At 67.8% G+C, this 47,574-nt stretch carries 41 protein-coding genes and 1 pseudogene; 26 read left to right on the top strand and 16 right to left on the bottom strand.

From position 1 onward, the window contains the following. The first annotated feature begins 70 nt into the window (after positions 1-70). The 5 genes from HMPREF2716_RS28215 to HMPREF2716_RS28195 all read left to right on the top strand — a co-directional run bounded on the left by HMPREF2716_RS28215 (position 71) and on the right by HMPREF2716_RS28195 (position 7,993). Positions 71-2,314: a YgiQ family radical SAM protein gene (locus HMPREF2716_RS28215; RefSeq protein ID WP_003100007.1), complete on the top strand. Its 2,244-nt coding sequence runs from the start codon at positions 71-73 to the stop codon at positions 2,312-2,314. Between the two features lie 261 nt (positions 2,315-2,575). After that, positions 2,576-5,074: a circularly permuted type 2 ATP-grasp protein gene (locus HMPREF2716_RS28210; RefSeq protein ID WP_023518151.1), complete on the top strand. Its 2,499-nt coding sequence runs from the start codon at positions 2,576-2,578 to the stop codon at positions 5,072-5,074. Then, the gene (locus HMPREF2716_RS28205; RefSeq protein WP_003100003.1) at positions 5,074-6,009 is read left to right on the top strand and encodes a transglutaminase family protein; all 936 of its coding nucleotides are present in this window, start codon (positions 5,074-5,076) and stop codon (positions 6,007-6,009) included. Before HMPREF2716_RS28210 ends, HMPREF2716_RS28205 begins: the two co-directional genes overlap by 1 nt. A gap of 250 nt (positions 6,010-6,259) precedes the next feature. Beyond that, positions 6,260-7,111: a mechanosensitive ion channel family protein gene (locus HMPREF2716_RS28200; RefSeq protein ID WP_003095599.1), complete on the top strand. Its 852-nt coding sequence runs from the start codon at positions 6,260-6,262 to the stop codon at positions 7,109-7,111. 186 nt (positions 7,112-7,297) lie between these two features. Then, positions 7,298-7,993: a peptidoglycan DD-metalloendopeptidase family protein gene (locus HMPREF2716_RS28195; RefSeq protein ID WP_023518150.1), complete on the top strand. Its 696-nt coding sequence runs from the start codon at positions 7,298-7,300 to the stop codon at positions 7,991-7,993. Positions 7,994-8,005: 12 nt separating this feature from the next. Here HMPREF2716_RS28195 and HMPREF2716_RS28190 read toward each other — a convergent pair whose 3' ends face one another. Next, on the bottom strand, positions 8,006-8,593 hold the full coding sequence (locus tag HMPREF2716_RS28190) for an LOG family protein (protein ID WP_003109460.1): 588 nt from the start codon (positions 8,591-8,593) through the stop codon (positions 8,006-8,008). 275 nt (positions 8,594-8,868) lie between these two features. Between HMPREF2716_RS28190 and azu the strand changes: the two genes are divergently transcribed. Continuing rightward, positions 8,869-9,315 carry an azurin gene (gene azu / locus HMPREF2716_RS28185; RefSeq protein WP_003095591.1) on the top strand — a complete coding sequence of 149 codons (447 nt, stop codon included), beginning with the start codon at positions 8,869-8,871 and terminating at the stop codon, positions 9,313-9,315. 68 nt (positions 9,316-9,383) lie between these two features. Here the strand turns inward: azu and choE are convergent, their stop codons facing one another. The 4 genes from choE to HMPREF2716_RS28165 form a co-directional block, all read right to left on the bottom strand. Beyond that, positions 9,384-10,307, bottom strand: coding sequence for a cholinesterase ChoE (gene choE / locus HMPREF2716_RS28180; protein ID WP_004347688.1), 924 nt, complete (start codon positions 10,305-10,307; stop codon positions 9,384-9,386). Positions 10,308-10,440: 133 nt separating this feature from the next. Next, positions 10,441-11,268 (bottom strand): ammonia-dependent NAD(+) synthetase, encoded by an 828-nt coding sequence (nadE, locus tag HMPREF2716_RS28175; protein WP_003099998.1) that lies wholly within the window; start codon positions 11,266-11,268, stop codon positions 10,441-10,443. Between the two features lie 28 nt (positions 11,269-11,296). Then, on the bottom strand, positions 11,297-12,496 hold the full coding sequence (pncB, locus tag HMPREF2716_RS28170; protein WP_003099996.1) for a nicotinate phosphoribosyltransferase: 1,200 nt from the start codon (positions 12,494-12,496) through the stop codon (positions 11,297-11,299). Positions 12,497-12,498: 2 nt separating this feature from the next. Beyond that, the gene (locus HMPREF2716_RS28165) at positions 12,499-13,158 is read right to left on the bottom strand and encodes a nicotinamidase (RefSeq protein ID WP_004347694.1); all 660 of its coding nucleotides are present in this window, start codon (positions 13,156-13,158) and stop codon (positions 12,499-12,501) included. A gap of 109 nt (positions 13,159-13,267) precedes the next feature. Here HMPREF2716_RS28165 and HMPREF2716_RS28160 point away from each other — a divergent pair, with 109 nt between their 5' ends. Continuing rightward, positions 13,268-13,870, top strand: a complete 603-nt coding sequence (locus HMPREF2716_RS28160) for an adenylyltransferase/cytidyltransferase family protein (RefSeq protein ID WP_016253960.1) — start codon at positions 13,268-13,270, stop codon at positions 13,868-13,870. A gap of 14 nt (positions 13,871-13,884) precedes the next feature. After that, entirely contained in the window at positions 13,885-14,580 is a 696-nt protein-coding gene (locus HMPREF2716_RS28155; protein WP_003095579.1) for an NUDIX domain-containing protein, read from the top strand. A 46-nt stretch (positions 14,581-14,626) separates the two neighbouring features. Here HMPREF2716_RS28155 and HMPREF2716_RS28150 read toward each other — a convergent pair whose 3' ends face one another. Next, the gene (locus HMPREF2716_RS28150; protein WP_003116177.1) at positions 14,627-16,252 is read right to left on the bottom strand and encodes a methyl-accepting chemotaxis protein; all 1,626 of its coding nucleotides are present in this window, start codon (positions 16,250-16,252) and stop codon (positions 14,627-14,629) included. A gap of 56 nt (positions 16,253-16,308) precedes the next feature. Further along, on the bottom strand, positions 16,309-17,247 hold the full coding sequence (locus HMPREF2716_RS28145) for a LysR substrate-binding domain-containing protein (RefSeq protein ID WP_012614609.1): 939 nt from the start codon (positions 17,245-17,247) through the stop codon (positions 16,309-16,311). Between the two features lie 619 nt (positions 17,248-17,866). On the opposite strand from HMPREF2716_RS28145, the gene HMPREF2716_RS28140 reads away from it, so the two are divergent. From HMPREF2716_RS28140 to HMPREF2716_RS28105, 8 genes are all read left to right on the top strand, one after another. Continuing rightward, the gene (locus HMPREF2716_RS28140) at positions 17,867-18,991 is read left to right on the top strand and encodes a branched-chain amino acid ABC transporter substrate-binding protein (RefSeq protein ID WP_003116179.1); all 1,125 of its coding nucleotides are present in this window, start codon (positions 17,867-17,869) and stop codon (positions 18,989-18,991) included. A 234-nt stretch (positions 18,992-19,225) separates the two neighbouring features. Continuing rightward, positions 19,226-20,140: an ABC transporter permease subunit gene (locus tag HMPREF2716_RS28135; protein WP_003095571.1), complete on the top strand. Its 915-nt coding sequence runs from the start codon at positions 19,226-19,228 to the stop codon at positions 20,138-20,140. A 10-nt stretch (positions 20,141-20,150) separates the two neighbouring features. Further along, positions 20,151-21,428 (top strand): high-affinity branched-chain amino acid ABC transporter permease LivM, encoded by a 1,278-nt coding sequence (gene livM, locus HMPREF2716_RS28130; RefSeq protein WP_003161297.1) that lies wholly within the window; start codon positions 20,151-20,153, stop codon positions 21,426-21,428. Then, the gene (locus HMPREF2716_RS28125) at positions 21,425-22,297 is read left to right on the top strand and encodes an ATP-binding cassette domain-containing protein (protein WP_003095566.1); all 873 of its coding nucleotides are present in this window, start codon (positions 21,425-21,427) and stop codon (positions 22,295-22,297) included. Before livM ends, HMPREF2716_RS28125 begins: the two co-directional genes overlap by 4 nt. After that, positions 22,294-23,010: an ABC transporter ATP-binding protein gene (locus HMPREF2716_RS28120; protein WP_003095563.1), complete on the top strand. Its 717-nt coding sequence runs from the start codon at positions 22,294-22,296 to the stop codon at positions 23,008-23,010. Before HMPREF2716_RS28125 ends, HMPREF2716_RS28120 begins: the two co-directional genes overlap by 4 nt. A 70-nt stretch (positions 23,011-23,080) precedes the next feature. Beyond that, positions 23,081-24,013 (top strand): bifunctional Delta(1)-pyrroline-2-carboxylate/Delta(1)-piperideine-2-carboxylate reductase, encoded by a 933-nt coding sequence (locus tag HMPREF2716_RS28115; protein ID WP_003099980.1) that lies wholly within the window; start codon positions 23,081-23,083, stop codon positions 24,011-24,013. A gap of 357 nt (positions 24,014-24,370) precedes the next feature. Next, positions 24,371-25,132, top strand: a complete 762-nt coding sequence (locus HMPREF2716_RS28110; protein ID WP_003095557.1) for an SDR family oxidoreductase — start codon at positions 24,371-24,373, stop codon at positions 25,130-25,132. A 63-nt stretch (positions 25,133-25,195) separates the two neighbouring features. Beyond that, entirely contained in the window at positions 25,196-25,909 is a 714-nt protein-coding gene (locus HMPREF2716_RS28105; RefSeq protein WP_003099978.1) for a GntR family transcriptional regulator, read from the top strand. Here HMPREF2716_RS28105 and HMPREF2716_RS28100 read toward each other — a convergent pair. Together HMPREF2716_RS28100 and HMPREF2716_RS28095 are read right to left on the bottom strand one after the other, a co-directional pair. Further along, positions 25,906-26,859 (bottom strand): PDR/VanB family oxidoreductase, encoded by a 954-nt coding sequence (locus HMPREF2716_RS28100; RefSeq protein ID WP_003162745.1) that lies wholly within the window; start codon positions 26,857-26,859, stop codon positions 25,906-25,908. The two genes, HMPREF2716_RS28105 and HMPREF2716_RS28100, sit on opposite strands and share 4 nt — an antisense overlap. Before the next feature lie 14 nt (positions 26,860-26,873). Beyond that, positions 26,874-27,929, bottom strand: coding sequence for an aromatic ring-hydroxylating dioxygenase subunit alpha (locus tag HMPREF2716_RS28095; protein ID WP_003099966.1), 1,056 nt, complete (start codon positions 27,927-27,929; stop codon positions 26,874-26,876). A 378-nt stretch (positions 27,930-28,307) separates the two neighbouring features. On the opposite strand from HMPREF2716_RS28095, the gene HMPREF2716_RS28090 reads away from it, so the two are divergent. Next, positions 28,308-29,642 carry an MFS transporter gene (locus HMPREF2716_RS28090; protein ID WP_003095547.1) on the top strand — a complete coding sequence of 445 codons (1,335 nt, stop codon included), beginning with the start codon at positions 28,308-28,310 and terminating at the stop codon, positions 29,640-29,642. Positions 29,643-29,656: 14 nt separating this feature from the next. Here the strand turns inward: HMPREF2716_RS28090 and HMPREF2716_RS28085 are convergent, their stop codons facing one another. Beyond that, entirely contained in the window at positions 29,657-30,553 is an 897-nt protein-coding gene (locus HMPREF2716_RS28085; protein ID WP_003095545.1) for a LysR family transcriptional regulator, read from the bottom strand. A 100-nt stretch (positions 30,554-30,653) separates the two neighbouring features. Here HMPREF2716_RS28085 and mdlC point away from each other — a divergent pair, with 100 nt between their 5' ends. The 4 genes from mdlC (at position 30,654) to HMPREF2716_RS28065 (ending at position 36,520) form a co-directional block, all read left to right on the top strand. Next, positions 30,654-32,240 (top strand): benzoylformate decarboxylase, encoded by a 1,587-nt coding sequence (mdlC, locus tag HMPREF2716_RS28080; RefSeq protein ID WP_029610516.1) that lies wholly within the window; start codon positions 30,654-30,656, stop codon positions 32,238-32,240. An 86-nt stretch (positions 32,241-32,326) separates the two neighbouring features. Continuing rightward, complete coding sequence (locus HMPREF2716_RS28075; protein ID WP_003112299.1) at positions 32,327-33,667, top strand: MFS transporter; 1,341 nt, start codon at positions 32,327-32,329, stop codon at positions 33,665-33,667. Positions 33,668-33,689: 22 nt separating this feature from the next. Continuing rightward, the gene (locus HMPREF2716_RS28070) at positions 33,690-35,159 is read left to right on the top strand and encodes an aldehyde dehydrogenase family protein (RefSeq protein WP_043492295.1); all 1,470 of its coding nucleotides are present in this window, start codon (positions 33,690-33,692) and stop codon (positions 35,157-35,159) included. A 107-nt stretch (positions 35,160-35,266) separates the two neighbouring features. After that, positions 35,267-36,520 carry an OprD family porin gene (locus tag HMPREF2716_RS28065; protein ID WP_003121137.1) on the top strand — a complete coding sequence of 418 codons (1,254 nt, stop codon included), beginning with the start codon at positions 35,267-35,269 and terminating at the stop codon, positions 36,518-36,520. A gap of 144 nt (positions 36,521-36,664) precedes the next feature. Here HMPREF2716_RS28065 and HMPREF2716_RS28060 read toward each other — a convergent pair whose 3' ends face one another. Next, the gene (locus HMPREF2716_RS28060) at positions 36,665-39,601 is read right to left on the bottom strand and encodes a TonB-dependent receptor (protein WP_280170673.1); all 2,937 of its coding nucleotides are present in this window, start codon (positions 39,599-39,601) and stop codon (positions 36,665-36,667) included. Positions 39,602-39,798: 197 nt separating this feature from the next. Here HMPREF2716_RS28060 and HMPREF2716_RS28055 point away from each other — a divergent pair, with 197 nt between their 5' ends. Together HMPREF2716_RS28055 and HMPREF2716_RS28050 are read left to right on the top strand one after the other, a co-directional pair. After that, on the top strand, positions 39,799-40,335 hold the full coding sequence (locus tag HMPREF2716_RS28055; RefSeq protein WP_003112302.1) for a sigma-70 family RNA polymerase sigma factor: 537 nt from the start codon (positions 39,799-39,801) through the stop codon (positions 40,333-40,335). Next, positions 40,328-41,350 (top strand): FecR family protein, encoded by a 1,023-nt coding sequence (locus HMPREF2716_RS28050; protein WP_003112303.1) that lies wholly within the window; start codon positions 40,328-40,330, stop codon positions 41,348-41,350. Before HMPREF2716_RS28055 ends, HMPREF2716_RS28050 begins: the two co-directional genes overlap by 8 nt. Before the next feature lie 16 nt (positions 41,351-41,366). On the opposite strand, the gene HMPREF2716_RS28045 is transcribed toward HMPREF2716_RS28050, so the two are convergent. The 5 genes from HMPREF2716_RS28045 to desT form a co-directional block, all read right to left on the bottom strand. Then, entirely contained in the window at positions 41,367-41,939 is a 573-nt protein-coding gene (locus HMPREF2716_RS28045; protein ID WP_003116120.1) for a HupE/UreJ family protein, read from the bottom strand. Between the two features lie 29 nt (positions 41,940-41,968). Beyond that, positions 41,969-42,583, bottom strand: coding sequence for an urease accessory protein UreG (gene ureG, locus HMPREF2716_RS28040; RefSeq protein ID WP_003095530.1), 615 nt, complete (start codon positions 42,581-42,583; stop codon positions 41,969-41,971). Positions 42,584-42,593: 10 nt separating this feature from the next. Continuing rightward, positions 42,594-43,265 (bottom strand): urease accessory protein UreF, encoded by a 672-nt coding sequence (locus tag HMPREF2716_RS28035; RefSeq protein WP_003095528.1) that lies wholly within the window; start codon positions 43,263-43,265, stop codon positions 42,594-42,596. Beyond that, positions 43,262-43,765 carry an urease accessory protein UreE gene (gene ureE / locus HMPREF2716_RS28030; protein ID WP_003095526.1) on the bottom strand — a complete coding sequence of 168 codons (504 nt, stop codon included), beginning with the start codon at positions 43,763-43,765 and terminating at the stop codon, positions 43,262-43,264. The genes HMPREF2716_RS28035 and ureE overlap by 4 nt, the downstream gene beginning before the upstream one ends. Before the next feature lie 229 nt (positions 43,766-43,994). Next, complete coding sequence (gene desT, locus HMPREF2716_RS28025) at positions 43,995-44,624, bottom strand: TetR family transcriptional regulator DesT (protein WP_003107570.1); 630 nt, start codon at positions 44,622-44,624, stop codon at positions 43,995-43,997. A gap of 158 nt (positions 44,625-44,782) precedes the next feature. Between desT and HMPREF2716_RS28020 the strand changes: the two genes are divergently transcribed. The 3 genes and pseudogenes from HMPREF2716_RS28020 to HMPREF2716_RS28010 all read left to right on the top strand — a co-directional run. After that, on the top strand, positions 44,783-45,883 hold the full coding sequence (locus HMPREF2716_RS28020; protein ID WP_003123551.1) for a ferredoxin reductase: 1,101 nt from the start codon (positions 44,783-44,785) through the stop codon (positions 45,881-45,883). Beyond that, a complete protein-coding gene (gene desB, locus HMPREF2716_RS28015) occupies positions 45,880-46,992 on the top strand; it encodes a fatty acid desaturase DesB (protein ID WP_019396772.1) in 1,113 nt (370 codons plus the stop codon). The genes HMPREF2716_RS28020 and desB overlap by 4 nt, the downstream gene beginning before the upstream one ends. 219 nt (positions 46,993-47,211) lie before the next feature. Further along, a pseudogene (locus tag HMPREF2716_RS28010) lies at positions 47,212-47,574 on the top strand (MFS transporter); the annotation flags it as partial.

The raw sequence follows: 47,574 nt of genomic DNA, 5'->3' as shown, positions 1-47,574 counted from the left end.
TTTTGTGCTATATTCCGCGCCCCGCGTTTTCGCGCCCCCCCATTCCTAGAGATCCCCCCTGGTGCCCGTGATGCAAGCCGCCAAGCCGCTGTTCGACTATCCCAAGTACTGGGCCGAGTGTTTCGGTCCGGCGCCCTTCCTGCCTATGAGTAGGGAAGAGATGGATCAGCTCGGCTGGGACTCCTGCGACATCATCATCGTCACCGGCGATGCCTACGTCGACCACCCGTCCTTCGGCATGGCCATCATCGGCCGCCTGCTGGAGGCCCAGGGCTTCCGCGTCGGCATCATCGCCCAGCCGGACTGGCAGTCGAAGGACGACTTCATGAAGCTCGGCGAGCCGAACCTGTTCTTCGGCGTGGCGGCCGGCAACATGGACTCGATGATCAACCGCTACACCGCGGACAAGAAGGTCCGTTCCGACGACGCCTACACCCCCGGCGGCCTGGCCGGCAAGCGCCCGGACCGCGCCAGCCTGGTCTATAGTCAGCGCTGCAAGGAGGCCTACAGCCATGTGCCGGTGATCCTCGGCGGGATCGAGGCCTCGTTGCGGCGCATCGCCCATTACGACTACTGGCAGGACAAGGTCCGCCGCTCGATCCTGATGGACGCCACGGCCGACATCCTGCTCTACGGCAACGCCGAGCGTGCGGTGGTGGAAATCGCCCAGCGCCTGGCCCAGGGCGAACTGGTGAGCGCGATCACCGACGTGCGCGGCACCGCCTTCGTCCGTCGCGACACCCCGGAGGGCTGGTTCGAGATCGATTCCACGCGGATCGACCGGCCGGGCAAGATCGACAAGATCATCAATCCCTACGTGAACACCCAGGACACCGCCGCCTGCGCCATCGAGCAGGAAAAGGGCGCGCAGGAGGACCCGCAGGAAGCCAAGGTCGTGCAGTTGCTGGCGAACCCCAGGCTGACCCGGGAGAAGACCGTGATCCGCCTGCCGTCTTTCGAGAAGGTGCGCAACGACCCGGTGCTCTATGCCCACGCCAACCGCGTGCTGCATCTGGAGACCAACCCGGGCAACGCCCGTGCCCTGGTGCAGAAGCACGGCGAAGTGGATGTCTGGTTCAACCCGCCGCCCATTCCGATGAGCACCGAGGAAATGGACTACGTGTTCGGCATGCCCTATGCCCGCGTGCCGCACCCGGCCTACGGCAAGGCGAAGATTCCCGCCTACGAGATGATCCGCTTCTCGGTGAACATCATGCGTGGCTGCTTCGGCGGCTGCACCTTCTGCTCGATCACCGAGCATGAGGGACGGATCATCCAGAACCGCTCGCACGACTCGATCATCCGCGAGATCGAGGAGATGCGCGACAAGGTGCCCGGCTTCACCGGCGTGGTCTCCGACCTTGGCGGACCGACGGCGAACATGTACCGCATCGCCTGCAAGAGCCCGGACATCGAGCGGCACTGCCGCAAGCCATCCTGCGTGTTCCCCGGCATCTGCGAGAACCTCGATACCGACCACAGCTCGCTGATCGAGCTGTACCGCAAGGCCCGGGCGCTGCCGGGGGTGAAGAAGATCCTGATCGCCTCCGGCCTGCGCTACGACCTCGCCGTCGAGTCGCCCGAGTACGTCAAGGAACTGGTGACCCACCACGTCGGCGGCTACCTGAAGATCGCCCCGGAGCACACCGAGCGCGGTCCGCTGGACAAGATGATGAAGCCGGGGATCGGCACCTACGACCGCTTCAAGCAGATGTTCGAGAAGTTCTCGAAGGAAGCCGGCAAGGAGCAGTATCTGATCCCGTACTTCATCGCCGCCCATCCCGGGACCACCGACGAAGACATGATGAACCTGGCCCTGTGGCTCAAGCGCAACGGCTTCCGCGCCGACCAGGTCCAGGCGTTCTATCCTTCGCCGATGGCCACTGCCACCGCTATGTATCACTCGGGCAAGAACCCGCTGCGCAAGGTCACCTACAAGAGCGATGGCGTGACCATCGTCAAGAGCGACCAGCAGCGGCGCCTGCACAAGGCCTTCCTGCGCTACCACGACCCGAAAGGCTGGCCGCTGCTGCGCGAGGCGCTGGAGCGGATGGGGCGCGCCGACCTGATCGGCAATGGCAAGCACCACCTGGTCCCGACCTACCAGCCGGATACCGGCGAATACCAGAGCGCCCGGCGGAAGAACTCGACGCCGGCCGGCAGCAAGAAGGCCGGCAAGCTGCTGACCCAGCATACCGGCCTGCCGCCACGCGCCAGCGACGGCGGCAAGCCGTGGAGCAAGGGCCAGCAGAACAAGGCGACGGCCTTCGCCAAGGGCAAGAAGAAGTCGCGCCAGCCGAACATCCCGCGCTGATCGCCGGGGCGGCCCTGCCGCCCGCAAAGCGTGCGCGGCTGCAACCTTGCCGGCGGTCGCGCACCGTCGCAGTGCATTGCCGCGGCACGACCTCCTGGCCGCCCGGGCCTGACGGCGCTGGCACAAGTCTTGCGCTTCCGGGGCATCCCGGTCTTCACGAAGAACCGTCGTGGCGGACCCGGCAACGCCTCGTCGCTTCGCTCCGGCGTCGCGCCGCCGACTCCGCTACAGTGACCGCAACCCCAGCCCCGCGAGCCTTCGATGCCCGAGCTGCTTGCCCACTATCCGTTCACCGATACGGCCTACCACGAGTTGCTCGATCGCCAGGGCGGCGTGCGTCCCCATTGGCAGCGGCTGTTCCGCCAACTGGAGCGCAGCAGCCCTGAGCAACTGCGCCAGCGCCAGGCCCTGGTGGAACGGCAGATCCAGGAGAACGGCGTCACCTACAACGTTTACGCCGATCCCAAGGGCACCGACCGCCCCTGGGCGCTGGACCTTCTGCCGAACCTGCTGTCCGCCGCCGAGTGGCAGCCGATCGCCGCTGGTGTGGCGCAGCGTGCTCGGCTGCTCAATGCGCTGCTGGCCGACCTGTACGGCGACCAGCGTCTGCTCGCCGAAGGGCTGCTGCCCAGCGAACTGGTCTTCGGCCATCCGAACTTCCTCTGGCCGGCGCTCGGCATCCGGCCGCCCGGCGGGATTTTCCTGCACAGCTATGCCGTGGACCTGGCGCGCGATGCCGACGGACGCTGGCAGGTCCTTGCCGACCGCACCCAGGCTCCGTCCGGCGCGGGCTATGCGCTGGAGAACCGGCAGATCGTCTCGCGGGCCTTGCCGGAACTCTATCGCGACCTGCGCGTGCAGCATCTCGCCGGGTATTTCCGCACCCTGCAGGAGACCCTCGCCAGCCAGGCCGCCGGCGACGGCGAGACGCCGCTGGTGGTGCTGCTGACTCCCGGACGTTTCAACGAAACCTACTTCGAGCATCTCTACCTGGCGCGCCAGCTCGGTTTTCCGCTGGTCGAGGGGCACGACCTGACGGTGCGCGACGCCACCCTCTATCTCAAGACCCTCGGCGGCCTGAAACGGGTGCACGCGGTATTGCGGCGCCTCGATGACGATTTCTGCGACCCACTGGAATTACGTACCGACTCGGCGCTGGGCATTCCCGGCCTGCTCGAGGCGGTACGCCAGGGACGCGTGCTGGTGGCCAACGCACTGGGCAGCGGAGTGCTGGAGTCGCCCGGCCTGCTCGGCTTCCTGCCGCAGGCCTGTCGCCGCCTGCTTGGCGAGGAACTGGCGCTGCCCTCGCTTGACACCCGCTGGTGCGGCGAGCCGCAAGCCCTCGAGGCGATACTCGCGGCACTGCCCGACCTGGTGATCAAGCCGGCCTTTCCCGGCCAGCGCTGCGAACCTCTGTTCGGCCACGCCCTCGACAGTGCCGGCCTGGCATCCCTCGGCGAGCGCTTGCGCGAGCGCCCGCAGGCCTACGTGGCGCAACGCCTGGCGCAGTTGTCCCAGGCGCCGGTCTGGCGCGACGGCGAGGCCGGCGTCGGCCTGCAGTCGCGGGCCATCGGCATGCGCGTATTCGCCGTCGCCGCCAGCGACGGCCGCTACTGGGTGATGCCCGGCGGCCTGACCCGCGTAGCCTCGGCGGCGGACGCCGAAGTGGTGTCGATGCAGCGCGGCGGGGCGAGCAAGGACACCTGGGTGCTGGCCGAGCGAGCAGTCGGCGGCGAGCCGTTGCGACCGCGCCGGCTCGGCGTGCGCGACCTGGTCCGCGAAGACCCCTACCTGCCGTCGCGGGTGGTGGAGAACCTGTTCTGGTACGGCCGCTATGCCGAGCGTTGCGACGACCATGCGCGCCTGTTGCGGGTGGTGCTGTCGCGCTACGTGGATGCCGATGGCGACGAAGAGGCGTTGCGCAGCGCCCTGGCCCTGGCCGGCGGCATCGGCCTGCTGCCCGGGGATGGCGAGCCGTTGGAAAGGTGCCTGTTGCGGGCGTTGCTCGACGAGCACTGGCCGGCGAGCCTGTGCGCCAACCTGCGGCGCCTGCACTGGGCGGCGGCGCAGGTGCGCGGGCGCTTGTCCGGGGAGAACTGGCTGGCTTTGCTGGAGCTGCAACGCGACATGCAGGCGCTCGATCCGGCACGCACCGACCTCGGCGAAGCGCTGGACTTCCTCAACCGGCTAGTGATGTCCCTGGCCGCGTTGTCCGGTTTCGCCCTCGACGACATGACCCGCGACGACGGCTGGCGTTTCCTGATGATCGGCCGGCGCATCGAGCGCGTGCGCTTCTTCGCCGAGAGCATCGCCGCCTTCCTCGACGGTGGTAGCGCCTGGGACGCCGGCGCGCTGGAGTGGCTGCTGGAGCTGGGTAACAGCGGCATCACCTACCGCTCGCGCTACCTGGCGTCGCCGCAGCTGGTCCCGGTGCTCGACCTGCTCCTGTTGCACGAGCAGAACCCGCACTCGCTGCGCTTCCAGTTGCAGGCCCTGGAGCGTTCGCTGGAGCGCCTGCACGAGGAGTTCGGCGCGCCACGCGAGCGGGAACTCAGGACCCTGGGCGAACGCCTGCGCAGCTTCGATCTGGCGGCCCTGGAAAGCCCGCTGTTCGGCGCGGCAGGACTCGACGAGGTGCTCGTCGGGCTGGCGCGACTGCTGCGCGACATCGCCGCCTGCGCCGGACAGGTCTCCGATCGGCTAGGCTTGCGCTATTTCGCCCATGTCGACGATGTCAGCCAGAGAACGGTATCCACCTGATGTCCGCACCCGCGCTTCGCTCCGTTCCGCTCCAGGGCGCCCGCTACCAGGTGCTGCACGACACCCATTACCGCTATGCGACGCCGGTCTCGCTGTCGCGGCAACTGGCGCATCTCTGGCCACGCGAATGCGCCTGGCAGGCCTGTCATGAGCGGGCACTGCTGATCGAGCCGGGGCCGAGCCGGCGCGAGGATGGCCACGACGCATTCGGCAATCCGCTGAGCCGGCTGGCCTTCGAGCGTCCTCACGAGGCGCTGCGGGTCAGTGCGCGACTGCAGGTCGAAGTGTTCGCCCATGCGCCGGCGCAACTGACCGCGTCGCCGGCATGGGAAACCGTCGCCGCCGGGCTGGCATTTTCCGGGCGGGCGCTGTCCGCCGCCGAGCTGGAAGCCTGCCGCTATCGCGTCGAGTCGCCCTATGTGCGCATCCAGCGGCGATTCGCCGAGTTCGCCGCCGACTGCTTCCCGCCCGGACGGCCGTTGCTGGTGGCGGCGGCGGCACTGATGGAGAAGATCTTCCGCGAGTTCGCCTTCGATGCGCAGGCCACCCAGGTGGCGACGCCGCTGGACGAAGTGCTGGAGCGCCGTCGCGGGGTCTGCCAGGACTTCGCCCACCTGATGCTCGCCTGCCTGCGCGCGCGCGGACTGGCGGCGCGCTACGTCAGCGGCTACCTGCTGACCCGCCCGCCGCCCGGACAGGCGCGACTGATCGGTGCCGACGCCTCGCATGCCTGGGTCTCGCTGTATTGCCCGGAGAACGGCTGGGTGGATTTCGACCCGACCAACGACCTGTTGCCCGACCTGGAGCACATCACCCTGGCCTGGGGGCGGGATTTTTCCGATGTGTCGCCGTTGCGCGGGGTGATCCTCGGTGGCGGTAGCCATGACCCGGAGGTGCGGGTGACGGTGCTGCCGCTACAGGAAACAGCCGGCTGATCAAAAAGTGATCGGTCCCGCGGAGGCCCTGCCGCCCGGGACTCCCGGACCTTTTCACCCAGGTTGTCCACAGCCTCGCCCACGCCGTTTGGGGACAACGAAGCGGTGCTCCGGCAAATTCGCGGCGCCGTGCTAGCTTTTCCAGAATCCGCTACGGACGTTGTCGGGCCAAGGGCCGGAGCCTGCCTTTCCGGTGCCAGGGGCGGTTCTCGTACGGAGCCAGACTCCTTCCTTGCGCACGGTGAGCGATATGGATGACACGACGATCGTCAACGTAGGTACCGAGAAGATCAACGCGCTCTGGGCGACGGTGTCCCAGTACGCCTTCGCCTTCGGCATCAAGATTCTCGCGGCCATCGCCTTCTGGGTGATCGGCCGCTGGCTGATCGGCTTCGCCGTCGGCATGGTGCAGAAATCCCTCGAGCGGCAAAAGGTCGATCCCACCGTGCTGCGCTACGTGGGTTCGTTCATCACGGTGACCCTGAACGTGCTGCTGGTGGTGGGCATCCTCGGTTTCTTCGGCATCCAGACCACCAGCCTGGCGGCGCTGATCGCGGCGGTCGGCCTGGCCATTGGCATGGCCTGGTCGGGATTGCTGGCGAACCTGGCGGCCGGCGGCTTCATCATCGTCCTGCGGCCGTTCAAGGTCGGCGACTTCATCTGCGCCGGCGGAGTGACCGGCACGGTCAAGGAGATCGGCCTGTTCACCACGGCGATCAACACTCCGGACAACGTGCTGACCATGGTCGGCAACAACAAGATATTCGGCGACAACATCCAGAACTTCACCCACAACCCGTTCCGCCGGGTCGAGTTGAAGGCGCAGCTTTCCGGTGCCGCCGACTACCAGGCGGCCATCGCCCTGCTCAAGCAGCGCGTCGCGGCGATTCCCAACGTGCTCGGCGAGCCGCCGGTGGACGTGGAGATCCTCGAGTTCAACCTGGTCGGGCCGGTGCTGGCGGTGCGCCCGTATTGCCACAACGACCATTACTGGCAGGTCTATTTCGATACCAACAAGGTGATCAAGGACGCCCTCGGCGCCGACTTCCCGGCACCGATGCCGGCGCAGACGGTGATCGTGCAGCAGTCCGCCGGCGCCTGACGTTTCCCGCTCGGCACCGACGCCCCGTCCTGCGGGGCGTTGGCGTTTGTGCGCGGACCGGGTGGCGGGCCGCGCGGAGAAAACGGGCCATCGGCGAGTCCAACGGGCACCCCGGCGAACAAGGTATAGTGCGGGCCTGCAACCGTCGCCGCAGCCGGCCGGGTTTCATCGGGAAAAGGATTCCGTGTGTTCTTCAGATTGCTCTTGATCGCCGTCCTGCTGGCGGTATCCGCGTGCAGCTCCAAGGCTCCCGGCCCGGGGGCGTCGGTGCCGAAGGTCGTGCGCGGCGAGTATCGCGTCAAGCGCGGCGACACCCTCTATTCGATCGCCACCCGGCACGGCTGGAACTACAAGGACCTGGCGCGCGCCAACGGCATCCGCCCGCCCTACGCGGTCAAGGTCGGCCAGGTGGTGCGCTTCGACGGGCGCAAGTCGACCTACGTCGCCAGTAGCCGCTCTTCGTCTAACACCCGTGCGCGCAAGCCGCCGCCTCCGCCGCCGTCGGTGACCCTGCGCGGCTGGCAGTGGCCGATGAAGGGGCCGGTGATCCGCCGCTTCTCCAGTTCCGACAAGCTCAACAAGGGCATCCGCATCGCCGGCACCCTGGGCCAGCCGGTACAGGCCTCGCTGGCCGGCAAGGTGGTGTTCGCGGTGAACAACATGCGTGGCTACGGCAACCTTGTGATCATCCAGCACGGTACCTCGTACACCAGCACCTACGCGCACAACAGCCGCTTGCTGGTGAAGGAGGGGCAGATGGTCAGCAAGGGCCAGAAGATCGCCGAGGCCGGTTCCTCGGATGCCGACCGGGTGCAACTGTACTTCGAGATCCGCCAGAACGGCCGGCCGCTCGACCCGCTGAGCCTGCTGCCGCCGTCCTGAGAAAGGAGCGGATCACTGCGGGGTGCGGTCGACCCACTTTGGCGCCACGCTTGGCGTCCAGGCGGCGAGGGCATCGAGCAGCGCCTCCGGACTGGCACCGCGCTGCAGCATGCCGCGGTGTTCGGCGCGGACGAAACGTTCGTCGACCAGGTGGTCGAGGAAAGTCAGCAGCGGGTCGTAGAAACCGTTCACTTCGAGCAGGCCCAGCGGCTTGGCGTGGTAGCCCAGTTGGCCCCAGGTCCAGACCTCGAACAGCTCTTCCAGGGTGCCGAGCCCGCCAGGCAGGGCGATGAAGGCGTCGGCCAGTTCGGCCATGCGTGCCTTGCGCGCGTGCATGCCGTCTACCACTTCCAGGCGGGTCAGGCCCTTGTGGCCGATCTCGGCCTCCTGCAGGCTCTGCGGGATGATCCCGATCACTTCGCCGCCGGCGGCCAATGCGGCGTCCGCCACGGTGCCCATCAGACCGACCGCGCCGCCACCGTAGACCAGGGTCAGGCCGCGCTCGGCCAGGTGCCGGCCGAGGGCCACGGCGGCTTCCTGGTAGACCGGGGAAGCGCCGGGGCTGGCGCCACAGAATACGCAGACGGAACGCAAGGTCATGATCGACTCCTGTCGGGGGTGGAAAAAGGCGCACAGGGTAGCGGCTGGGAGCGCTTCGACCAAGCCGTGCGAAGCGTTGCCGGACGTTGCGTCGCAGGCGCGAAGCGGCACATCTGTGCTAAAACAGGAGTTCCCCGTAGTAAACGCCGGGCAGATCCCGCTCGATGCCCCGCCACGTCCGGTTCGGGTTTGACCTGAATCAGTGGAACTCGGTGCCCGATCGGGCAGTCTGCTCTTTCAGGATTCATCGCCCAACCTGCCTAGGAGGCTGCTCCATGCTACGTAAACTCGCTGCGGTATCCCTGCTGTCCCTGCTCAGTGCGCCACTGCTGGCTGCCGAGTGCTCGGTGGACATCCAGGGTAACGACCAGATGCAGTTCAACACCAATGCCATCACCGTCGACAAGAGCTGCAAGCAGTTCACCGTCAACCTGTCCCACCCCGGCAACCTGCCGAAGAACGTCATGGGCCACAACTGGGTACTGAGCACCGCCGCCGACATGCAGGGCGTGGTCACCGACGGCATGGCTTCCGGCCTGGACAAGGATTACCTGAAGCCCGACGACAGCCGTGTCATCGCCCACACCAAGCTGATCGGCTCGGGCGAGAAGGACTCGGTGACCTTCGACGTCTCCAAGCTGAAGGAAGGCGAGCAGTACATGTTCTTCTGCACCTTCCCGGGCCACTCCGCGCTGATGAAGGGCACCCTGACCCTGAAGTGATGCGCGAGCGATCCGCTGCATGAAAAAGCCCGGCCGCTGCCGGGCTTTTTCATGGGCGCGCGCCGGGCTCAGCGCGCGTAGCGCGCCGCCATCGCTTCGCCGGCCAGTTGGTGCACGCGCCGGGTCGGATGCCACTCGTCCCAGAAGTAGTACTGGTCCGGGTTGGCGCAGGCCGGGCGGACGCTGGGCTGGGTCGGCTGGCAGGGCGCGTCCAGTTCCACCAGGCCGTAGCGTGCCGGGTTGCGCCGCAAGTGGCGGCTGAAGGTGAGATGGTCGAACCAGCTCAGCTCCAGGCCGCGGGTCTTGCGCAGGGCGGCGAGCTGGATCGGCAGGCTGGCGTTGACCGCTTGCAGGTAGCGCTGCGCACGCTCGACCCGGTTACCGACGACCACCGCCGGGACCACGCTCAGGTCGGTCGAACTGACCACCAGGAAGCGTCGTGCGCCGGCCTCTCCGAGACGCTGCACCGCGGCGCGGATGTTCGCCACGCTGCTGCCGGCCAGTTGTTCCAGGGTCTGCTCGCCGGCGAAATCCTCATGCTCGAAGAAATCGTTGGCGGAGACGAAGATGAAGTGCAGCGCCTGGCCGTCGGCCGGCTTGCCGTCCAGCGTGGCGAGGTAGGCGTCGACCTGGCCGGCGAGGCCGGTATGGCGGTAGGCGCTCATCCAGCCGTAGTAGTTGTCCGCTCCGCTCTTGGCGCCGCCCACCGCATGGTCGGCCAGTTGTGCGCCGAGCTGGCGGGCGAGCACCTCGACGGCGGTCGGGCCGTTGCTCCAGCGGCCCTGCCAGTAGACTTCGCCGGGCAATGCCTGGGCGCCGGCGATGCCCTTGGCGAGCATCTCGCGGGTCAGTCGCTGGCTTTCGCCGTTGTCCGAATAGCTGTCGCCGAAGGCGTGGATCTGCCGTACCGGCGCGAGCAGCGGGGATGTGTGTCCGCAGGCCTGGCCGGCCAGCAGGACACCGAGGAGCAGGGCGGGGAGACGGGTGCGCATGGCTGGCCTTCGCAGGGATTCAGCTTCCTTCTAGCGCGCCGCCGCGCGGACTTGAAGACCTGGTTGCGACAGGCACATTCCCGCCCGCGACAAAGGCCCGTCGACGACGGGCCTGCCGCACGGACCGGGAGGCTCAGGGTGCCTTCGGCAGTTCGCGCTTGTGCTGGGTCTTGTGGTAGGTGTCGACGATCACCCGCGCAGCTTCCTCGCGCAGCGGCTGGCCGTGCAGGAAGGCGTCGATCTCGGCATAGGTGACGCCGTGGGAAGCCTCGTCCGGATGGCCGGGGCGCAGGTCCTCGAGGTCGGCGGTGGGGATCTTCTCCACCAGGTTCTCCGGAGCGCCGAGGGCGCGGGCGAGGGCGCGCACCTGATGCTTGGCCAGGCCGCTGAGCGGAGCCAGGTCGCAGGCGCCGTCGCCGAACTTGGTGAAGAACCCCATGACCGCCTCGGCGGCATGGTCGGTGCCGATCACCAGGCCGCCGCGGGCGCCGGCGATGGCGTACTGGGCGACCATGCGGATGCGCGCCTTGATATTGCCGATGACGAAGTCGCTCTTCGCCGGCTCGAGTCCTTCCAGGGCTTCCAGCTGTTCCGCCAGGGCTTTCACCGACGGACCGATGTTGACGGTCTGCTCTTCGTCGGCGCGGATGGTCGCCAGCGAGGCCTGGGCATCGGCCTCGTCCTGCTGCACCTGGTAGGGCAGGCGCACGGCGATGAAGCGGTAGGCCTGGTCGCCGGTCTGCTCGCGCAGTTGCTCGACGGCGCGCTGGGCCAGCAGGCCGGCGGTGAGCGAGTCGACGCCGCCGCTGATCCCCAGCACCAGGGTCTTCAGCCCGGAATCCTTCAGGCACTGCTGGATGAAGGCGATGCGCCGGGCGATCTGCGCCTGCACGTCGGCCTCCGACTGGAACGGCGGCTGGACCTGCAGGGCTTGGGCGATGTCGCGTTGGATCTGTTGCATGTTCGGGCTCCCGTTAGGTGCGAAAGGATTAGGCCGGCACGTTGAAGACGTGGCGGAGGTAGGCGACGAAGTTCTCGTCGCGGCATTGGGTCTTGCCCGGGGCGTCGGATATCTTCGCCACCGGATGGCCGTTGCAGGCCGTCATCTTCAGGACGATGTTCATCGGCTCGACCCCCGGGATGTCGCAGGTCAGGTTGGTGCCGATGCCGAAGCTGACGTTGATCTTGCCACGTAGCGCGCGGAACAGCTGCAACGCCTTGGGCATGTCCAGCCCGTCGGAGAACACCAGGGTCTTGCTCAGCGGGTCGATACCCAGGCGGCGGTAGTGGGCGATGGCTTTCTCCGCCCAGGCCAGCGGGTCGCCCGAATCGTGGCGCAGGCCGTCGAAGAGCTTGGCGAAGTACAGGTCGAAGTCGTCGAGGAAGGCATCCATGGTAATGCAGTCGGTCAGGGCTATGCCGAGCTGTCCGCGGTACTCGCGGACCCAGCAGTCCAGCGCCGCTTGCTGGCTGTCGACCAGCCGCGGGCCGAGTTGCTGGTGGGCCATCAGCCATTCGTGGGCCATGGTGCCGATCGGCTTGAGGTCGTACTCGCGGGCCAGGTGCACGTTGCTGGTGCCGACGAAGCGCCCGGGGAAGTCGCGCTTGAGGATATGCACCACTTCCTCCTGGGTGCGGTAGGAGAAGCGCCGGCGGGTGCCGAAGTCGGCGACCTGGAATTCCGCGAGTTCCTCGCTGCTGGCCTGGGCGGAGAGCCAGTCGAGCTTGCGATAGAGCTGCTCGCCGACCTGTTCCAGGACCACCTCGCGGTAGCGATAACGGTTGCGCACCTCGCTGACGATGGCCAGCAGCGGCACCTCGAAGAGGATCACGTGCAGCCATGGGCCGCGCAGGCGGATTGCCAGTTGGCCATCCTCGATGCCGGTGTGCACGTAGCGCAGGTTGAAGCGGAACAGGCTGAGGAAGCGGATGAAGTCCGGCTTCATGAACGGGATGCGTTCGAGGAAGGCGAGCTGGTCGGCGGTTACCTCGACTTCGGCGAGGCGCTCGATCTGGTAGCGGATCTCCGCCAGGTACGGACGCAGGTCCTCGGCGTTGCGGCAGCGGAATTCCCACTCCACTTCGGCGTTGGGGTAGTTGTGCAGCACCGCCTGCATCATGGTCAGCTTGTAGAAATCGGTATCGAGCAGGTTCTGCACGATGCGCTCGGCAAAGACGCTTTCGGCCATGTTCACTTCTCCTTGTCGGCGCCGGCGAGGGCGCTATCCAGTCGTTCCAGGTCGGCGCAGAGGATCACCCCGGCGTCGCGCATCTCGTCGCAGGCCCGCTGCGCGGTGTCCTCGGCGATGGCCCGGCAGGCGGGCAGGTAGAGCAGCACCTCGAAACCGGCGCGGCGCAGTTGCAGGGCGGTGTTCTTCACGCAGTAGTCCAGCGCCAGGCCACCCACCAGCACATGGCTCACGCCATTCTGCCTCAGGTATTCGACGACCCCGGTGCTGCGGCGTTCCGCCAGATCGTGGTAGCAGGCGCCGTAGGGATGCAGGTCCGGCTCCACGCCCTTCCAGACGAAGAAGTCGTAGTCGATCGGCCGCGGCAGTTCGTCGAGCAGCTCGAAACCCGGCGTACCCGGTACGCAGTGGCTCACCCAGGTCAGGTCGGCATCCGGATAGGCCAGCGGCCGCAGCATCTGCTCGGCGCTTTCCACTACCCAGGCAGCCTTCGGGCTGTGCGCGTCCTTGCTGCCCAGGCGAAGCGCGGCGCGGCTGGCCAGTTGGTTGAGGGCGGCGCCGATGGCGTCGCCGCCGGGCACCGGCAGTTCGTCCGGGCACAGCGGGGTGAAGCCTTTCTGGGCGTCGACATCGAAGCTGGCGATCTTGCTGGGACGATTCATGGAAGCCTCCGCTTGACGGGTTGGGGCTGAATGTGGGTACATAATTCATCACGTGAAATAAGTCGTCAAGCACTTGTACTACAAAATTTCGCAGTGGAAGGTATTTTCTATGCGTGATGAAATAAGTTACCGGATTCGCCGACTGCCTGCCGGGATGAGCGGCGGACGCGCCCCCGACTTCGCCCTCGCGGTCTACGGTGGGGCGTTCGACCCGCCGCACCCCGGCCATGAGTCGGTGATCCGCCGGGCGCTGCTTTGCGCCGAACGGGTCGCCCTGGTGCCGAGCCACCGCCACGCCTTCGGCAAGCGCATGGGCGATTTCGAGCTGCGCTGCCGCTGGCTGGCGCGGCTGGCCCGGCGGATCGATCCGCGGCGGGTGTATTGCGAACCGATCGAAGCAGGATTGATGCCTGATCGTCCGGCGGTCTACAGCATCGACCTGCTGGAAGCGCTGGCCGCGCGTAGCGGCCTGGCGTCACCGCGGATCGCCCTGCTGATCGGCGCCGACAACGAGGCGGAGCTGCCGCGCTTCGAACGCGCCGCCGAATTGTGCTGGCGCTTCGGCCGGCTGGTGGCGGAGGAGCGGCTGCCGCTGCACAGCTCGATGATCCGCCAGCGCCTGCGTGAAGGGCTGGCGGTACCGGAGGCCTGGTGCCTGCCGGAAGTGAAGGACGAACTGCACTGCTATGGCGGCGAACGCCAGGCGGGCTGAAGAGAGGAGTGACGATGAGTTCAGCGGAAGTATTGGCCAGCGTGGATATCGTGGCGTTGCGCCTGAACCCCGGGCACGGACTGGAGCTGTTGCTGATCCGCCGCGCCCAGGCGCCTTTCGCCGGCCAGTGGGCCTTGCCCGGCGTGCTGGTCAACGGCCGCAGCGCCGACCACAGTCTCGACGACGCGGCGGTGCGCGCCCTGCGCGACAAGGCGCGGCTGGAGCCGGCCTACATCGAGCAGGTGGCCACGGTCGGCAACGCGGTACGCGACCCGCGCGGCTGGTCGCTGAGCGTGTTCTACCTGGTGCTGGTCGGTCCGGACACCCGGGTGGAGGACGACGACCTCGACTTCGTGCCGCTGCGCGACGTTCGCAGCGAGCGCTTCGCCCTGCCGTTCGACCACGCCCAACTGGTACAGCAGGCCTGCGAGCGCCTGGCGAGCAAGTCGGTGTACAGCGCCCTGCCGCTGTTCCTGCTGGCGCCGCGCTTCACCGTGGCCGAGGCGCTGAAGGCCTTCGAGTGCGCCATCGGCCAGGAAGTCCAGCATTCCAGCCTGCGCGGGCGCCTGGAGCGGATGAAGGAGGCTGGCTGGGTCGAGGACACCGGCGAACGCCAGCGTCCGCCCATGGGGCGCCCGCAACACGTCCTGCATTTCACCCCGAAGCCGGGCGGCGCCTTCGTTTTCGACCGCAGCCTGCTGGCGTCCTGACAAACGGGTGCGGCAGGGCCGGTGAGGCCGCTCCCTGCCGCGCTTGCTAGACGGTGAAGCGCTGGATCTGCTGCTCCAGTCCGTTTGCCAGCTTCGCCAGCTCGACACTGGAGGTGGAGGTCTTCACCGCGCCCTCGGCGACTTCGCCGATGCTGGCATTGAGCGAGTCGATGTTCTGGCTGACCTCGCTCGCGGTGGCGGTCTGTTCTTCCGTCGCCGTGGATATCTGCGCGTTGCTCTGGGCGATACCTTCGACCGCCTGGGCGATGAGACCGAGCGCCTTTCCCGCCTCGTGGGCGCGCTGGAGGCTGACCTGGGCCTGCTCGCGTGACTGCTGCATCACGCTGACCGCGCTGCTGGCGCCTGCCTGCAGGGCTTCGATCATCTCGCGGATGGTTTCGGTGGCCTTGTGCGTATTGGTGGCCAGGCTGCGCACTTCATCGGCGACCACCGCGAACCCGCGTCCGGCCTCGCCCGCCCGTGCGGCTTCTATCGCGGCATTGAGGGCGAGCAGGTTGGTTTGCTGGGCGATGTTCTGGATGACTTCCAGAACGGTGCTGATTTCCTCGGTCTTGTTGCGTAGCGTGTCGATGACGGCTCCCGCCTCTCCGACCATGACCGACAGGCCCTGGATGGCGTCGAGGTTCGCATGCACGAGTCCGGTTCCGGTGTGCGCCTCGCTGTTCGCCGATTCCGCGCTGGCTGCGGCGGCCTGGGCGTTCCGCGCCACGTCCTGGACCGCCATGCTCATCTGGTGTACCGCCGTGGCGACCATGTCGGTCTGGTCGCCCTGGGACGTGGCGACATGGCTGACCTGGTTGCTGATGGCACTCATCTCGTCCGAGGTGATGGTGAGCTTCCTGGCTGTCTCGGCGAGATGCCGAAGCAGCGCCTGCTGGCTTTCCAGCATCATATTGAAGGCGCGCGCCGTATCGGACACTTCGTCGCGCCCGCGCGCATCGGCGCGGAGCGTGAGATTCGAGGAGTCCTGCACGCGGCGGATCACCCCGCGCAGATCGGAAAGCGGGCGCATGATCGACAGGCTGATGAACCAGGCCGCGGCGACGATGAGGACCAGGGCTGCGGCGCCGATGAGCAGGAAGGTGGTGCGCATGGAGTCGTAGCGTTTCTCCATCTGCTCGTTGAGCTTGGCGCCTTCACTGAGCTGCAGGTCGATCAGCGTCGACAGCGCGGTTCCCAGCGGATCGAACGCACCATACATCTCGCGATTGAACGTGCCGGCCTCGACGTTTCGCAGGCTTCCGGCCCTGGCCTGCTCGCCGTATGCCAGGGTCATCCGCTTGACCCGTTCCAGGGTGGGGACCAGCGACTCGATGATTTCCTTCTCGGCGGCAGTCCGGTGGTCTGCGGAATAGTCGGCCCACGACTTCTCGATGCGCGACAGCGCCCCACTCAACTCCTGCTGCAGGCGCTCTTCATCGAAGACCCCCGCACGGTACTTGTGCAGGGCGTCGACCACGCTGACCGCAACGGCGTCGGCGACGATCTTGAGCTGGCTGATGGGCTTCATCCGGTTGTTGAAAAGGTCCTGGAAGCTGGCATCGAGTCGACTGGCGTTGGCCAGCGCCATCGCGATGACCGTGACGAGCATCGTCAGCGGTAGCAGCGCCAGGACCAGCAGGCGGATTCGAACCGTGACGCCAGTGAGCATGGGACGTTCCGAGGTGAACCGAGTGAGAGTAAAGATGGTTCCGCGCAGCGGAAACGTCAAACCGGGCCGTGGCGCGTCTGGCGGGGGCCCGCTGAGGGTTGCTCCTGCTCCAGGCGCTCTACCATCCACTCGATGAAATGGCGCACCTTGGGGACTTCCGCGGCATGCTCGGGATAGGCCAGGTAGTAGGCCTCCTGGCTGGGCAGGGCGTGCGGCCAGGCGATCGCCAGCTTGCCTTCGGCGAGTTCCTCCTCGACCAGGAAGCGCGGTAGCAGGGCTACCCCGCAACCGGCCTGGGCGGCGCGGATGCACATGTAGAAGGTGTCGAAGCGTGGACCGTGGTAGCAACCCTGGCAATTTCGCTCCAGGCTGGCGAACCAGTCGTGCCAGGCCTCCGCGCGGCTGGCGTTCTGCAGCAGCACCAGCTCCGCCAGTTGGGTCGGTTCGTCCAGTCCGCCGGCCGGCAACAGGGATGGCGCGCAGACCGCCACCAGTTGTTCGCCGAACAGGCGGATGCACTCGGCGCCCGGCAGGGTGCCGGGGCCGAAGAAGAACGCCAGGTCGCAATGGCCCTGGCGCAGGTCGTCCGGTTCCAGTTCCTGGCGCAGGTCGAGGTGGATGTTCGGGTGGCGGTGGCGCCAGCCGTTCAGTTGCGGGATCAGCCAGCGCGCGCCGAAGGTCGGCGGGGTCGCCACTCGCAGCACTTCGGTCTCGCCGCCGTAGGAAAGCAGGAAGCGGGTGGACAGCTCTACCTGTTGCAGGATGCGTCGTACCTCGGCCAGGTACAGCTCGCCGGCCGGGGTCAGTTGCAAGCGCTTGCGCACCCGGCGGAACAGGGCGTGCTGCAGTTGCTCCTCGAGTTGCGCGACCTGCTTGCTCATGGCGCTCTGGGTCAGGCTCAACTCTTCGGCGGCGCGGGTGAAGCTCAGGTGCCGGGCTACCGCTTCGAAGCATTGCAGGGCGGTCATCGACGGCAGGCGGCGTTTGTTCAGCATGGCGGGTTTCCTGGCGCGGGTGGAGCGGGCGGAACGCGTTATATGAATAAACGGAATGACGTGGGGAGGAAAGCTCGCTTGCCGGAGTGCCGCGCGACGCTTATTACTGCCGGCAAGTCTCGCGATAGAGCATTCGCTGGCTTATGACGAATCCGTCACAGGGTTTTGCGCCGAACGTGGCGTCGCTAACGGATATGTTCATGTCGTATTCGAATCGACTTTTTCCGCCAAGTACCGAATTACGGGAAGTTCATGTTCATATTAATTTTAAAAACCGCTCTGTCCTGCACTTTCATTGAAAAAGAGGACCTCAATTAGTGCGTGGAACGCACCAGTGACGTGCAGTTTCTAACCGCTTCAATATCGTTGTAGAGTTATTCCTAGGAACGGTTCAGGCCTTGTGAAGCCTGGGCTGTAGCTCTCCGAAGGGGATTCGGAGAAATGCCTAAATGACTGATTTCCAATAACAAAGATAAAAACGGAAAGGAGGGCTAAAGTTCTTGTGGCCGGCCACTCAGGAAAAAAACGAATGGCACGCCGCTTGCTCTGCCTGTTGAGCGAAACACAACAACAACATCGTAGTTACGAGCGCCAACATCATCCTCAGGAGCAACACCCCATGTCCAAGAAGCTGTTCAGAAAAGGCATCCTGGCTCTCGCGGTTTCATCCGTGATGGGTCTTTCCACGCATGCGCTGGCCGACGTCGTGATCGGCGTGGCCGGACCGCATACCGGCGCCAACGCCTCCTTCGGCGAGCAATACTGGCGCGGCGCGTCCCAGGCGGCGGAAGACATCAACGCGGCGGGTGGGATCAACGGCGAGAAGATCAAGCTGGTCAAGGCCGACGACGCCTGCGAACCGAAGCAGGCCGTGGCCGTGGCCAACCGCCTGGTGGACCAGGACAAGGCCATCGCCGTGGTCGGCCATTTCTGCTCTTCTTCGACCATCCCCGCATCCGAGGTCTACGACGAGGCCGGGATCATCGCCATCACCCCCGGTTCCACCAACCCGCAGGTCACCGAGCGCGGACTCTCCGGGATGTTCCGCATGTGCGGCCGCGACGACCAGCAGGGCGTGGTCGCCGGCGACTATATCGTCAACGTGCTCAAGGCCAAGAAGGTCGCGGTGATCCATGACAAGGACACCTACGGCCAGGGCCTGGCGGACGCCACCAGGGCGCAACTGAACAAGCTCGGCGTGAAAGAGGTTCTCTACGAGGGCCTGACTCGCGGCGAGAAGGACTTCAACGCGCTGGTCACCAAGATCCGCGCCTCCGGTGCCGAGGTCGTCTACTTCGGCGGCCTGCATCCGGAAGCCGGTCCGCTGGTACGGCAGATGCGCGAACAGGGACTGACCGCCAAGTTCATGTCCGACGACGGCGTGGTCACCGACGAACTGGCGACCACCGCCGGCGGTCCGCAGTACGTCAAGGGAGTGCTGATGACCTTCGGCGCCGACCCGCGGCTGATCCCCGACGGCAAGGCGGTGGTGGAGAAATTCCGTGCCGGCGGTTTCGAGCCGGAAGGCTACACCCTCTACTCCTACGCCTCGATCCAGTCCCTGGCGGCGGCCTTCAACGGCGCCGGCGCCAACGATCCGGCCAAGGCCGCCGAGTGGCTGAAGTCGCATCCGGTGCAGACCGTGATGGGCAAGAAGGAATGGGACAAGAAGGGCGACCTGAAAGTCTCCGACTACGTGGTCTACGAGTGGGACGACAAGGGCAAGTACCACCAGTTGCCCTGATCGCGCTCGACCGCCATGCGCCGGGCACAGGCCCGGCGCATGGGTAAGTCCGGGAGCTGCTGAAGTGCTCGCCCGTGCTTGCCGCCGTAGTGCGGATTCACCGAAGACGTCTGCGTGTGGTCGGTCTGGAGTCCCGCGATCCGGGGCCGTTTCAGTAGCACCCGTCCGCTTTCACCGGCGAGCGCCGGCGCGCCTTACAAAGGCCGTCGCGATTCGCCCTGAAGAGACTGAAAAATGGACGGCATCTTCCTCCAGCAAATGATCAACGGGCTGACCCTTGGCTCGGTCTACGGCCTCATCGCCATCGGCTACACCATGGTCTACGGCATCATCGGCATGATCAACTTCGCCCACGGCGAGGTGTACATGATCTCCGCCTACCTGTCGGCCATCGCCCTTGCCCTGCTGGCCTTCTTCGGCCTGCAGAACTTCCCGCTGCTGATCCTCGGCACCTTGCTGTTCACCGTGCTGGTGACCTGCACCTACGGCTGGGTGATCGAGCGCATCGCCTACAAGCCGCTGCGCAACTCCACGCGCCTGGCGCCGCTGATCTCGGCGATCGGCATGTCGCTGATCCTGCAGAACTACGTGCAGGTGGCGCAGGGACCGCGCCAGCAGGGGATCCCGACCCTGCTCGACGGCGCCCTGAAATTCCACGTCGGCGACGGTTTCGTCCAGCTCACCTACACCAAGCTGTTCATCCTGATCGCTTCGCTGATCGGCATGGCGGTGCTGACCTACGTGATCCGCTACACCAAGCTCGGGCGCATGTGCCGGGCGACCCAGCAGGACCGCAAGATGGCTTCGATCCTGGGGATCAACACCGACCGGGTGATCTCCTACGTGTTCGTCATCGGCGCGGCGATGGCCGCCCTGGCCGGGGTGCTGATCACCATGAACTACGGCACCTTCGACTTCTACGCCGGCTTCATCATCGGCATCAAGGCGTTCACCGCGGCGGTGCTCGGCGGCATCGGCTCGCTGCCCGGGGCGATGCTCGGCGGCCTGGTGCTGGGAGTGGCCGAGGCGCAGTTCTCGGGGATGGTCAACACCGACTACAAGGACGTGTTCGCCTTCTCGTTGCTGGTACTGATCCTGATCTTCCGTCCCCAGGGCCTGCTCGGCCGCCCGCAGATCGCCAAGGTGTAAGGGGACGACGATGAGCAACGAGACTTCCATCGATCTCAAGCAGTGCGTCGTCGATGCCGTGCTCTCCGGGTTGATCGCCCTGGTGGTGTTCGGCCCCATCGTCGGCGTGGTCCTCGACGGCTACGGCTTCAACCTGCATTACGAGCGGGTCGGCTGGATCATCGCGATCGTGATGGCCGGGCGCTTCCTGCTCAGCCTCTACCTGCAGACCCGCGGCGGACGGGCCGTGCTGGAGCGCTTCGAGGGGGCTGGCAGCGGCGTCCACGTCCTGCCGCCGGGCTACAAGACCCGCTTGCGCTGGATCGTGCCGCTGATCCTGGTGGCCGCGGTGATCTTCCCGTTCTTCGCCAGCAAGTACCTGCTGGCGGTGGTCATCCTCGGCCTGATCTACGTGCTGCTGGGCCTGGGCCTGAACATCGTGGTCGGCCTCGCCGGGCTGCTCGACCTCGGCTACGTGGCCTTCTACGCCATTGGCGCCTATGGCCTGGCGCTGGGCTACCAGTACCTCGGCCTGGGCTTCTGGACCGTCCTGCCGCTGGCCGCGCTGACCGCCGCGGTGGCCGGGGCGATCCTCGGCTTCCCGGTGTTGCGCATGCATGGCGACTACCTGGCGATCGTCACCCTGGGCTTCGGCGAGATCATCCGCCTGGTACTGAACAACTGGCTGTCCTTCACCGGCGGGCCGAACGGCATGCCGGCGCCGGCGCCGACCTTCCTCGGCCTGGAGTTCGGCCGCCGGGCCAAGGATGGCGGGGTGCCGATCCACGAGTTCCTCGGCATCGCCTACAACCCCAACATGAAGTTCCTGTTCATCTACGTGGTGCTGTTCCTGGTCGTGCTGCTGGTGCTCTACATCAAGCACCGGCTGACCCGGATGCCGGTCGGGCGCGCCTGGGAGGCGCTGCGCGAGGACGAGATCGCCTGTCGCGCGATGGGCCTCAACCATGTGCTGGTGAAACTCTCGGCGTTCATGCTCGGCGCCTCCACCGCGGGACTGGCCGGGGTGTTCTTCGCCAGCTACCAGGGCTTCGTCAACCCGTCCTCGTTCAACTTCTTCGAGTCGGCGCTGATCCTCGCCATCGTCGTGCTCGGCGGCATGGGCTCGACGGTCGGGGTGGTGATCGCCGCCTTCGTCCTCACCGTGGCGCCGGAGCTGCTGCGCAGCTTCGCCGACATCCGCGTGCTGCTGCTCGGGATACTCATGGTGGTGATGATGATCTGGCGGCCGCGCGGGCTGATCCGCATCAGCCGGGTGGGCTTCGCCCCGCGCAAGGGGGTGGCGCCATGAGCGACAAGATCCTCAGCGTCGAGCACCTGATGATGCACTTCGGCGGCATCAAGGCGCTCAACGACGTCAACCTCGACGTCGAGCGCGGTTCGATCACCGCGCTGATCGGCCCCAACGGCGCCGGCAAGACCACCGTGTTCAACTGTCTCACCGGCTTCTACAAGGCCACCGGCGGCAACATCCTGCTCAACACCCAGGGGCGCACCACGGACGTCATCCAGGTGCTCGGCGAGCCGTTCCAGCTGGACGACTTCGTCAAGCCGCCGCAACTGGGCAGTCGCCTCTACTACAAGATGTTCGGCGGCACCCACCTGGTGAACCGCGCCGGGCTGGCGCGGACCTTCCAGAACATCCGCCTGTTCAAGGACATGTCGGTGGTGGAGAACCTGCTGGTGGCGCAGCACATGTTCGTCAACCGCAACCTGCTCGCCGGCATCCTCAACACTCCCGGCTATCGCCGCGCCGAGAGCGAGGCGCTGGACCACGCGTTCTACTGGCTGGAGGTGGTCGACCTGGTGGACTGCGCCAACCGCCTGGCCGGCGAGATGTCCTACGGCCAGCAGCGGCGCCTGGAGATCGCCCGGGCCATGTGCACGCGGCCGGAACTCATCTGCCTGGACGAACCGGCCGCCGGCCTCAACCCGGCCGAGACCCACGCCCTGAGCAACATCGTCCGCTACCTGCGCGACCACCACGGGATCACCGTACTGCTGATCGAGCATGACATGGGCATGGTGATGAACATCTCCGACCACATCATCGTGCTCGACCACGGCGACGTGATCGCCCGTGGCAACCCCGAACAGATCCGCCATGACGAGAAGGTGATCGCCGCCTATCTCGGTGCCGACGAAGAGGAGCTGTCATGAGCGCGGCGTTGCTGGAATTCCGTGAGGTGGACGTGTTCTACGGGCCGATCCAGGCGCTGAAGAAGGTCTCGCTGCAGGTCAACGAGGGCGAGACGGTGAGCCTGATCGGCGCCAACGGCGCGGGCAAGTCGACGCTGTTGATGTCGATCTTCGGCCAGCCGCGTGCGGCGGCCGGGCAGATCCTCTATCGCGGCCAGGACATCCGCCAGAAGTCGGCGCACTACGTGGCGTCCAACGGCATCGCGCAGTCGCCGGAAGGACGCCGGGTGTTCCCCGACATGAGCGTCGAGGAAAACCTGCTGATGGGTACCATTCCCATCGGCATGGACCACGCCGAGGAGGACATGCAGCGCATGTTCGAGCTGTTCCCGCGCCTGAAGGAGCGGCGCAACCAGCGCGCCATGACCATGTCCGGCGGCGAGCAGCAGATGCTCGCCATCGCCCGCGCGCTGATGAGCCGGCCGAAGTTGCTGTTGCTCGACGAGCCCTCCCTGGGCCTGGCGCCGATCGTGGTCAAGCAGATCTTCCAGACCCTGCGCGAGCTGGCCAGGAGCGGCATGACCATCTTCCTCGTCGAGCAGAACGCCAACCATGCGCTGAAGCTCTCCGACCGCGCCTACGTGATGGTCACCGGGGAAATCCGCATGAGCGGCAGCGGCGAAGAACTGCTCGGCAACCAGGAGGTGCGCAACGCCTATCTCGGCGGACATTGAGCGCGCCCCGCCCCGGCTGCCTGGCCGCCGGGGCGGGCGCTGCCCTGGAGCCACGGAGGAAACTCGACTTATGCACAGCCTGCGCTTTTTCAGCAACGCCGAGGTCGCCGAGCGCCTGGCTTATCCACAACTGATCGAGGCGTTGCGCATCGGCCTGGCCAAGCCTTGCAGCGCGCCGCTGCGCAACTGCCATGCCTTGCCGGCGCAGGCCTCGCTGCTACAGATGCCGGTGTGGCAAGCCGGCGCGGGGATCGGCGTGAAACTGGTGACGGTGTTCCCTGGCAATGGGGCGCGTGGCCTGCCGGCGGTGGCCGCGGTGTTCGCTCTGTTCGACGGCGAAGACGGTCGCCCACTGGCGTTGCTGGAGGCTTCGGAGCTGACCGCCCGGCGTACCGCCTGCAGCTCGGCGCTGGCCGCCGACTACCTGGCGCGGGACGATGCGCGGCGCCTGCTGGTGGTCGGCTGCGGAACCCTGGCTGCGCACATGGTGCGGGCCCACGCCTGCGTGCGCGACTATCGCCACATCGACATCTGGGGCCGCGATCCGGCCAAGGCCGCCGCGCTGGCCGCCCGGCTGCGCGAGGAGGGCTACCCGGCGCGAGCGGCCGACGGGTTGCGCGCGGCGGTGGAGGCGGCCGATTGCGTCAGTTGCGTTACCACCTCCCGCGAAGCGCTGGTGCGCGGCGCATGGCTGAAGCCGGGCGTCCATCTCGACCTGGTCGGCGCCTTCCTGCCGTCCATGCGCGAGACCGACGCCCTGGCGGTGGCGCGCGCGCGGGTCGTGGTGGATACCCGCGCAGGCGCGCTGGAAGAGGCCGGCGACCTGTTGCAGGCGATCGCCGAAGGCGCCATCGGGCGCGAGGCGATATCCACCGAACTGCGCGACTTGCTGGGCGGGGCAGGGCGGCGCGGCGATCCCGGGGAAATCACCCTGTTCAAGTCGGTGGGTTATGCGCTGGAGGACCTGGTCGCCGCGCGCCGGGTTGTGGATAACGCCGCCTGAGGTTGTTCAGGATTTCTGTGCGGGGGCTTGTGGATAAGGTGGGTAAGAACCGCCAAGCCCCTGAATTGGCGAGGGTTAGGCGTGGCTGGTCAGAAAATGATCAGTGCTCGCGCCGGGGCACTTATCCCCAGCGCGTGGTCATGCCGCTGCCACAGTTGTTCAGGAAAACTGTGCGACGCCCTGTGGACAAGTTGGTGGCTGTTCGCTGCGGCCCAAGCACGGTGCGGGTTCCGCGAGGTTGGTCGTTTTTTGAGCAGGCGTCTCGGCAAACTCGTGCGCAACTGTATGGCCAACCGGGCACGGCGAGGCTCTAGAATCCCCGGATATCGTTTTTCCGCCCCGTACGAGGAGATGCCCATGTCGTCCACCCTGTTCATCACCGGCGCCACCTCAGGCTTCGGCGAAGCCTGCGCCCGTCGTTTCGCCGAGGCCGGCTGGTCGCTGGTGCTCACCGGCCGTCGCGAGGAGCGTCTGCAGGCCCTGGCCGGCGAGCTTTCGGCGAAGACCCGGGTGTTGCCGCTGACCCTGGACGTGCGCGACCGCGCGGCGATGAGCGCGGCCGTGGACAACCTGCCGGAAGAGTTCGCCACCCTGCGCGGCCTGATCAACAACGCCGGCCTGGCGCTGGGCACCGACCCGGCGCAGTCCTGCGACCTGGACGACTGGGACACCATGGTCGACACCAACATCAAGGGCCTGCTCTACAGCACGCGCCTGCTGCTGCCGCGGCTGATCGCCCACGGCGCCGGGGCGAGCATCGTCAACCTGGGTTCGGTGGCCGGCAAGTGGCCCTATCCGGGTAGCCATGTCTACGGCGGCACCAAGGCTTTCGTCGAGCAATTCTCCCTGAACCTGCGTTGCGACCTGCAGGGCACCGGGGTGCGCGTGACCAACCTCGAGCCGGGGTTGTGCGAGAGCGAGTTCTCCCTGGTCCGCTTCGGCGGCGACCAGGCGCGCTACGACAAGACCTACGCCGGAGCCCATCCGATCCAGCCGGAAGACATCGCCGAGACCATCTTCTGGATCATGAACCAGCCCGCCCACCTGAACATCAACAGCCTCGAGATCATGCCGGTGAGCCAGTCCTGGGCCGGCTTCGCCATCCACCGCGAAAGCTGACCGGCGGAGGCGGCCGGGGCACGCTATGATGCCCCGGTCGTCCCGATCGAATAAGCGAATTCCATGAGCAAACCGGGCCAACGCGTGCTGGCCGAGCTACGCAAGCTGATCGCTTCCGGCGAACTCGCCGCCGGCGAGCGCATCGTCGAGATTCCCACCGCCGAACGCCTGCAGGTCTCGCGCATGCCGGTGCGCATCGCCCTGCGTACCCTCGAGCAGGAAGGCCTGCTGTGCAAGACCGGGCGCGGCTACAGGGTGCGCGCGGTGACCCGCGAGGATATCGCCGGCGCGGTCGAGGTGCGCGGCGTTCTGGAAGGCCTGGCGGCACGCCAGGCGGCCGAGCGCGGGCTGTCCGCCGAGGCACGGGCGACCCTGGAGGAATGCCTGGCCGAGGGCGACCGATTGTTCGCCAACGGCCAGGTCCTGCTGGAGGAGCTGGAGCGCTACCAGCGCATGAACATGCGTTTCCACCGCACCATCATCGAGGCCAGCGGCAACCCGGCGATCGCCGTGGCGCTGGCGCGCAACGACCACCTGCCGTTCGCCTCGGTGAGCGCCCTGGCGGTGGATCGCGACAATCTCGAGCAGGAATTCCGCCGTTTCAACTTCGCCCACATGCAGCACCACGCGGTGGTCGACGCGCTGGTCAACGGCCAGGGGGCGCGCGCCGAGGCGATCATGCGCGAGCACGCCAACGCGACCCTGCGCTACGCCGACTACTTCGATCCGGCGCGGCAGGGTGTCACCGTGCTTCACGGCGACGTCGCCGCCGACTAGAGATCCAGCACCAGCCGTGGGCTGCGCGAACGCGAACAGCAGGGCGTGAAGCAATCGTTGGCGGCCTGCTCCTCTTCGCTGAGGTAGAGGTCGCGATGCTCCGGCTCGCCGTCCAGCACGCGGGTCAGGCAGGTGCCGCAGATGCCCTGCTCGCAGGAGGCCGGCAGGTCCACCCCGGCTTCGCGCAGGGCCGCCAGCACGGTCTGCCCGGCGGCGACCCGGATCAGCGCCCCGTTGCTCGCCAACTGCACTTCGAAGGTGCCGTCCGCACTGGCGTCTCGTGGCGCGGCGGCGAAGTGCTCGCGATGCAAGCGGCTTGCTTCCCAGCCCAGTTCGCGGGCGCTTTCTTCGATCCACTGCATGAAGCCCGCCGGCCCGCAAAGGTATAGCTGGGCGTCGCGCGGACTGGTCGCCAGCAGGGCGCGAAGGTCCGCGCGCCGGCTGCTTTCGCCGTGGTCGAAGTGGCAGTGCACGCGGTCGGCGAAGGCGCACCGGCCAAGGTAGTCGACGAAGGCCGCGCGCTCGCCGGAATGCGCGCAGTAGTGCAACTGGAAGTCGGCGCCATCGCGGGCCAGGCGTTCGGCCATCGCCAGCAGCGGCGTGATGCCGATGCCGCCGGCGAACAGCAGGCGCGGACCGGGCTCCGGCGACAGCGGGAAGAGATTGCGCGGCTCGCCGATGTGCAGGCGCTGGCCGACCCGCAGTTCGGCGTGCAGCGTGGCCGAGCCGCCGCGCGAATCGCGGCAGCGGAGTACGGCGATACGGTAGTGGCGCGGCCGTTCGGCGGGGCCGCAGAGGGAGTACTGGCGGACCAGGCCGTTGGGCAGGTGCAGGTCGATGTGTGCGCCCGGCTCGAAGGACGGCAGGGCCGCCCCGTCGGCCCGGAACAGTTCGAAGCTGTGGATATCCTGCGCCTCCAGGCGGATGGCGCCGACGATGACCTCGATCATGGCGAAGGCTCCCGTCAGGCCTGGGCGCGGTTGGGGGCGGCGGCCTGGCGCTCGTCCGCCAGCAGGCGCTCGATGATGCGCCGGGCCTGCACGCCGCCGGCGTCGATGTTCAGTTTCAGCAGGTCGCGCCGTGGATGGCGCAGCAGGTTGCGCTGCTGGCTTTCGAGCATTTCCAGGTCTTCGCCGAAGATCTTTCCCTGGCCTTCGCGAATGCTCTCGGTGAGCGCCTGGTCGTGGGCCTGGAAGTTGCGCGCCATGCCCCAGAAGTACCAGATGGAAGTGGCGCTCTCCGGGGTGATGAAGTCGACCACGATGCTCGCCGCCTTGCGCTCCGCCGGCGCCTGGTAGCCGCCGTGGCCGGCGTGGGCCACGCCGACCTCGATCAGCACGTGGCTGGGCGGCGTGAAGCGGCAGATCTGCCAGCGGTCCACCGCCACGTCGTCGGCCAGGCCGTTGCCGCGCAGAGCCATGCGCCAGAACGGCGGGGCCATGACATTCTGCATGTGGCGGCTGGTGATCACCTCGTCGCCTTCCACCCGCGTGGTCGGCGCGGCCTCGTCGATTTCCTTCTGGCCGATGCTGGACGCATGGACATAGGTCTCGTGGGTCAGGTCCATCAGGTTATCGATCATCAGGCGATAGTCGCAGTGGATGTGGTACAGCCCGCCGCCATAGGCCCAATCGGGGCTTTCCGCCCATTCCAGGCGGGGTATCAGCGCGGCGTCGGCCTGTTCTTCCGCGCCCGGCCAGACCCAGACGAAGCCGTGCCGTTCTTGCACCGGGAAGCGACGGATGCAGGGGAAGCCGCGGACCCGCTGGCCGGGCATCGCGCGGGTGCGACCGTCCTCGCCCATTGCCAGGCCGTGGTAGCCGCAGACCAGCACGCCGTCCTCGACGAAGCCCAGCGACAGCGGCGCGCCACGGTGCGGGCAGAAATCCTCGAGGGCCGCCACGCGGCCGTCCTCGCCTCGGTAGAAAACCATCGGCTCGTCGCAGATGCGTCGGCCGAGCGGCTTGCCGGCCAGTTCGTCGGGGGTGCAGGCCACGTACCAGGCGTTCTTCGGAAACATCGTCGGATCCTCTCGTTGTTTTTGTAATTGGATCCAATGATTCACGAGGCAACTTTTCCAAGTCAACCGCTTCTGTACAAAAAATAATCTGTTCGATAGTCGCACATAAAAAACTTCAGGAATAAATTGCCAAATTATCTCGTTCCAGAGCCTTTCTCGGATTTCGCTGACAGTGGGATATCCGCTGGCCATCCGTTTTCTTGTCGCCAAAATGGATCCAATAGGATTGCGGCATCGACGCAACGGTGCCAGGGTGCCTGCGCTTGCCGTGCCTACAACAACAAGAAAAAGGGTCTTCCCGATGATGGATTCCTGCATTCCCGCGCCTCGCTCCCGCCTGCCGTCGCTTCTTTCCTGTCCGCTCGGGGAGGGCCGCCCATGAACCGGGACTTGCGCCGCGCTCTCGACGACGAACCGATGCGTCCGTTCCAGTGGCTGGCGGTGGCTGTGTGCATCGTGCTCAACCTGATCGATGGCTTCGACGTGCTGGTGATGGCCTTCACCGCATCCTCGGTGGCCGCCGAATGGAACCTTGGCGGCGCCGAGATCGGCCTGCTGCTCAGCGCCGGCCTCTTTGGCATGGCCGCCGGCTCGCTGTTCATCGCGCCCTGGGCCGACCGCTGGGGGCGCCGCCCGCTGATCCTCGCCTGCCTGGCGCTGTCGGGCCTGGGCATGCTCGCCTCGGCGCTGAGCCAGGCGGCCTGGCAACTGGCGTTGCTGCGCGGGCTGACCGGGCTGGGTATCGGCGGCATCCTCGCCAGCAGCAACGTGATCGCCAGCGAGTACGCCTCGCGCCGTTGGCGCGGCCTGGCGGTAAGCCTGCAATCCACCGGCTACGCGCTCGGCGCGACCCTTGGCGGACTGCTCGCGGTATGGCTGATCGGCGCCTGGGGCTGGCGCTCGGTGTTCGTCTTCGGCGCTGGCCTGACCCTGGCGGTGATCCCGCTGGTCTGCCTGTGCCTGCCGGAGTCGCTGGACTTCCTCCTGGCGCGCCGGCCGCCGCGGGCGTTGCAACGGGTCAACGCGCTGGCCCGGCGCCTGGGCCGCGCGGCGCTCGCGGAACTGCCGAGCCCGCCCGGTGGCGGAGCGGAGCACGGTAGCCGCCTCGCCCGGTTGCTTTGCGTTGCCCAGCGACGTACCACGCTGCTGCTCTGGGCGCTGTTTTTCCTGGTGATGTTCGGCTTCTACTTCATCATGAGCTGGACGCCGAAGCTGCTGGTCGCCGCCGGCCTGTCCACCGCCCAGGGCATCACCGGCGGCACCCTGCTGAGCATCGGCGGGATCTTCGGTGCCGCCTTGCTCGGCGGACTTGCCGCGCGCTTTCGCCTGGAACGGGTGCTGGCGCTGTTCATGCTGCTTACCGCCGCTCTGCTCGCGCTGTTCTCGCTGAGCGCCGGGCTGCCCGGCGCGGCCTTGCCGCTGGGACTGCTGATCGGGCTTTGCGCCAACGCCTGCGTGGCCGGCCTGTATGCCCTGGCGCCGAGCCTCTACGACGCTTCGGTGCGTGCCACCGGGGTCGGCTGGGGGATCGGCGTCGGTCGCGGCGGGGCGATCCTCTCGCCGCTGGTGGCCGGGCTCCTGCTCGACGACGGCTGGCAGCCGCTGTCCCTCTATGGGGCGTTCGCGGCGGTGTTCGTCGCCGCGGCCGCCGTGTTGCCGCTGCTCGGTGCGCGGCGTCGCGAGCGCTCGCCGACGCTGGGAGACGCTGCGTGAGGGCCGCCGGCGTTTCAGCGTTGGGCGGCGATGATCGCCTCGGCGATGGTGGTGCGGAACCAGTTCAGCGCCGCCGAGCGTTCGCTGCTCTCGTGCCAGTGCAGGGAGACGTCGAACGGTGGCAGGGTGAAGGGCAGTTCGAGCATGCGCATGCCGCCTTCGGCGACGAAGCGATAGGCGATCTGCGCCGGCAGGATGGTCAGCAGCTCGGTACCGGGAATGATCTTCGGCAGCACCGAGAAGTGCGGGACCCGCAGGCTGATGCGGCGCTGCACCTGCATGGCCTCGAGCACGTCCTCGGCGATGCCGTGGCCGGAGGTACGGGTCACCACGATGTGCCGCTCGGCCAGGTACTGCTCCAGGCTCAGGCTGTCGCCGATCCGCGGGTGGCGGTCGCTGAGCAGGCACACGTAGCGCTCGTGCAGGACCCGCTGGCTGCGCGCGCCGGGCACCGGCTGGCGGCAGATCGCCGCGTCGACCTTGGCGCTGCTCAGCCAGGCGCCGACCTCGTCCACCTGCAGCGGCAGCACTTCCACTTCGGCGAACGGCGCGTCGCGGGTCAGGCGTTCGAGGATCAGCGAGAGGAAACCCACTTCGCCGAGATCGGTGAGGGCGATGCGGAAACGTCGCTCGGTGGTTGCCGGATCGAAGTGGCGAACGCTCTGTACCGCGCCCTCGATGCGCGTCAGCGACTCGCGGAAGGTGCCGTAGAGCTGCTCGGCGACGAAGGTCGGCTGGATGCCGTCGCGGGTGCGGGTGAACAACGCGTCGTCGAACAGTTCGCGCAGGCGCGCCAGGGCGTAGCTCACCGATGGCTGGGTGACGAACAGGCGCTCCGCGGCGAGGGTCACGCTGCCGGCTTCGTAGAGGGTGACGAAGGTGCGGATCAGGTTGAGATCGATCGGACTCATATAGACCAGTTCTATTTTTTATAGAAAGAGTATCGATTTGATTGATTATCGAGCGGCTGCAACAGTAGCGCAAATCCAGGAAACGAGCTTGAAGGCCTGCATGAAAACCGTCCATTCCGCGTCTTACGAGATCCTCCGTCGCCACGGCCTGACCACCGTCTTCGGCAACCCCGGCTCCAACGAGCTGCCGTTCCTCAAGGACTTCCCCGAGGATTTCCGCTACATCCTCGGCCTGCACGAGGGCGCGGTGGTCGGCATGGCCGATGGCTTCGCCCTGGCCAGCGGCCGCCCGGCCTTCGTCAACCTGCATGCGGCGGCTGGCACCGGCAACGGTATGGGTGCCCTGACCAACGCCTGGTACTCCCATAGCCCCCTGGTCATCACCGCCGGGCAGCAGGTGCGCTCGATGATCGGGGTCGAGGCGATGCTCGCCAACGTCGATGCCGGACAACTGCCCAAGCCGCTGGTGAAATGGAGCCACGAGCCGGCCTGCGCCCAGGATGTGCCGCGCGCGTTGAGCCAGGCGATCCAGACCGCCAGCCTGCCGCCGCGGGCGCCGGTGTACCTGTCGATTCCCTACGACGACTGGGCGCAACCGGCGCCGGCCGGCGTCGAACACCTGGCCGCGCGCCAGGTCAGCGGCGCCGCGCTGCCCGCGCCGGCATTGCTGGCCGAACTCGGCGAGCGCCTGTCGCGCTCGCGCAACCCGGTGCTGGTGCTCGGTCCGGACGTCGACGGGGCGAATGCCAACGGCCTGGCCGTGGAACTGGCGGAGAAGCTGCGGATGCCGGTCTGGGTTGCGCCGTCGGCCTCGCGTTGTCCGTTCCCCACCCGCCATGCCTGCTTCCGCGGCGTGCTGCCGGCGGCCATCGCCGGGATCAGCCGGCTGCTGGACGGCCACGACCTGATCCTGGTGGTCGGCGCGCCGGTGTTCCGCTATCACCAGTTCGCCCCCGGCGATTACCTGCCGGCCGGCGCCGAGCTGGTGCAGGTCACCTGCGATCCCGGCGAAGCAGCACGGGCGCCGATGGGCGACGCGTTGGTCGGCGACATCGCGCTGACCCTCGAGGCACTGCTCGAACAGGTCCGCCCCAGTGCGCGGCCGTTGCCCGAGGCGCTGCCGCGACCGCCGGCGCTGGCCGAGGAGGGCGGACCGCTGCGGCCGGAAACCGTGTTCGACGTGATCGATGCGCTGGCGCCGCGCGACGCCATCTTCGTCAAGGAGTCGACTTCCACCGTGACCGCCTTCTGGCAGCGCGTGGAGATGCGCGAGCCGGGCAGCTACTTCTTCCCGGCCGCCGGCGGACTCGGCTTCGGCCTGCCGGCGGCGGTCGGCGCGCAACTGGCGCAGCCGCGGCGGCAGGTGATCGGGATCATCGGCGACGGCTCGGCCAACTATGGCATCACCGCACTCTGGAGCGCCGCGCAATACCGTGTGCCGGCGGTGTTCATCATCCTCAAGAACGGTACCTACGGCGCCCTGCGCTGGTTCGCCGGGGTGCTCGAGGTGCCCGATGCGCCGGGGCTCGACGTGCCCGGCCTGGACTTCTGCGCGATCGCCCGCGGCTATGGCGTCGAGGCACTCCACGCAGCCACCCGCGAAGAGCTGGAAAGTGCCTTGGAGCATGCCCTGGCCGCTGATCGCCCGGTTTTGATCGAGGTGCCGACGCAAACCATCGAACCCTGATGTTCCACGGCGCCGCCCCATGCCAGAGTGGGCGGTGCCGACCGACGCCCGCGTGCGCCCATAACAAAAACAAGAGAGAGGTTGGTATGAACAGGCAATCCGCTGCGGCGGTGATCGACGCTGCCCGCTTTAACCGTACTCACTGGCTGATCCTCGGCTGGGGGTGTTTCATCATGCTGTTCGACGGCTACGACATGGTCATCTACGGCTCGGTGGTGCCACGCCTGATGCAGGAGTGGCAGCTGAGCCCGGTGCAGGCCGGCACCCTCGGCAGTTGCGCGCTGTTCGGCATGCTCTTCGGCGGCACCCTGCTGGCGCCGCTGGCGGACCGTTTCGGCCGGCGCCGCCTGGTGATCGCCACCACCCTGCTGGCGAGCCTCGCCGCCTTCCTCACCGGGCACGCCCGCGACCCGCTGGAACTGGGCGCCGGACGCTTCTTCACCGGCCTGGCACTGGGCGCGCTGGTGCCCAGCGCGATCAACCTGATCAGCGAATTCGCCCCGGCCGGGCGGCGCAGCACCCTGGTCACGGTGATGTCGGCCTTCTACTCGGTGGGCGCGGTGCTCTCGGCGCTACTGGCGATCGCCATGATCCCCGCCTGGGGCTGGCAATCGGTGTTCTACGTGGCGGTGCTGCCGGTACTGGCGGTGCCGCTGATGTTGCGCTGGTTGCCGGAGTCGGCGGCGTTCCTCGAACTCAAGGGCCGCCGCGCCGAACTGGACGCGCTGCTGCGCAAGGTCGATCCCGACTACCGGCCCGGCGCCGAGCGGGCGAACGCTGTCGCGGCCGAAGCGCCGAGCGGACGGGTCGCCCAGTTGTTCGAGGGGCGCCAGGCAGTGGGCACCCTGCTGCTGTGGGTGGCCTTCGCCATGTGCATGCTGATGAGCTACGGGCTCAACACCTGGTTGCCGAAACTGATGGCCGGCGGCGGCTACGCCCTCGGTTCGAGCCTGGCGTTCCTCGTCACCCTGAATGTCGGGGCGACCCTCGGTGCGTTGTTCGGCGGCTGGCTGGCCGACCGCCTCGGCGCCGGCCGCACCCTGGTGCTGTTCTTCGCCCTGGCCGCGGCCTCCCTGGCGGCCCTCGGCCTGGGGCCAGGCCCCTGGCTGCTCAACGGCCTGCTGGTGGTGGCCGGCGCCACCACCATCGGCACCCTGGCGGTGATCCATGCCTACGCCGCGCAGTTCTATCCGGCCTGGGTGCGCTCCACCGGGGTCGGCTGGGCCGCCGGCGTCGGCCGCCTCGGCGCCATCGCCGGGCCGATGCTCGGCGGCAGCCTGCTGGCCCTGGAGCTGCCGTTCCAGCAGAACTTCCTGGCCTTCGCCGCGCCCGGCGTGATCGGCGCGCTGGCGATCGCCTGCATCCACCTGCGGCCGCGCGTGCCGGCGGAAGCGTCCGTCGACGCGACGGCGAAGAAACCCCTGTGATTTTCGAAAGAGGAGAAGAGCGATGAGCGATTCCCGTTATACCGACCTCGGTCTCCAGCCCCTGGCCGGCGAGTGGCGCCACGGCCGGGCTGGCCGCCGGCTGAAGGTGAGCAACCCGTTCGACGGCAGCCTGCTGCTGGAGATCGAGCAGGCCGACCGCGACGACCTCGATGCCGCCTACGCCAAGGCCGCCGAGGTCCAGCCGGCATGGGCCGCGCTCGGGCCCTCGGCACGCGCGGCGGTACTGTACAAGGCGGTGGAGGTGTTCGACCGCCGCCACGAGGAGATCGTCGACTGGATCATCCGCGAGTCCGGCAGCACCCGCCTGAAGGCCGAGATCGAATGGGGCGCGGCGCGCGCGATCACCCTGGAGTCGGCGTCGTTCCCGGCACGGGTGCACGGGCGCATCGTCGAGTCCGACGTGCCGGGCAAGGAAAGCCGGGTCTACCGCAGCGCCATCGGCGTGGTCGGGGTGATCAGCCCGTGGAACTTCCCGCTGCACCTGACCCAGCGTTCCATCGCCCCGGCCCTGGCGCTGGGCAACGCGGTGGTGGTCAAGCCGGCCAGCGACACGCCGGTCTGCGGCGGACTGCTGCTGGCGCGGATCTTCGAAGAGGCCGGGCTGCCGGCCGGGCTGTTCAGCGTGGTGGTCGGCCCCGGCAGCGAGATCGGCGACGCCTTCGTCGAGCACCCGGTGCCGGGCCTGGTGACCTTCACCGGATCGACCCCGGTGGGCCGCAACATCGGCCGCATCGCCAGCGGCGGCGCGCATCTCAAGCACGTGGCGCTGGAGCTTGGCGGCAACAGTCCGTTCGTGGTGCTCGGCGACGCCGACCTGGAGCAGGCGGTGAATGCCGCGGTGTTCGGCAAGTTCCTCCACCAGGGGCAGATCTGCATGGCGATCAACCGCATCATCGTCGAGGACAGCCTCTACGACGCTTTCGCCGCGCGCTTCGTCGAGCGGGTCAAGGGTCTCCGGGTCGGCGATCCGCAGCGCGCCGATACCGCGGTCGGGCCGATCGTCAACGCGCGCCAGCTCGAAGGCCTGCTGGAAAAGATCCGCCTGGCCCGCCAGGAAGGCGCCAAGCCGCTGTACGAGGGCGGCGTCGATGGGCAGTTGCTGGCTCCGCACGTATTCGGCGAGGTCACCGCGACGATGGAGATCGCCCGCGATGAAATCTTCGGCCCGCTGGTCGGCCTGCTCCGCGCGCGCGACGAGGCGCATGCGCTGGAGTTGGCCAACGCCAGCGAATACGGGCTGTCCAGCGCGGTGTTCAGCCGCGACCTGGAACGCGCGGTGCGCTTTGCCCGCCAGCTTCGCGTGGGGATGACCCACGTCAACGACATTCCGGTGAACGACGAGGCCAACGCGCCCTTCGGCGGCGAGAAGAACTCCGGACTTGGCCGCTTCAACGGCGACTGGGCCATCGAGGAATTCACCACCGACCACTGGATCAGCGTGCAGCACGCGCCGCGCCAGTACCCGTTCTGACCCTGGCGGCGGGGCCCGCGCCCCGCCGCTGACCCGACCGTCGTCGCCAGGTGGCCCGCAGAGGCTGCCGGGGCCCGGTCGTCCCTGAAAAACGGAGCACAATAACAATGAAAATCCGTCGTAAAACCGCAGTCCCGCGCAATGCAGGGGCGGTCCTGCCGATGCTCGCCTGTCTTGCCGCGCAAGCTGCCGAGGGCGGCTTCCTGGAGGATGCGAAGACCGACCTGGTCCTGCGCAACTATTACTTCAACCGCGATTTCCGCGACCACGATGCCGGCAAGAGCCTGGTGGACGAGTGGGCGCAGGGCTTCATCCTCAAGTTCAGTTCCGGCTATACCCCGGGCACGGTCGGCGTCGGCCTCGACGCCATCGGCCTGTTCGGCGTGAAGCTGAACAGCGGACGTGGCACCAGCAATTCCGAGCTTCTTCCGTTGCACGATGACGGTCGCGCGGCGGACAACTATGGGCGTGTCGGCGTGGCCGCCAAGCTGCGCGTTTCGGCCAGCGAACTGAAGATCGGCGAGATGCTCCCGGACATTCCGCTGTTGCGCTACGACGACGGACGCCTGCTGCCGCAGACGTTCCGCGGCTTCGCCGTGGTTTCCCGCGAGCTGCCGGGCCTGGCTCTGCAGGCCGGACGCTTCGACGCGGTGAGCCTGCGCAATTCGGCGGACATGCAGGACCTGTCGGCCTGGAGCGCGCCGACGCAGAAATCGGACGGTTTCAACTACGCCGGCGCCGAGTACCGCTTCAACCGCGAGCGCACCCAACTGGGCCTGTGGCACGGGCAACTGGAGGACGTCTACCGGCAGAGCTACGCCAACCTGCTGCACAAGCAGCGTGTCGGCGACTGGACCCTGGGCGCCAACCTCGGCCTGTTCGTCGACCGCGACGACGGCGCCGCGCGCGCCGGAGAGATCGACAGCCATACCGTCTACGGCCTGTTTTCCGCCGGCATCGGCCTGCACACCTTCTACCTTGGCCTGCAGAAGGTCGGCGGCGACAGCGGCTGGCAATCGGTCTACGGCAGCAGTGGGCGGAGCATGGGCAACGACATGTTCAACGGCAACTTCACCAACGCCGACGAACGCTCCTGGCAGGTGCGCTACGACTACGATTTCGTCGGCCTCGGCTGGCCCGGCCTGATCGGCATGGTCCGCTACGGCCATGGCTCGAACGCCACCACCAAGGCCGGTAGCGGCGGCAAGGAATGGGAGCGCGATGTCGAGCTCGGCTACACCGTGCAGAGCGGTCCGCTGGCACGGCTCAACGTGCGCCTCAACCACGCCAGCAACCGACGCAGCTTCAACAGCGACTTCGACCAGACGCGGCTGGTGGTGAGTTATCCGTTGTCGTGGTGACGGACGCTGTCTCGCCGCTCCTCCGGACAGTTCCGGAGGAGCGGGGAGCGGGAGGCCCGGTGCTTCGGCGGATAGCCGCTGGGCGGTTATCCGCCCTACCGGAGCGGCGCTCCGCCGACAACGCCTGGAGGGGGAGAGGGCGGCTCAGAACTTCGCCTGCATCCCCACCCGCAGGGTACGCCCGGGCGCGGGCATGAAGCTCTGTGCCAGCGGGTCGAGGTAATAGCGGTCGGTGAGGTTCTGCAGCGAGGCATTCAGTTCGGTGTGCTCGAACAGCTTGTACTTGAGGAACAGGTCGAACAGCTGCACCGAGCGGTACTCGATCTGCGGTGTGGTGGCGCCGACCTGCCAGGGCTTGTCCGCCGTGGCGGTGGGGCCGGAGGTATAGGTCATGCGTCCGCCCAGGGTCAGGGCCTGGTCGAAGAAGCGCAGGCCGGCGGTCAGGTTGGTCGCCAGCCGCGGCGGGTTCTGCGTGTTGGTATAGGAGCCCATGAAGCTGCCCGGCGTGCAGTTCGGCGTGTTCTCGGTGCGCTGGTAGCGGTTGGCGCCGGCGCGCAGCCTGGCGGCGAAGGCGGCGTCGCAGGTCTCGGTCTTCAGGTAGTAGGTCGCCGACAGGTCGGCGAACACCCGCCCTGCGTCGTAGTGCGATTGCAGTTCGAGACCGCTGGTGCGGTAGCTGTCGGTGTTGCTGAAGGTCATCAGGCCCATCTGGCCCGGATCGTAATAGCGGGTGATGTAGTTCTTGATGGTGTTGTTGAAGTAGGCCAGCTTGATCGCCGCCGAGTCGCCGTCGGCCAACAGGCTGTCGCGCAGCGCGCTGGCACCGATCTCCCAACTGCGCGAACGCTCGGGCTTGAGGTCCTTGCCCGGCTCGACCTGGAGGGTACCCTGGCTGGTCTCGAACAGCGACGGCAGACGCAGGCCTTCGGTGTAGGAGGCGTAGACGAAGGTAGCCGGGGCCAGCTCGAAATTGGTCCCGAATGCCGGCGAGAAACCGCCGCCGCGGCTGCTGCCCTTCTTGCTGTAGTTGTAGCCGGTGACCACGTTGGTGACCCGCGAGGGATGGACTGTCACGTTGGCCGGGCCGAACTCGTCGAAGGGAATGCCTTCGAACGGATTGTTGGTGTTGTTGGTGACGATGCCGTTGTTGAGGCGGGGATCGGTGGCGTCGGTGTACTGGCCGTTCTGGTCGGGGAACCACATCATCGAGCCGTAGTAGCCGGGCCTGCTCACCGTGATGAAGCGCATGTCGCGATCCTCGCGCCGCGGCGAGGCGGAGATGCCGTTGTCCTTGCTGTTGAAGTGGCTGTAGCGGCCGCCGCCCCATAGCGTCAGGCGCTCGACCGGCTTGAACTCGAGCTTGCCGTTGAGGCCGTATTCCTGGCGGGTGGCGTCCCTCAGGGTGCGGTTGGCGTTGATGTCGTGGAGGGTGGTGACCACGCTTTTCTGCGGCTGGATGTCTTCGACCTGGAACGAGCCGCCGAGGTCGAGCTTGAAATCGCCGAAGTCGGTTTCGAAGCGCGCCACGTTGTTCAGGTCGCCGCCGATGCGCCGGTTGTCCTGGCGCGTCCAGTTGCGATCGGAGCGATAGGCCTGGGAGCGCGGCGCCAGCACCGAGGTCAGCATGTCGCTCTTCGCCTCGGTCATCCACAGTCCGGTGCTGAGGTCCACCAGCGGATTGTTCTCGGGCAGGTAACGGTAGCGTGCGGTGTAGGTGTCGATCTTCACTTCGCTCAATGGGTACTGGTAGATGCCGGCGGTGCCGAAACGGAAGATGTCCGACGGCATGATCTCCCCGGTGCGCCCGTCGTAGCGACGATAGCCGAGGTCCAGGGTGTGCTCGTCGGCGATGCGCCAGGTCGCCTTGAGCAGGTAGGACTCGGTCTCCGACGACGAGTTGAGCACTTCCTCTCCCGCGTTGTAGACCTTGGCTACGCTGCTTTCCTCGCGACCGTAGCGGTTGTAGACGCGATAGCGGTCCTGGCCTTTCTTGCCGGAAAAGTAGTTGCCCTGGTTGCGCTGCGCATAGGCGGCGACCAGGTCCAGATGCTCGTTGCGGTAGGCGAAGGCGGCGCTGCCGGACTTGGCCTGGGAGCCGAACAGGCTGCCGCGGTCATCGTGCGGCACGCTGCTGAGATTCTCGGTCTTCGAACTGGCGCTGCGGTGCTGCGGGGCGACGCCGTTGTTCCAGACGTCGCCGGTGAAGCGCACGCCGAGGTCCTTGCCGTCGACCAGGATGTCCTTGACGCCGATGGTGCGCATTTCCACGCTGCCGCCGATCGCGCCCGAGCGGGTCGAGGGACCCTTGTCGACGGTCACGCTGCTGACCAGGTCGGGATCGATGTAGCTGCGCTGCTGGGTGCCGGCGTAGCCGCGGTAGACGTCCAGCGCCTGCTCCGCGCCGTCGACCCGCACCGCCACCCGGCTCTGCCCCTGGATGCCGCGGATGTTGACGTCCAGCGCGCCACCGTTGCGGCTGTCGCCGACCTGTACGCCCGGGATGCCCTGGAGCAGGTCACCCACGGAAACCCGGCCGAAGCGGTCGATGTCTTCGCTGGAGAGGTACACCGACGAGCGTGGCGCGGTATAGGTTTCCTTCTGCGGATCGGCCAGCTCGGCGGCCGAGACCACCACCGGCGACAGGTCGGCCGGGGTTTCTCCGGACATGCGCGGCTCGACCAGCAGGTAGGCGCCGGAGGTTCCCGCCGCGACCTGCAGGCCGGTGTTCGACAGGACTCGCTGCAAGCCTTCCAGTACGCTGTAGCGACCCTTGAGCGCCGGCGCCGTGCGGCCGCGGGTCAGCTCGGGGTCGAAGGACAGCAGCAGGCCCGACTGGCTGGCGAAGGCGCCCAGGGAGGCGCCCAGCGAACCCGCCGGGATGTCGTAGCTGCGCGGCGTGGCGTCGTCCAGGCGGGTAGCCGCGCTGTGCTGGCCGACGCTCTGCGCGTGGGCCAGGCCGCCGCCGAGCAGGCCGGCGCCGGCCGCCGACAGGCCGAGCAGGGCCCAGCGCAGGGCAAGGGTGAGCGGGGAGAGGCGCGACAAGGGGCGCGCCAGGCTGGGGATAGGGCGTTGTAGGGACATGACTTCTTCGCTCGCAGGGTTGGCGCCCGGCATTGCGGGCTCTCATTCCCTCTGTCGCACGAGATCGGAAAAGGGATATTTCGGGTTCGGCGGGCCGGGCGGAAAGGGGCGCCGGCATTGTGGTCAACGCAAAATTAGTGATAATAGTTTTCATTTGCGATTGAATCCAGCTGACTATTCCGATGAATGCGCCTCCGATGAATGCGCCGAGTTCCTGCCTGTCCGCGGACCGCGACGGCGTCGCCACGCTCTACCGTGAAAACCATGCCTGGCTGCGCAACTGGCTGGCCTACCGACTCCGCTCCTGGGGACGCGGCGTGGCCGACGACCTGGCCCATGACACCTTCCTGCGCATTCTCGCCAGCCGCGACGGCGGCCAGCGTGAAGCGATCCGTCAGCCGCGCGCCTATCTCACCCGTATCGCCAACTGCGTGCTGGTCAGTTGGCGCCGTCGCCAATCGCTGGAACTTGCCTGGCTGGAGGCCCTGGCCACGCTGCCCGAGCCGTTGCAGCCGTCGCCGGAACAACAGAGCGTGATCGTCGAGACCCTGCACGAGATCGACGCGCTGCTCGACACCCTGCGCCCGCGGGTGAAACAGGCATTCCTGATGGCGACGCTGGACGGCATGAAGCAGAAGGACATCGCCCAGGCGCTGGGCGTTGCGCTGCCGACGGTGAAGAAGTTCATCCACCAGGCCTACGTGACCTGCCTGAGCCTGATGCCCGATGAATGACCGCGCTTCCCGCCGGGCGCCGCAGGCGGGCGATACGGAGCTTTCCGGGCCGCCGGCCGCCGAGGCGATCGCCCCGCAGGTGCTCAGGGAGACCGCCTCCTGGCTGCTGCTGATGCAGGAGGGGCCGCTGGCTCCGGCGCAGCAGGCCGAGCTGGAGTCCTGGCGCTCGCGCAGCCCCGAGCACCAGCGCGCCTGGCGGCGCGCCGAGCGTCTGCTGGCGAATATCGGTTCGCTGCCGCCGGCGCTGGCCCGGCGTGCGCTCGAGCGTCCGTCCGGCAGCGGCCGGCGCGCTGTCCTGCGCGGCCTCGCCCTGCTGCTCGGCGGCGCACCGCTGGTCTGGTGGGGATGGCGCGCGCAGGTCTGGCGCGACGGCTTCGGCGCCGACTACCTCACTGCCGTCGGCGAGCGGCGCGACCTGGTGCTGGAGGACGGCAGCCAGGTCGAGATGAACACCGACAGCGCGCTGGACGTGCGCTACGACGCCGGCCAGCGCCTGCTGCGCCTGTATCGCGGAGAGATCTACCTCCGCACCGCGGCGGATCGGCGCGAGCCGCCGCGGCCGTTCCTGGTGCGCACCGAACAGGGCCTGATGCGCGCGCTGGGTACCGCCTTCAGCGTCCGACGCGAGGGCGCAGAGACAGTGCTGGCGGTGTACGAAGGCGCGGTCCAGGTGCGTCCGGAGGGCGCCGCGAGCGCGGCGGATGGCCGGGTGATCGAGGCTGGCCAGCGGGTGCGCTTCGATCGCCAGCGGATCGGCCCCGTCGAGTCCGCCAGCGAGGCCGCGCTGGCCTGGCGCCAGGGCCTGCTGGTGGCCGACGACATGCCGCTGCGGCAGTGGGCGGGAGAACTGATGCGCTACGGCGGCGAGAGCATCGAGTGCGAGCCGTCGCTGGACCCGCTTCGTGTCTCCGGCACCTTTCCCGTCGACGACCTGCCGCTGGCCCTGGCGATGCTGGCACAGACCCATGGCCTGCGCCTCGTGCACCAAGGCCGACGGGTGCTGATCAGGCGCTGAGGGGAGGCGCGGCGGCTCAGCCGGCCAGCAACCAGACCCCGGCGCCCGCCGAGGCCAGCCCGGCGAGACGTACCAGGGGCGCGGCCGCCTGCGGCAGGAAGCGCACCAGCGCGTAGCCGGCGGCGTGCAGCGCGGCGGTGGCGGCGACGAAACCGAGCGCGTACAGCCAGGGGCTGGAGAGGGCCGGCAGCTCCAGGCCGTGGGCGACCCCGTGGGCCAGGGCGAACAGCGCGGTGGCGGCCATCGCCAGCGGCAGCGGCGGGCGCACGGCGAGGGCCACGCAGAGGCCGAGGGCGAGTACCGAGGCGGCGATGCCGGTTTCCATGAATGGCAGTTGCAGGCCCTCGAAGCCGAGCAGCCCGCCGACCAGCATGGTGCCGACGAAGGTGCAGGGCAGGGCGAGGCGCGCGGCTCCCTGTTGCTGGGCGGCCCAGAGGCCGACGGCGAACATCGCCAGCAGGTGGTCGAGGCCGGTGAGCGGATGGGCGAGGCCGGCGACCAGGCCGTGTTCGCCGTGGCCGGGGTGGGCGAAGGCCAGCGCCGGAGCGGCGAGCAGGGCGAGGGCGGCGAGCAGCTTGGGCAGTTTCATTGGCGGTTCCTTGTCGTTGCGAAGTGGCGTCAGGCGGCGGTCAGCAGGCCCTGGCGCTCGATGAAGGCGATGATTTCGTCCAGCCCCTGGCCGGTCTTCTGGTTGCTGAACACGAACGGCTTGTCGCCGCGCATGCGCCGGGCGTCCCGGTCCATCACATCGAGGGAGGCGCCGACCAGCGGCGCCAGGTCGATCTTGTTGATCACCAGCAGGTCCGACTTGCAGATGCCGGGGCCGCCCTTGCGCGGGATCTTGTCGCCGGCGGAAACGTCGATCACGTAGAGGGTCAGGTCGGACAGCTCGGGGCTGAAGGTGGCCGACAGGTTGTCGCCGCCGGATTCCACCAGGATCAGTTCGAGGCCGGGGAAGCGCCGGTTGAGCTGGTCCACCGCCTCCAGGTTGATCGAGGCGTCCTCGCGGATCGCCGTGTGCGGGCAGCCGCCGGTTTCCACGCCGATGATCCGCTCGGGGGCGAGGGCCTCGTTGCGCACCAGGAACTCCGCGTCTTCCTGGGTATAGATGTCGTTGGTGACCACCGCGAGGTTGTAGCGCTCGCGCAGTTCGCGACACAGGGCCAGGGTCAGGGCGGTCTTGCCGGAGCCCACCGGACCGCCGATGCCGACACGCAGGGGTTGGGATGTCATGGGGTTTCTCCTAGGAACGGAACAGACGGCTGTACTGGGTTTCGTGGGTCATGCTGGCCAGCGCCAGACCGAACGCGGCGCTGCCCTCGACGGCGGGCCGCCGCAGCGCCTCGGCGCAGGCGCGGTCGAGTTCCGGCAGCAGGCTGGAAGCAAGTTTCTGCGCGGCCAGTTGGCCGAGCGGCAGGGTTTTCATCAGCACCGCCAACTGGTTTTCCAGCCAGCTCCAGAACCAGGCACTCAGCGCCTCCTCGGCGTCCAGGCGCCAGGCGCGCGCGGCCATCGCCCAGGCGGCGGCGAGATTGGGCGGGTCCTGGCGCGCCAGCCAGGCGCGGCCGGGAGCGTCGAGCTCGGGCAGGGCTTCCAGCAATTGGTGCAGGGAAAAGCCCATCTGCCGGCTCTCCTGGGCCAGCTCGCGGGTCTCGCGGCTGGCCCTATGGCGTTCGCTGGCCGCATCGCAGGCGGCCCAGTCGCCGATCAGCGCGGCGCGCAGCAGGCCGGCCAGCAGCGGCGCCTCGAAGCGCGCCAGGTTCAGTTGCAGCTGGTCGACCAGCCAGGTCCGCGCGCTCTCGGCGTCGCGCACCCAGCCATTGTCGAGGGCCGCCTCCAGGCCCTGGGAATAGCTGTATCCGCCGATCGGCAACTGCGAGCTGGCCAGGCGCAGGCGCGCCCAGATGCTGTTCACCGGCGCACGCCGAACTGGTGCAGGCGCGGCGCGTAGTTGAACTCCGCCTCGCCATGGTGCGAGTGGTGGTGGCCTCCGCCGTAGGCGCCGTGCTCCGGCTGGAACGGCGCCTCGATGGCCTCCACCGTGGCGCCGAGCTGTTCGAGCATGGCTTTCAGCACGTAGTCGTCGAGCAGGCGCAGCCAGCCGTCGCCGACCTGCAGGGCGACGTGACGGTTGCCCAGGTGGTAGGCGGCTCGGGTCAGTTCCAGCGGGCTGGCGCAGGTGACGTGGAGCAGACGTTCGGAGCGGGCGACGACCCGCACCAGGCGACCGTCGCGGGCCTCCAGGCAGTCGCCGTCGGCCAGCGGAGGCTGGCCGCGCTCGAGGAACAGGCCGACCTCCTCGCCGCTCGCCGCGAAGCAGCGCAGGCGGCTCTTGCTGCGCGCCTCGTAGGTCAGGTGGAGTTCTTCGTCCCAGCGGGGCGAGCGGGCGGGCAGGCGTTGGTGGATGACCAGCATGGGCAGTTTCCGCAATGCGACAGGAAAGGGATCACAACAAGCACCAGCAAGGGCCTTGCCAGGTCGATGCGGGACGCCTGTACCGGGAAAACGGGGCCATAGGGATGTAACAAAATATTGCAGCGCGCCAGGTTGGTGCGCAACGACTTTTTTGCCGCACCGGAAAGGTGCGCGCGCGTCTAGTCCGCGGACGAACGCCGAGCCGGAGGTCCGCTGGGGAGGTGCGGGGTCAGCCGGGCAGGCCGTGCCAGTGCTTGCCGCCGATCATGATGAAACGCAGCTGGTGGGTGATCTTCGCGGCCGGCATCAGGTGCGGCGGCAGATCGGCGGCGGGTGGGTCGATCAGCTCCGGAAGGGTGGCGAAGACAGTCTTCACCACCAGGTCGGCGAACACGTCGAGGGCCGCGCCGTCGAGGTGCGGCATCTTGTTCAGCAGCGCCAGGTCGGCGGCCAGATCGTCGGTGATGCGCTGGCGCAGGCTGGCGATGGCCTGGCGGATCGGCAACGAGCCGCCGTATTGCTCGCGGGCGAGGAAGAGGAACTGCGAGCGGTTGGCGCCGACCGCGTCGAGGAAGATGCGCACCGAGGCGTCGATCAGCCCGCCCAGTTCGAACTCGTTGCGGCGCACCGCGCGCAGGGTGGCGCGGAAGGTCTCGTCGACTTCGGCGACCAGCGCCAGGCCGAGCTGGTCCATGTCGCTGAAGTGCCGGTAGAAGCCGGCCGGGACGATGCCGGCGGCGCGCGTCACTTCGCGCAGGCTGAGGCTGCCGAAGCCGCGCCCGCTTTCCATCAGGTGGCGCGCGGCGCTCATCAGCGCGTGGCGGGTCTGCTGTTTCTGTTCGGCGCGGGGTGAGGACATACGGCTTCCTTTGGCGGACCGGCGACTGTAGCAAAAGCCCTGCGACCCGGTCGAACCGGGGACGGCAGCGGTCGAAGGATACATCAGTGAACGCTTGTTGACTCGATTGCGCGGAACGGGCAAAGTTTTGTGAACGATCGTTCACTGAAATATTTTCCATGGCCTTGCTTCCCCTCGCGCTCCTGACCCCTTTGCTCGCACCCCTGCGCCGTCTCGCCGCCCGTGGCTGGCTGCGTGAGGCCGATGTCGACGGCCTGCTGCGCCACGCCCATCCGCTGGCGTCGTTGAACCGCCACTATGCGCGGGTCGAGGCACGCTACTGGGTGGCCGACGATATGCTCGCCCTGGCCCTGCGTACCGCCCCCGGCTGGCCGCCGGCGCGGCCGGGCCAGCACATCCAGCTGCTGGCGGAGCGCGACGGGGTGCGGGTCGGGCGCAGCTACAGCCTGACCCGGGTGGTCGGCGAGCGCCTGGAAATCGCCGTCAAGCGTCACCCGGACGGGCTGCTCTCGCCCTGGTTGTGCGAACACCTGGCGGTCGGCCAGCGTGTCGAGTTGCAACCCGCGCAAGGCGATCTGCGCTGGCCGATGCAGGCCGAGGCGGTCTGCCTGCTGGCCGCCGGCAGCGGCCTGACGCCCTTGCTCGGCCTGCTCCGCGAGGCGCTGGAGAACGGCTATCGCGGTCCCGTGCTGTGGCTGCACTACGTCCGTCATCCCGGCCAGCGCGCCTGGCTCGGCGAGCTGGAGGCGCTGGCGGCGCGCCACCCGAACCTGGAGTTGCGCTGGAGCCTGACCCGCGGGGCGCGGGCCGATGGCTGCCTGGAGGGGCATTTCCAGCCGCGCCACCTGGACGGCTGGGCAGCCGACCTGGCACGCAGCCAGGCCCTGGCCTGCGGGCCGGCGGCTTTCGTCGAGGCGGTGGGCGAGCAACTGGGGGCACGCTTCGCCGGCTTGCAGACGGAATCCTTCAGCGTCCCGCGCTGGCGCAGCGGGGAGGCGCCGCGCGAAGTGCGCCTGCGCTTCGCCCGGTCGCAGCGGGAAGTCTCCGGCGACAGCGCCGCCAGCCTGCTGGAACAGGCCGAGGCCCACGGCCTGCGCCCGGCCCACGGTTGCCGCCAGGGCATCTGCGCCAGTTGCACCTGCGTCCTGCTCAGCGGCTGCGTGCGCGACCTGCGCAGCGGCGCGCTGTGCAGCGAGCCCGGCCAGCCTATCCGCCTCTGCGTCAGCGCCGCCCACGGCGACCTGGCGCTGGACCTGTGAACCGACCTGCGAGCCCTGCGATGCGCGACGACCGCGAACTGACCCCGGAACAACTGGCGGCCTTCGGCGCCGAACTCGATGCCCTGCACCTGCGTACCCTGGCCGATCTCGGCGCGGACGACGCGCGCTACATCCGCCGGGTCCGCGCGGCGGTGCGCGTCTGCTGCTGGAGCGGCAGGGCGCTGCTGATGTTCGGCTGGCTGCCGCCGACCTGGCTGCTCGGCAGCCTGCTTCTCGGCCTGGGCAAGATCCTCGAGAACATGGAGCTGGGCCACAACGTCATGCACGGCCAGTACGACTGGATGAACGATCCGGAATTCGCCGGCCGCGCCTACGAGTGGGACATCGCCGGGCCGTCCGACTTCTGGCGGCACACCCACAACCATATCCACCACACCTACACCAACGTGCTGGGCAAGGACGACGACGTCGGCTATGGGGTCGTGCGCCTGTTCCCGGAGCAGCGCTGGAAGCCGTTCTACCGCTGGCAACCGCTGTGGGTGACGCTGCAGGCGCTGCTGTTCCAGTACGCGGTGGCGATCCAGCATCTGCGCCTGGACAAGTACGCCAAGGGGCGCCTGGACAAGGCCGAACTCATGCCGCTGCTACGCCGCCTGCGTGCCAAGCTGGGTCGCCAGTGGACCAAGGACTACCTGCTGTTCCCGCTTCTCGGCCTGTTCGCCGGCGGCTTCGGCGCGGTGTTCGTCGGTAACCTGCTGGCCAACGTGCTGCGCAACCTGTGGACCTTCACGGTGATCTTCTGCGGCCACTTCACCGAGAAGGCGGTGGTCTTCCCGCCCTCGGTGCTGGAGGGAGAGACCCGTGGCCACTGGTACCTGCGCCAGTTGCGCGGTTCCAGCAACCTGGAGGGCGGGCCGCTGTTCCACATCCTGACCGGCAACCTCAGCCACCAGATCGAGCACCACCTCTACCCGGACCTGCCGGCGCGTCGCTACGCCGCGTTGTCCCGCGAGGTCCGCGAAATCGCCCGGCGCTACGGGCAGACCTACAACAGCGGACGCCTGGGACGGCAATTCCTCACTGTCTTGCGGCGCATCTGGGTATATCGGCTGCCGCCGCGCGAGCCGCTCCCGGCGCGGCGCGGCTGAGCCGACGGAACGCTCGCGGCGCCCGTGGCGGGGCCGCTCCGGAGCGGGGATAATGCCGCCCTGTGCACCGCGACGTGGCTTCCGGCCGCCGCGCGGCGTCGGAGTCTCGCCGAACGCAGGACGTCCTGCGCCCGCGATCGGCCAGCAGCGTCGATCCTTCCCGAATCTAACAATGCTCGGCGGATGCCGGCCGTGGGGCCCGTCCGTCCAGGAACCGTCATGTTCAGCCCGCTCGTCACCTTTCCCGCGCTCTACACCGCCACCCTGCTCATGCTGGCCGGCTCCGGCCTGTTCACCACCTACATCGGCCTGCGCCTGACCCAGGAAGGCGCAGGCGACCTGTGGGTCGGCGGGCTGATGGCGTCCTACTATTTCGGCCTGGTCTGCGGTGGAAAATTCGGACACAAGCTGATCGCCAGCTTCGGCCATATCCGTTCCTACGTGGCTTGCGCCGGGATTGCCACCGTGACCGTGCTGCTGCATGCCCTGGTCGATCAGCTGGAAGTCTGGCTGCTGCTGCGCTTCATCACCGGCGCGGTGATGATGAACCAGTACATGGTGATCGAGAGCTGGCTCAACGAG

The organism is Pseudomonas sp. HMSC076A11 (assembly GCF_001810205.1).
Taxonomy (GTDB): domain Bacteria; phylum Pseudomonadota; class Gammaproteobacteria; order Pseudomonadales; family Pseudomonadaceae; genus Pseudomonas; species Pseudomonas aeruginosa.
Note: the sequence above shows the minus strand (reverse complement) of the source record. Positions and strands in the feature narration are given on the sequence as shown.

What these genes read in the sequence shown, in the direction of transcription:
- HMPREF2716_RS28215 (WP_003100007.1), top strand. Translation starts at nt 71, where the DNA reads ATGCAAGCCGCCAAGCCGCTGTTCGACTATCCCAAGTACTGGGCCGAG.
- HMPREF2716_RS28210 (WP_023518151.1), top strand. Translation starts at nt 2,576, where the DNA reads ATGCCCGAGCTGCTTGCCCACTATCCGTTCACCGATACGGCCTACCAC.
- HMPREF2716_RS28205 (WP_003100003.1), top strand. Translation starts at nt 5,074, where the DNA reads ATGTCCGCACCCGCGCTTCGCTCCGTTCCGCTCCAGGGCGCCCGCTAC.
- HMPREF2716_RS28200 (WP_003095599.1), top strand. Translation starts at nt 6,260, where the DNA reads ATGGATGACACGACGATCGTCAACGTAGGTACCGAGAAGATCAACGCG.
- HMPREF2716_RS28190 (WP_003109460.1), bottom strand. Translation starts at nt 8,593, where the DNA reads ATGACCTTGCGTTCCGTCTGCGTATTCTGTGGCGCCAGCCCCGGCGCT.
- azu (WP_003095591.1), top strand. Translation starts at nt 8,869, where the DNA reads ATGCTACGTAAACTCGCTGCGGTATCCCTGCTGTCCCTGCTCAGTGCG.
- choE (WP_004347688.1), bottom strand. Translation starts at nt 10,307, where the DNA reads ATGCGCACCCGTCTCCCCGCCCTGCTCCTCGGTGTCCTGCTGGCCGGC.
- nadE (WP_003099998.1), bottom strand. Translation starts at nt 11,268, where the DNA reads ATGCAACAGATCCAACGCGACATCGCCCAAGCCCTGCAGGTCCAGCCG.
- pncB (WP_003099996.1), bottom strand. Translation starts at nt 12,496, where the DNA reads ATGGCCGAAAGCGTCTTTGCCGAGCGCATCGTGCAGAACCTGCTCGAT.
- HMPREF2716_RS28165 (WP_004347694.1), bottom strand. Translation starts at nt 13,158, where the DNA reads ATGAATCGTCCCAGCAAGATCGCCAGCTTCGATGTCGACGCCCAGAAA.
- HMPREF2716_RS28160 (WP_016253960.1), top strand. Translation starts at nt 13,268, where the DNA reads ATGCGTGATGAAATAAGTTACCGGATTCGCCGACTGCCTGCCGGGATG.
- HMPREF2716_RS28155 (WP_003095579.1), top strand. Translation starts at nt 13,885, where the DNA reads ATGAGTTCAGCGGAAGTATTGGCCAGCGTGGATATCGTGGCGTTGCGC.
- HMPREF2716_RS28150 (WP_003116177.1), bottom strand. Translation starts at nt 16,252, where the DNA reads ATGCTCACTGGCGTCACGGTTCGAATCCGCCTGCTGGTCCTGGCGCTG.
- HMPREF2716_RS28145 (WP_012614609.1), bottom strand. Translation starts at nt 17,247, where the DNA reads ATGCTGAACAAACGCCGCCTGCCGTCGATGACCGCCCTGCAATGCTTC.
- HMPREF2716_RS28140 (WP_003116179.1), top strand. Translation starts at nt 17,867, where the DNA reads ATGTCCAAGAAGCTGTTCAGAAAAGGCATCCTGGCTCTCGCGGTTTCA.
- HMPREF2716_RS28135 (WP_003095571.1), top strand. Translation starts at nt 19,226, where the DNA reads ATGGACGGCATCTTCCTCCAGCAAATGATCAACGGGCTGACCCTTGGC.
- livM (WP_003161297.1), top strand. Translation starts at nt 20,151, where the DNA reads ATGAGCAACGAGACTTCCATCGATCTCAAGCAGTGCGTCGTCGATGCC.
- HMPREF2716_RS28125 (WP_003095566.1), top strand. Translation starts at nt 21,425, where the DNA reads ATGAGCGACAAGATCCTCAGCGTCGAGCACCTGATGATGCACTTCGGC.
- HMPREF2716_RS28120 (WP_003095563.1), top strand. Translation starts at nt 22,294, where the DNA reads ATGAGCGCGGCGTTGCTGGAATTCCGTGAGGTGGACGTGTTCTACGGG.
- HMPREF2716_RS28115 (WP_003099980.1), top strand. Translation starts at nt 23,081, where the DNA reads ATGCACAGCCTGCGCTTTTTCAGCAACGCCGAGGTCGCCGAGCGCCTG.
- HMPREF2716_RS28110 (WP_003095557.1), top strand. Translation starts at nt 24,371, where the DNA reads ATGTCGTCCACCCTGTTCATCACCGGCGCCACCTCAGGCTTCGGCGAA.
- HMPREF2716_RS28105 (WP_003099978.1), top strand. Translation starts at nt 25,196, where the DNA reads ATGAGCAAACCGGGCCAACGCGTGCTGGCCGAGCTACGCAAGCTGATC.
- HMPREF2716_RS28100 (WP_003162745.1), bottom strand. Translation starts at nt 26,859, where the DNA reads ATGATCGAGGTCATCGTCGGCGCCATCCGCCTGGAGGCGCAGGATATC.
- HMPREF2716_RS28095 (WP_003099966.1), bottom strand. Translation starts at nt 27,929, where the DNA reads ATGTTTCCGAAGAACGCCTGGTACGTGGCCTGCACCCCCGACGAACTG.
- HMPREF2716_RS28090 (WP_003095547.1), top strand. Translation starts at nt 28,308, where the DNA reads ATGAACCGGGACTTGCGCCGCGCTCTCGACGACGAACCGATGCGTCCG.
- HMPREF2716_RS28085 (WP_003095545.1), bottom strand. Translation starts at nt 30,553, where the DNA reads ATGAGTCCGATCGATCTCAACCTGATCCGCACCTTCGTCACCCTCTAC.
- mdlC (WP_029610516.1), top strand. Translation starts at nt 30,654, where the DNA reads ATGAAAACCGTCCATTCCGCGTCTTACGAGATCCTCCGTCGCCACGGC.
- HMPREF2716_RS28075 (WP_003112299.1), top strand. Translation starts at nt 32,327, where the DNA reads ATGAACAGGCAATCCGCTGCGGCGGTGATCGACGCTGCCCGCTTTAAC.
- HMPREF2716_RS28070 (WP_043492295.1), top strand. Translation starts at nt 33,690, where the DNA reads ATGAGCGATTCCCGTTATACCGACCTCGGTCTCCAGCCCCTGGCCGGC.
- HMPREF2716_RS28065 (WP_003121137.1), top strand. Translation starts at nt 35,267, where the DNA reads ATGAAAATCCGTCGTAAAACCGCAGTCCCGCGCAATGCAGGGGCGGTC.
- HMPREF2716_RS28060 (WP_280170673.1), bottom strand. Translation starts at nt 39,601, where the DNA reads ATGTCCCTACAACGCCCTATCCCCAGCCTGGCGCGCCCCTTGTCGCGC.
- HMPREF2716_RS28055 (WP_003112302.1), top strand. Translation starts at nt 39,799, where the DNA reads ATGAATGCGCCGAGTTCCTGCCTGTCCGCGGACCGCGACGGCGTCGCC.
- HMPREF2716_RS28050 (WP_003112303.1), top strand. Translation starts at nt 40,328, where the DNA reads ATGAATGACCGCGCTTCCCGCCGGGCGCCGCAGGCGGGCGATACGGAG.
- HMPREF2716_RS28045 (WP_003116120.1), bottom strand. Translation starts at nt 41,939, where the DNA reads ATGAAACTGCCCAAGCTGCTCGCCGCCCTCGCCCTGCTCGCCGCTCCG.
- ureG (WP_003095530.1), bottom strand. Translation starts at nt 42,583, where the DNA reads ATGACATCCCAACCCCTGCGTGTCGGCATCGGCGGTCCGGTGGGCTCC.
- ureE (WP_003095526.1), bottom strand. Translation starts at nt 43,765, where the DNA reads ATGCTGGTCATCCACCAACGCCTGCCCGCCCGCTCGCCCCGCTGGGAC.
- desT (WP_003107570.1), bottom strand. Translation starts at nt 44,624, where the DNA reads ATGTCCTCACCCCGCGCCGAACAGAAACAGCAGACCCGCCACGCGCTG.
- HMPREF2716_RS28020 (WP_003123551.1), top strand. Translation starts at nt 44,783, where the DNA reads ATGGCCTTGCTTCCCCTCGCGCTCCTGACCCCTTTGCTCGCACCCCTG.